The following is a 56,773-nucleotide window of genomic DNA, read 5'->3' on the forward strand; positions in this document are numbered from 1 at the left end:
TTTACTACCCTACAAGACAATCCGCTACCTGCCTTACCTTATGCTAATGAGGCCAGCCTGCCTTTTAGTAATAAAGAATTGAGTCTAAATACACAAGATATTGTAATGGCAAACTTTTTTGGCTTTGGTGGTAATAATGCTAGCTTACTATTGAGGAAATGCTGATGTTTAGTGTGGTCCAACATTATGAGCTAACGCTGGATGCCAATAGTACAGACAAAGTATTAAAGCAACAGTTAAAACAACTGCTACCAAGTATGCCGCGGCGCATGGATCGCCTCGCTTTGTTAACCTTATTGCTTGCTTTACCCTTTCGTGATCAGTTAGCTAGCCGTTGTGGTATTTATTTAGCTGCAGATTACCCTTCATTAAATAATATGTATGCACTGCTAGATACAGTAATTATTCAGCAGCAACTACCTAAGCCATTTGAGTTTGTAAATAGTGTTAGTAATGCCGCCAGTTTTTACGCAGCACAAATGTTAAATTTGGATGGACCTAATGTGTTTATTGGTGCTGGCAGCCAGCCATGGCAACCTTTAGCTGAGCTAGCTTATGCCGACTTACATTGCGATATAGTCTCAGAAGCACTACTAATCCGCTGCTTACAAGGCAACAACCAGCTTAGCGGCCAGGCTGTACTGCTGCGCCGTGGTGATTGGCAGCCTAAGCATTGGCAGTTTAGCGACTTTGTCGCCGCACAAGGTTAATTTTATAGCTTAGCGGCGGTTTTACACCAAGCGGCTAATTGCTGCATCAGCTGCCGCTCTTGCTGTGCCAGTTGTTGTAAACTGGCGGCTAATTCCGCAAAGTTTGGCTTGGCTTGTTTAGCTTTACAGTACTGCACCAGTTGTGAGGCAAAACCACGCCAACCATCACCAATTAACGTCATTTGATTAGCAGCATCATGCAATACCGGCTCATTAAGTTTAATTGCCGCCTCTTGCAAAAATGAAGCGTACATAAAGCGAAATCCTGCCCCGCCGGTACCTATTTCTTCTTGCATCCGCACTATATGAGTAAGGTAAAGACGATTATACTTTGTTGCCGCCGGGTCAAGTTTAGCAATTTTCTTTGCTAAATGCGCAATGCCGCGTACACCAATCCAAGGTAAAGGTAAGCCATCAAGAATACGGGTAGTTGCTTTAATGCTTTGCCGAATAAGCTTAGGCCAGTTTACGTTAGTTGGCGTGTTGCCCAAAGTATACATTAAGCCTTTAGGGGCCAAGGCACCTTTGGCAAAGCGGGCTTTATTTAGGGCATCAGTGCTACATTGCACTACATCTTCAAAGACAGGATCACTAATTAAATAATTATCATTTTCTTTTGCGTACACCAGTAAATTATGGGCATTAAAATGAAAACGCATTTCTGCTGGAAAGTAGGGCAACCAAAATACACTTGTTTGTAAACCAACGGCTTCTTTGTTGGCTAAAGCCTGATCCAAGGCTAACTGCCCCGCCTCAACTCCACTAAAGCGCTTACTTTGAATATTAAGCCCTAAGCGTTTATTTAGGGTATTAATAATATGTTTAGGTGGCATACGATAAGCAATCAGCGGCATACCATTTAGCTTAACAATAGGTAAATAAGCAAAAGCTAACGCTGAGGACAAGCCAAAAACCATAGGTTCACTAATAGCAAAGCCGGCATTGGTTAAAAGGCTAGACATAACACCACTTTCACAATGGGCGCTTTGTTGATGAGTAAAAGTCATATTATTCCTGCTGATTAGCTTGTGACTGATAGGCTTTAAGCTGGGCCAGCGGTACACCTAATGCATCACTGTAGCGCCGTAAGATAGCACTAGATAAACCCCGATAATGGGCTGGTTTAAAATGGCGCCGAAGCCGCCAGCGCCAAAAACCACTGATTTGGCTAAGTCCAGTTTCATCTAGCCTTGCTTGATACATCAAATAGGGTAAAGGGGATAATAGGCCCTGCTGCCATTGGTTATAAGCCTCTTGTGCTTGCTGTTCAAGTGCTTCTACCGCTAGCGTGGTAGCAAATGCCTCGGTATCCCAGCCACTACTTTTAGTGCCCGTATAACGTCCCTCACTAGTAGTAGCATACAGCAACTTTTTATGGCCACCGTAGCTACTGCTTTTATCTTGAGGAACATCATCAAGCTTCATTATTCGCTACCTCTAGCAACATAAAGGCACTAGAAAAGCGGCCACTTTCTGGAATGTAACAGAGAATTTTTTCTCCCGCCTGTAGTTTGCCACTATTAAAAAGCTCTTCTAGCATAATAAAAATAGAAGCTGAACCTGTGTTGCCTTTAGTGGTTAAATTAGTAAACCATTTGCTCTGTGGGATCACAAAGTCTATGTTTTCTAATCCAGCTAATAATCTATCTCGAAAGTACTCTGAAGAGTAATGCGGTAAAAAATAATCTATTTGCTCTGGTAACATGGGATGCTTTTGCAACACACGTTGTAAAGCCTGCTCTACCGTTACAGAAACAATGTTTTCATTTAATAACTTAACATCTTGCTTAACCGACATCACCGACTGCTCGGCGCGCTCAGCAGCATCAAAGTGAGTCCAACCTTGCAACCCAGCAGCTGTGTGCTCGGCTCCAGCATACATACAGGCAGGCAATTGATTAGCAAAAGAGATAATATCAATCCAATGAATACGTAAACTTAACCCTTCTGCCGCGGGTTTATTTTGTAGCCATACTGCGCCTGCGCCATCAGATAGCATCCAGCGCAAAAAGTCTTTTTCAAAGGCTAATTCTGGTTGTTTGTCTAATAATGCTAATTTTGCTTCAGTTTCCGCACTAAAGTTACGAGCATGCATCATATTAGATGCCACTTCTGAACCGCAGGCTACCGCATTATTGCTGTTACCACTAGCAACACTCATCCAAGCGTACTTTAAGGCGGTAACACCACAGATACAAATACCCGCTGTTGCGACGACTTCGCAGGGCGGATTACCTAGCTCACCATGCACCATCACAGCATGGTTTGGCATTAACTGATCAGGCGCAGAGCTACTGGCAACCAAACATTCAATACTATTTAATTGCTCTGGCGTTGTGCATAATTTACGAATAGCTAAAGCCGCTAGCTGAGCATTATTTAACCCCGCTTTACCGGTAGCAGGGTCAATAACATAATGGCGCTGCTTAATACCATTACTGCGCAAAATTAACCGTCTAGCACGAGAAGGCTTATTGCCTACTTGGCCTAATCGAGACTCCATTTCTTCATTTGATACCGCATCAAAAGGTAACTCGGCTGCAATGCGGCTAATATAAACTGGGTGTACTGACATCAAATTCCCTTCAACTCACGCCTAAACTGCTGGAGACTACTTTATTCGCCGGACGGAGCAGCAAAATAACGTTTTTGCTTGGCAATACGCTTTTTAGTTAATGGTGCTAGTAACTTTTTAGCTAAGGCAGTAATAGGTACAACCGTAACAATTAATAGCAATAAAAAACAGACATAAACAGCCAAGCCAAATTTACGCCTTAAGCTGTGCTCTGGTCCTAGCTTATATAGTAGTCTGGCCCAAATACTAAAACTGTGATTGCCTACCCGCTCACTTGCTATAAGTTTTTCATCAATAGTAACGGCTTGTAAGCCGGTTAACATACTACTGGTAATAGCATTGTTATCGGCTTGCAAACGCTGAGCTATGCGATCACCGAACCGACTCGCAGCCTTGATATCTTGCTCGCTAATTCCTGCTTTTGGTAACCAAGACTTAGCTTTTTGTTTGCCGGTAAACATCCACATCGGCGTGGCAAGAAAGCTTGCTGCGCTACCGCATTTATCAACTAAGGCAATATTATCAATAAGTTTGGCTTCTAGTCGTTCTAAGTGGATTTTAACCTTTTCTTGCGCCATTAACCACATATTACGGCAACCTATCAAGGTAACAACAGGCGTGTTTTTAAATAATTGCTGAGCAAGAGGGCTTTGTAAAAAGCTACTAATAGGCAAGGAGGGTGATAGAAACCATACTTGATAAGCTAAAATAATAAGATCATATTTATCTGCCAACTCAACGCTAACAGGCTGTAAGGGTTGCGGAATTTGTAACACTGTTTCTGGAAAAATAGAAAAAAAGCGAATAAAGGGCCAAGGAAACGGATAAGGAGTAACAGGCTGCACAGTTAAAAAGTCAACTTGAATATTGTCTGCGTTTGATAAAGGCGCACAGACAGAAGAAACAAGCCGATTAAGCTGCCCTGTTTGTGAATAATTTATAACTAATACTCTGCGCATCTGATATCACTTTGTTCCTTTTCAAACCATCAAACAGACAAGTTTGCACTTTAATAGCCCTTTTGGTCAATCAATATTGAATTAAAGTGTTTTTATTTTACTTTTCATGCCGAGTTTATATATCATATCCGCTTTTAATGTCGTTGTGTTTATATAGGGATGATGGTGACATGGAATTATATATAAAATCCTGGGCAACTTGGATGCCGTCACCAAGTAAGGACGGTGCTATAGCGCCAGAACAACCCGCTTTAAGTCAAGTGCCTGCAATGACGCGCCGCCGCTTAAGTAAAATGACCAAGCTGGCTTTTGATGTTGCTTTACAAACTATAGAGCAACAAGACACCACAGCACTACCTACCATTTTTGCTTCACGCCATGGCGATCTGCATAAAACTTTAATGTTACTGCAGCAACTAGGGGAAAAGGAGCCATTGTCACCTTCACAATTTGCTTTATCGGTGCATAATGCCATTAGCGGTCAATTTAGCATGTACAGCCAAAATCAAGCTGACAGCAATGCGATAGCGGCAGGTGCTGATAGCTTGCATTATGCAATTTTAGAAGCCGCAGCGCGTTTTTGTAGTGAGCCTGATTTAAAGCAATTGCTAGTGGTGTATGCGGATGAGCCTGTACCAGAGCCCTATCAACAGTTTTGTCAAGACCCTTCAATCCCTATCGCACTGGCCATCTTACTGCATCGCAATGAAGGTGAATTAGTCAAGTTTAGTATGCAACATAATGAGCAAAGCCAAGCCGAGAGCGATCAAGCTCTTAAGTTATTACCTTTTTTACAAGGGGAGCTAGAGCAACTTACTCTAGCCGGCCAACAACGACAATGGCAGTGGTGTAAGGCAAAAAAATGCAACAGCTAAATCACTGGTACCGTATTCTTGCAACGGGTTTTTGTTTCGCCACTTTTGGTATTGGCGGTGTTTTGCTATCTGTAACTGTTTTTCCTTTGCAGCGATTATTTATTAGTGATGTTGAACAACGTAAGCGTCGGGCTCGACATACAGTCCATATTACCTTTAAGTTTTTTATCGCCTTAATGCGTTTTGTTGGTATTTTTAATTTTAATTTTACGGCTTCTACTCAATTAGAACAGGCGCGTGGTCAGATTATTATTGCTAACCATCCTAGCTTGATTGACGTAGTCGCTCTTATTGCTATGACCCCCCATGCCGATTGCGTAGTAAAAGCGCAATTGTTTTCTAACCCTTTTATGCGTGGCGTCATTACTAGCACCGGTTATATTAGTAACTCTGATCCAGACAAACTACTAGATGACTGTGCTGCATCTTTAGAAAAGGGCAATAATTTAATCATTTTTCCTGAAGGAACACGCAGCACCCCTGGCACTGAGTTGGCTTTTCAACGTGGTGCGGCTAATATCGCGTTACGCGCACAGCGAGGCTATCTAGCATTGTATATTTGTTGCCAGCCAAGTACTCTGACGAAACAGGAAAAGTGGTATCAGGTTCCCGCTACAAAACCTACGCTGAGCATTCAATATTTAAAGCATATTCAGCTGACAGCTTATCTGGAGCAAACCCAGTCCCCTTCGTTAGTTGCACGGCAGTTAACTAGGGATTTACAACATTTTTATCAACAGGCAGTGAAGCAACATGGACTCTTTGAAACTCGAACTTAAGCAGCTAATTATTAATACATTGGAACTGGAAGATATTACTCCAGATGATATAGATGATGAGGCACCATTATTTGTTGACGGCTTAGGGCTAGATTCAATTGATGCCCTAGAGTTAGGCCAGGCATTAAAGAAACAATATAATATTAAACCTGATGCCAACTCAGAACAAAATAAACAGCATTTTTCTAGCCTAAATAAATTAGCTTTATATGTTAAACAACAGCAGTAAGTGGAGCGAACAATGAAAACAAAACAAGATGTGTTTAATCTACTACAGCAGTTAATGGTTAAAGAGTTTGAGCTTGATGCCGAGCAAATCAACCTAGATGCGCACCTATATGAAGATTTAGATCTAGATAGTATTGATGCTGTAGATTTAGTAGTAAAACTACGCGAGCTTACCGGTAAAAAAATTGAGCCCGAAGCTTTTAAAGCAGTACGTACAGTAGGTGATGTTGTTGACGCGGTTTATGCTTTAATTGAAGCCTAATGCAAATAAAAGCGCAGCTAGATAAGATTTTAAAAATTGCGCTAGTGCTGTACCCCTTTTACGTGTGGTGGGCAATTAGCCATTGGCATCCTGCAACAGCTTTGTTGCCTATAGCCTGTATAGCACTTGTTAAGTCTTTTACCGGTAATGCTGGTATAGCTAGCCGTAGCTTTTTTTTACTAACCTGTGTTGGTTTAATATTAGCAATGCTACTGGGACAAGCTGAACACGCTATGCTGTATTATCCAGTTTGGATGAATGCAGGCATGCTCTTGCTATTTAGCTATTCACTGCTTTATCCACCCACTGTAGTTGAGCGTATTGCTAGGTTAATGGACGGTGAGCTTGAGCCAAAAGCTATTGTTTACACCAGAAAAGTAACAATAGTCTGGTGTGTGTTTTTTCTACTTAACGGTAGCATAGCCTTGTTAACCGCAACCTTAGGTGATTGGGATTTATGGTTGTTGTACAACGGTTTTATAGCTTACGTACTAATGGGATTGTTGATGTTTATTGAATGGCAGGTACGGCGCCTTGTTAAAGCAGCAAAATAATCACTGGCAGCTATCTTGGCCAACGGTAAAACAGCCCCTGTTTACAGATGGGGTTAATATTACTACCGCACAACAGTGGCAACGGCAATTACAGCAGCTCAAAACCTATATTGATGCTCAGCCTGGCGATACAGTATTACTGTATCAACCCGATAGCTTATTATTTTCGCTCTGGTTTATTGCCCTGTGTCAGTTGGGTAAGCATATAGTTTTAGCACCGGATAATCAGCCTCAGACTCTTGAACTGGCCATGAAAAACTGTGATTGGCAAGCACCATCTCTGAAGCCTGAAGGAAGTGCTAGTAGTATTGTTGAAAACGATAATGCGTCAATAGCAATAAATTTGCAAAACCAGACTAAGGTTAGCTTTTTTACATCAGGTTCTACCAGCCAACCTAAGCTTGTCACTAAACACTTGTCGCAACTGCTGTTAGAGGTACAGGTTCTGCAAGCTCAATTTGCGACAGGTTTTAACCAACAAACATTATTTGCCGCTACTGTTTCTTATCAGCATATTTATGGTTTGTTATTCCGCTTGCTTTGGCCTTTATGTTTTGGCCATTTGCAGTACCGGTTGCAATTAAGTTATTTAGAACAATGGCAAGCACTATTACAACAGTACCAAGTTGTGTTTATTGCTAGCCCAGCGCATTTAGCTCGGTTTGATGATATAGATAAGCTTGCCCCTTTGGCTGAGCATAGTTTGGCTATATTCAGCTCAGGTGGGCCCTTAGCCGATGATGTACCAGAGCGTTACTTCAAAGCGCTAAAACAAGCACCTACAGAAGTATTTGGTAGCACGGAAACCGGTGGTATAGCTTTTCGCCAGCGCAATACCCTAGATGCCGTTTGGCAGGTATTTGATGGTGTTAGTATTAGCCAAAATGACCAGCAGGCTCTTGAAGTAAGGTCAGCTTACTTAGATGTTGCTGGTACTTTTACTACCTCAGATCAGGTACAGCTGTTAAGTACTAAGACTTTTCGTTTATTAGGTCGGCTAGATCGTATTGTTAAAATTGAAGAAAAACGCTTGTCGTTACCTGAAATTGAACAGCATTGCCTATTGTCGCCTCTAGTTACGCATGCCGCCGCTTTAGTGCTACGGCAAACTAAAGTGCAATTGGCACTAGTTGTCGTTTTAACTGCAACTGGCGAGCAACTATTACAGCAACAAGGCAAACTGGCGCTAAACCAACAGCTAAAGCAACATTTACTGCAACGTTTTGAGCGTGTAATGTTACCAAGAAAATTTCGTTACGTGTCGGCGCTGCCCTACAATCAGCAGGGTAAACTGCCGCTGCTGCAACTGGAAGCACTGTTTTATCATGACTAATTTATTCCCTGTCGTCCAAGTACTACAGCAAAGTACTAATAAAGTTGAATTGCAGCTAGATATTAGCCCAGACATTGCCTATTTTGAGGGCCACTTTCCGCAAGCGCCAGTACTAGCCGGTGTTACCCAGCTGCATTGGGTAGTGCACTATTGTAAACAGTATTTCCCACAGTTACTTGATGTACTGTCGGTAGAGGTATTGAAGTTTCAAATAATGATTCGGCCTCATGACAGCTTAACATTAACGCTAGACCTTAGTGCCAGCAACACCATCCAATTTGGTTATTTTAAGCAAGGCGAAAAAGTGGCTTCGGGCCGTTTAAAATGGGCACTGCAAAGTGATAAATAATTGCTTTATTATTCCTATTTACAATCATCACGACACTATAGCGCATACAGTGCGACAGCTATTACCCTTTGGCTATGCCATCATTATTGCTGATGACGGCTCTAACGCTGAAACAAAGCAAGTGCTAGCTGAATTAGCTAAGCAGTATTCTCAAGTTGATATTATTACCTTAGCGCAAAACTCCGGTAAAGGTGTTGCTATGTGCACGGCGCTGCAATATGCCTATCAACAAGGCTTTAGTCATGGTTTACAAATTGACGCCGACGGCCAACATGATGTGAATGATGTGCCGCTATTTTGGCAAAAAGCCGCCCAGCACCCTGAAGCTTTAATTAGCGGTGCACCAATATACGATAACTCTATGCCTTTAGGTCGAAAGATTGGCCGTGAGATTACTCATTTTTGGGTCCGTATTGAAACGCTATCCTTACAAATTAAAGATTCCATGTTAGGGTTTCGTGTCTATCCGCTACGCAGTAGCAATCAAATTATTCAGCGTTACGCTATAGGCCAGCGCATGGACTTTGATACCGACATTATGGTGCGTTTATTTTGGCATGATGTTGCCGTACTTTTTATCGCCACTAAAGTTATCTATCCACAAGGTGGCCGCTCTAACTTTAAGATGCTGCGTGATAATTGGCTTATTTCTAAAATGCATACTCGATTATTTTTTGGCATGCTATGGCGAATACCTAAATTACTAACCCGCAAACGGCGAGTAAAATATGAAGCCTGAACCTACCCATTGGGCACGTAAAACAGAAAATGGTAGCTACATAGCTATTCGCGCTTTACTTACCTTATACCGCTTCGGTGGTAAGTGGTTGATAATGATATGTTTGGCGCCAATTCTGGCTTATTTCTTTTTAAAAGATCGTAGCGCACGTAATGCTTCATTACAGTTTTTACAGCAAGTGCATCATTTTAAAGCCACTGCCAGCCCTTTTAAACACCAACCTGGCTATTGGCAAAGTTACAAACACTTTTGGCAGTTTGCACTAGCAGCCTTGGCTAAGATTGATGCTTGGCTAGGCCGTCTTGCACAAAGCAATGTAAGTTATGGTGGCAGTGTGCCATTTGAAACTATTGCTCGTTCTGGCAAGGGCGCCATCCTTATTGGTAGCCATTTAGGTAATCAAGAAGTATGTCGAGCGCTAGTACGCAGTAAATACCCTATCCGCATTAATGTTCTAGCTCACACCCAGCATACTGCTGCTTTTAATCGTATTTTAAAGGAAAGTAGTAGCGACGTTGATTTACATTTAATTGAAGTCAACGAAATGACACCCGCTGTCAGTGTTATGCTGAGCGACTGCATTGAACGCGGTGAACTGGTAGTTATTGTCGGCGATCGCATTTCAGCAAAAGCTCCTGAGCGTACTGTATGGGCAGACTTTCTTGGCAAGCCTGCGCCTTTTGCCGTTGGCCCTTGGGTACTAGCAAGTGTGCTGCAATGTCCAGTTTATTTAATGTTTTGCATGAAACAACAACAAGGTTACAACTTAATATTTGAGCCTTTTTCTGAGGCTATAAATATACCGCGTAAGCAACGACAGCAAGTACTCACAGACTTAGCTCAAGACTACGCTAAGGTACTAGAAACCTTAGCTTGCCGATACCCCTTACAATGGTTTAATTTTTACGACTTTTGGCAGCTTCCTGGCGCCAAACAACACAAGGAACATACTGGTGACAACAGTAGCAACTGACTCTGTTAAGCATTCTTCTTCTACTGTTACCTTTGGCAGTGGACGAATTAGCATTGAACAAATTACCGCTATAGCACAACAAGGTTTACTTGTCGAACTAAGCCAAAACTCGCATTTTCAGCACCAGATAGACGCCGGTGTTGCCTTCTTAGATAAGCTATTAGAAGAAGATGGCGTTATTTATGGTGTAACAACCGGCTATGGTGATAGCTGCACCGTAAAAGTAGCTTTGTCACAAGTGCATGAGTTGCCCATTCATTTAACCCGTTTTCATGGCTGTGGCTTAGGTGATTATTTTACTGCTGAGCAAGGTCGGGCTATCTTAGCTACCCGCTTATGCTCACTCACCCAAGGCTATTCTGGTGTTAGCTGGCCTTTACTCAACCAATTAACGACCTATTTAAATCACAATGTTATTCCGCGTATTCCACAAGAAGGTAGCGTGGGAGCCAGTGGCGACTTAACGCCGTTATCTTATGTAGCAGCGAGTCTAATTGGTGAGCGTGAAGTTTATCATAACGGTGAAATACGACAGGTTGTTGATGTATTGCCTGAGCTTGGTTTAACCCCTATTAAGCTAAGGCCCAAAGAAGGCCTAGCTATTATGAACGGCACTGCGGTAATGACAGCCTTAGCTTGTTTAGCTTATCAGCGGGCAGAATATCTAACCCGTTTATCAAGTCGAATAACGGCACTGGCTAGCTTAGCTCTTAAGGGTAACAGCAACCACTTTGATGAAATCTTATTTAGCGTCAAACCTCATCAAGGCCAAAATGAAGTTGCGAGCTGGATCAGAAATGATCTTAATCATCATGAGCATCCGCGTAATTCTGATCGCTTACAAGATAGATATTCTATTCGCTGTGCGCCACATATTATTGGCGTATTACGCGATGCACTGCCATGGTTTAAACAAACAATCGAAAACGAGCTAAACAGTGCAAATGACAACCCTATTATTGATGGCATTGGTGAGCACGTTTTACATGGCGGCCATTTTTACGGTGGTCATATTGCTATGGTTATGGACAGTATGAAGGCTGCTGTTGCTAATTTAGCGGACTTACACGATAGACAAATGGCCTTGTTAGTTGATACCAAGTTTAACAATGGCTTACCATCAAATTTATCCGGTGCAAGCCCAGAGCGGCGCCATATTAATCATGGTTTTAAAGCAGTACAAATTGGTTGCAGTGCTTGGACTGCTGAAGCCTTAAAGCTAACCATGCCAGCTAGCGTATTTTCTCGCTCTACCGAGTGCCATAACCAAGATAAAGTTAGCATGGGAACTATTGCCGCACGTGACTGTTTACGAGTATTGCAATTAACCGAACAAGTCGTTGCCGCATCTTTATTGGCAGTGCAGCAAGCTGTACAGCTAAGAGTGAATCAGGGTGAGTTAACTAAAGCCAGTCTCACGGCTGATATACAACAGATGTTAAGCCAACTGCAAACTGACTATCCGTTATTGCAAGAAGATAGACCATTAGAGTACAGTTTACGCCAACTCATTTCTCAAGTTCAGCAGCAACACTGGCCTTTATATCAGGACACTAAAAATGCCAAATAATGCCATTAAGCAAGCTGAAATTATTATTGATGTGCCGTTTTTTGATGTTGATGCCATGCAGGTTGTATGGCATGGTCATTACGTCAAGTATTTAGAAGTAGCACGTTGTGAGTTATTGCGTAGTTTTAACTATGACTATAACGATATGTCTGACTCAGGCTATATGTGGCCGATAGTAGATATGTCATTAAAATATGTAGGTTCAGCTTTATTTGCCCATAAAATTAAAGTGGTCGCCACCTTAAAAGAGTGGGAAAACCGGTTGCGGATCGATTACTTAATTACCGATCTTGCCACGGGTAAAAAGTTAACCAAAGCTAGCACAACTCAGGTTGCTATCGATCTTAATACTCAACAGATGTGCTTTGAGTCTCCTGACATCTTATTTGAAAAACTAGGTTATGCTAAGCCATGAAATACCAAGGCCTTGTTACTATACTGTTATGCACTGTATTTAGCAGCTTGGCCTACGCCAAGGCTGAGCTAATGCCGTGGCAGCCGTTACATGGCAAAGTATGGTTTTTGCAAGTTAAAAACTTACAAGGCTTACCAGTTCCACTGCGTAGTAGTGGCTATTTAGAGATAGCACCACAACAAATGCTCTGGCATACCACCACGCCGGTTGAGAGCAAACTATTAATTAGTACAACAGGGGTCAGCCAGTGGCAACAACAAGAGTATGTTGCAGTTGCCGGTAGTGAATTTGTTGGCCAATTAATGTTAGCTGTTTTACAACAAGACAGTGACTTTATTCAGCAACAGTTTTACCTAACGGTAAGCCCAGAAAGCTGTACCGAATTACAACCAAAGCAAGCACCTTTAAATCAAATATTCAGCCAACTAATACTCTGTGGTGCTAACCAACTTAAGAGCCTGACCTTGCTCGAAGTGAACGGTAATAGCACTATTATTAGCTTACAAACTGAAGGTCAGCCGCAGTGAGTTGGCTAAGTAGTAAGAAGTATTTATATCTGTGGTGGCTAGCCACAATAACAGTGTTACTCTATCTAGCTATGGCAGCCCCCTCTGCAAAGTGGAGTAGCAATATCACTGCAGCTTTGCCCGGCAACAATACTGCTTGGCAGCAGCTAATACAACAAAATAATAGCAGCCGCCATCTTAGTCTCTTACTTAGTGGTGTGTCCTTAGCCGAGTTACAGCAAGCAGCCAGTCAATTACAACAAGAGCCCATAACGCACTTACATTGGCTACAACCTGGCGCGACCTTTCAGCAGTTACAGACCTTGTATCAGCAGCACCAAGCTTTATTAGTTAGTCCAGAACAATTAGCATGGCTACGCTCTGGCCAATATCAACCTTTAGTTGATGCCGCTTGGCAACGACTTTATAGCCCATCACCCTTACTAGAAAATGCTTTGCAGCAAGACCCTCTACTGCTTACTCAGCAATATTTAGAGCAACAAACTACTAGCAATGGCTTGTTACTACGACCGGCATGGTTTGAATTAACTACGCAAAGGCAACCGGCTATATTATTGTATGCCAGCTTAAATATTGATCCTTTTGAGCGCAATAATGGCCAAGCAATGGCTAATGCGCTAGAGCAGAAATTAAGCCAGCTACAGCAACAATGGCCTTCGCTAAACATAGCCCGCAGCGGTGTATTGTTTCATGCCGTCGTAGCCGCCAAAAATGCTAGTTTTGAAATGCAACTTTATGGCGGCATCTCACTTAGTGCTATTTTATTATTAATTTGGTTTAGCTTTGCCAATTGGCGACCGCTAATACTAGCATTGACCACTTTAGGTTGTGCTTCTGCTTTTGGTTTAGCCGCTGTACTACTGTTATTTGAGCAGCCCCATGTGCTGGGTTTAGTGTTTGCAACTACATTAATTGGCATTGCTATCGACTACTCTTTTCATGGTATGCTTGCAGCAAATAAAGGTAATAAGACCTTTAAACGCATGCTACCGTCGTTGCTACTAGGCTTAATTACAACCCTGTTAGGCTATTTAGCGCTAATGTTTTTACCTTTCCCAATTTTAAATCAAGTTGCCGTTTTTATGGCTGTTGGTTTAATCGTCGCTTTTTTAACAGTAAAAATAGTATTTTTGCACTGGCTACCTGCAGCTAGCATGACTGTCAATAAATATTTATTACAATTTTGTGCCAACCTTAGCCTTAAGTACAACCAAGCCAAGCCGAAATGGCTGTTAGCAGTTGGCAGCCTAGCCCTTGTTGCTGTTAGTTGTAGTTTATTATTACAAATTCAATTTAATGATGATGTGCGCCTATTTAATCAAAGCCCCGCCGAATTACTACAACAAGAGCAACAAGTGCGTAGCGCTGGTGGCCAAAACTGGGATAGCCGCTTTATTGTTTTATTAGGTGATAGCACTGAGCAGTTATTGCAACATGAACAAAGTTTACAAGCCTTACTCCATACTTGGCAGCAACAAGGCAAGCTAGGCAGCTGGCAAGCGACAGTACAGCGAGTGCCGCCATTGCAATTACAAGATGAAGTACAACAACTATTACAACTAGCTTATCAAAGCGAGCCTGGACAAGACTATTTGCAACAGCTGCAACTTAAACCACCCGCAGCAATAACTAAACGACTTAGCCCTGAAAGTTTCCCTTCTAGCTTTATACAGCAAATACAGCCACTTAATGATAAGTTCGCTAGCGTTATTTTACTAAGTAAGCTCAATTTAACTAGTAGTGATTTAACCTTACTTAACGCTTACCCTAATACCTACTGGCTAGATCCTATAGCCGATACTAATGCTAGTGTAAAAAAGCTACGCTATCAGCTCAGTATTTGGCTAGCACTAGCGCTAGTGCTTGCAATAGTTATTTTATTTTGGCGTCGTGGTGGCCGTGCAGCAGGCGCTATTATGTTAATACTTGTTTTAGCTATAAGCAGCGCTTTATTAATTAGTTTACAGTTACAACAACAGTTAAATATTTTCAACCTGATCGCCGCCCTCCTAGTGCTGGCATTAGCGCTAGATTACGGGATATTTTTTACTGCCAAGCTGCCACATCAAGAGGTAGTTCAAGCAGTATTTTTGTCGGCAACGACTAGTTGTTTAGCCTTTGGATTATTGGCTTTTAGTAAAACCCCAGCCATAGCTAGCTTTGGCTTGACGGTGTTTTTGGGCGTGGCTTTAGCTTGTATACTATCGCCATTGCTAAGTGTCTTAGCTGTTAAGGAGAACAAAATTCATGCAGCACTTTGATGTTATTATTATTGGTGCCGGCCCCTCCGGCAGTACTGCAGGCGCAATGCTTGCTGATGCTGGGAAGCGAGTACTGAGTATTGAAAAACAACACTTCCCACGTTTTAGCATCGGAGAAAGCTTACTACCGCACTGCATGGAGTTTTTAACTATAGCGGGCTTAGAACCTGCTTTACAGCAACAAGCTAAGCAGTTAGGGTTTCAATATAAAGATGGTGCCGCTTTTTTAAGAAGAGGCAATTATACCGACTTTGATTTCACCAAAAAATTTGGCTCAGGTCCGGGTACCACCTTTCAGGTAAAACGGGCTCAATTTGATAAGCTACTAGCAGACGAAGCTGAAAAAAAAGGCCTAGAAATCCGTTACGGCATTACTGTTACGGGCTTTGATAACTCAGATCCAAAAATCACCGTATTAACAGTTGAGGATGAGCAAGGTAATAGCAGCCAGCTTAGTGCCAGCTTTGTATTAGATGCCAGCGGCTTTGGTCGGGTTTTACCGCGTTTATTAGATTTAGAATTACCGTCAAACTTCCCAATACGCCAAGCTAATTTTTGCCATATTAAAGATGGCATAACTAGCCCTACCTTTGATCGCAATAAAATTTTAATTACCGTGCATGATAAGCATCCAGATGTTTGGTTTTGGTTAATTCCTTTTAGTGATGGTACTGCTAGTTTTGGTGTTGTGGGTAAAACAGAGCGCTTTGATAGTAGCCTAACGACGCAAGAAAACTTATGGCAGCAACTAAAAGAAACACCTGCTCTCGCAGAGCTGTTGGTTAATGCCAAGCCACTGCATGAAGTAAGAACGATCACTGGCTACTCTGCTAGCGTGCGCCAATTATATGGTAAAAATTATGCGCTACTCGGTAATGCTGGTGAATTTCTAGATCCGGTTTTTTCCTCTGGGGTTACCATAGCAATGCGTTCATCAGTTACCGCTGTAAGGCTAGTTTTACGTCAACTTGAAGGTGAGCAACCCGATTGGGAACAAGAGTTTAGTGCACCGCTGCGAAAAGGTATTAAGACCTTCCGCTACTTTGTTGAAGCTTGGTATGATGGCCGCTTTCAAGATGTCATTTTTAGCACTAAGCGAAACGATGGTGTAACAGCAATGATCAGTGCCATTTTAGCGGGTTACGCTTGGGATGAAACCAACCCTTATGTAGCTGAAACAGAACGCAGAATGAATGTACTAAGGGAAATATGTATCGATTAATTCTGATTTTCGTTTTAGTACTAAGCGGGTGTCAGTCAACGCCTACGCCAGATGCTGGTTGGATAGCATTTGGCAATGGCTATTACCAATTAAGCGATACTTGGCCTAACCAGTCGCAGCAGCTATTACAACAAGTTATTTGGGTTAATCAGCAACAACAACAGCAGTTTATTATCAGCGCCTTGTTGCAACCCGAAGCTATAGTACTTATTGCTGTGTCACCCTTAGGCCAAGAGCTATGGCGGCTTAATTATCAGCCTGATCATCAATTGCAAGTATCGGGCATAGCGCCTTTTAGTCAGCCAGAATTTGCAAAATCTTTGTTAGCACAAATGCAAATGGCTTTATTAAGTACTGACCAAGTGCAAGCCAACTTACAGCAGCTGACATTGCAGCAAACAGGCAATGAACGCAGTTTGTTCGATAAAGATGGTAAGCTATTGTTGCAAATTACTAACCCAGCTCAGTTTGCAGCTGGCCAGAAGATTACTATTACAGCTGCTATGTATAGTCTACAAATTACCACCTTACAGCAGGATTTTTTACCATGACCAGAATGATTCTTAGTGCTATGGGTATAGTTTGTGCACTAGGTCAGTCAAAGCAGCAAGTTTGGCACAATGCCATCTTGGGCAGCCGTGAAGGCATGCGCTGGCGCACTGATTTATTATACGCTGAGCAAGCGGTAGTGGTAGGTGAAGTTAATGTGCCTTTACCTGACTTATCAAAGTGGCAAGCCGTTTATCAAAGTCGCAATAATCAACTAGCGGCTTTAGCTTTTCAACAAATTGCTGCAGAAGTAGCAGCCGCTAAGCAAGAATTTGGCGCAGCACGTATTGCTGTGGTATTGGGCACTAGCACCTCAGGTATCGCAGAAGGCGAACAGGCAATGCAGCAGTATATGCAGCAGCAAACTTACCCAGAGGGCTATCAATATCAAATACAAGAAATGGTGGCGCCAGCAGATTTTATTGCCAAGCTCGCTGAGGTAAGTGGGCCTTGTTATGCTATTTCAACCGCCTGTTCGTCTAGCGCGAGAGCCTTAATGAGTGCCCGAAACTTATTACAGGCCGATTTAGCAGATGCGGTTATTGTTGGTGGCGTCGACTCTTTATGTCAATTAACCTTAAATGGTTTTCATGCTCTAGAGTCAACTTCAGCAGGTCATTGTCAGCCTTTTAGTGCTAACCGTGATGGTATTAATATAGGTGAAGGTGCAGCATTATTTTTAATGCAAAAATCCTCTGCCGGTATTGCTTTGCTGGGCGCGGGAGCCTCGTCAGATGCCCATCATATGTCAGCTCCTCATCCACAAGGTAGGGGGGCTGTGGCAGCAATTAAGCAAGCTTGCACTAATGCTGGTATTACACCAGCACAGTTAGATTATATTAATCTGCATGGTACAGCTACACCGCTAAATGACAGCATGGAAAGTCAGGCTTTAATGCATTTAGGTTTAACTAACACACCCGCTAGCTCTACAAAAGGTATGACCGGCCACACTTTAGGTGCAGCAGGAGCTATTGAGGCTGCCCTGTGCTGGTTAACTTTATCTGGGTATAATACTGAACAAGATTTGATCCCACATTGCTGGGATGCAGTATTAGATCCCAACTTGCCGGCATTGCACTTAGTTGCACCACGGCAACAACGACAGACACTATACTGCTTATCTAATTCTTTTGCTTTTGGTGGCAACAATATGGCTTTAATACTGGGTAAAACAACATGATTACTGGCTATAGCATTGAACAAGTGCTACCACACCGAGCACCAATGATTTTGCTCGATAATTTTATTGAGGCTGGCGCTGATTATGGTATTTGCCAAGTAGCAATATCTGAAAGTAGTCCTTTTTATGATCCGGCTAGTAATGCAGTACCTGCTTATGTCGGTATTGAATATATGGCCCAAACCATCGCCGCTTATGCTGGGGCCAATAGATTAAAAGCGGGTGGTCAAGTTAAAATTGGGTTTTTATTGGGCTGTCGTAAATATCAGCCACAAGTAACAGAGTTTATTGCAGGCACTGAGTTAACAGTTCGTGCAACAGAGCTAGTTAGGGAATCATCAGGTTTAAGTGTCTTTGAATGCAGTATAAGCAGCCAAGAGCAATTATTAGTTAGCGCACGGCTTAATGTATTTGAACCTGAAGACTATCAAGAATGGCTAACGGAGTAGTGATGAAAAGAGTATTAGTTACCGGCTCAAGCCGTGGCATTGGCAAGGCTATCGCCTTACATTTAGCCGAGCAAGGCTTTGATATAGTGGTACATTGCCGTTCGGGTCGAGACAGTGCAGAAGCCGTTGCCCAAAGCATTCAAGCACTTGGCCAACAAGCGTCTGTGCTGCAATTTGACGTTGCCGATCGCACAGCTGCAAAGACAGCTATAGAGCAAGACATTGCCCAAAACGGCGCTTACTATGGCGTCGTATGTAATGCTGGCATTACCCGTGATGGCGCTTTTCCTGCGTTGACTGAACAAGATTGGGATCAAGTTATCCATACTAACCTAGATGGTTTTTATAATGTATTGCACCCCTGTGTTATGCCCATGATCCAACTACGTCAAGGTGGCCGTATTGTCACTTTGGCCTCGGTATCTGGCATAGCAGGAAATCGCGGCCAAGTTAATTATAGTGCTTCTAAGGCAGGCATTATTGGCGCGACTAAAGCTTTGGCTTTAGAATTAGCGAAACGTAAAATTACCGTCAATTGCGTCGCTCCAGGTCTAATTGAAACCGATATGGTGCAAGATGTGGCCGCTGATGAAGTGATGAAGATGATTCCACTACGTCGCGCCGGAACTGTTAATGAGGTAGCGGCTACAGTAGCATTTTTATTTTCACAGCCCGCTGCCTATATTACGCGGCAAGTGATTTCAGTTAATGGTGGGTTAGTCTAATGAAACGAGTTGTTGTAACCGGCATGTCGATTATTACTGCCTTTGGTGATAGCTGGCCTGAGTTTAAGCAGCGAATTATCCAAGGCGAAAATGCCGTCACGGCTATGCCGGAATGGGATAAGTTTAGCAACATGAGCACGCGGTTAGCCGCACCGGTATTGCATTTTATCAAGCCGGCTCATTATTCGCGTAAAATGGTACGCTCTATGGGTAGAGTGTCGTTAATGGCCACCCGTAGCACTGAGTTAGCATTAATAGATGCTGGCTTATTAACTCACCCTGCATTAACAGATGGCCGTTGTGGTGTTGCTTTTGGCTCTTCTATTGGCAGTACTGACCCTATCTTAGCCTTTGGCCGCATGATGGATACTGGCGATATGACCGGCGTCACAGCTACTAGCTATATTCAAATGATGGCGCACACTACAGCGGTAAACGTTGGCGTTTTTTTTGGCATTAAAGGCCGAGTTTATACCACTAGCTCAGCCTGTACATCTGGCTCACAAGGTATTGGTTATGCTTATGAGGCCATTAAATATGGTAAGCAAAAGCTAATGGTAGCTGGTGGCGCAGAAGAGCTTTGCGCTACTGAAGCTGCTGTTTTTGATACTTTATATGCCACTAGCACAAAAAATGACATGCCAAAATCAACCCCTAGACCTTTTGATAAAAACCGAGATGGCTTAGTAATTGGTGAGGGTTCAGGCACTTTAATCTTAGAAGAGTTAGAGCATGCCCTTGCCCGAGGTGCAACAATTTATGCTGAAGTAGTTGGTTTTGGCTCAAATTCTGATGGTGTGCACGTTACCCAACCTACCGATACCACTATGGAGGCCGCTATGCGCTTAGCGCTAGAAGATGCCAATATTCCTGCTAGCAGCATAGGTTATATCAACGCCCATGGCACAGCTACCGATCGTGGTGACATTGCAGAAAGCCATGCTACAGCTCGTGTATTTGGCGGCAACACACCTATTAGCTCGCTAAAAAGCTACCTTGGCCATACGCTTGGTGCCTGTGGTGCTATTGAAAGCTGGGCTAGCATAATGATGTTGCATGACAATTGGTTTGCGCCAACATTAAACTTAACAACACCAGACCCAGACTGCGCCAAACTAGATTATATTGTCGGTCAAGGTAGAAACTTACAAACTAACTATGTAATGAGCAATAATTTTGCCTTTGGTGGCATTAATACATCACTCATTTTTAACCGTTGGCTTAAATAAATGATAATGCGATGGCACGGCTTATTTGCATTACCCATTATATTTTTGTGTGCTGTTAATCAGAGCCAAGCCTATGCAAGTACAGAGCCTAAAGCCGCTTTTGCTTTTGGTGTTGGTGCAACTTATAGCCAGTTACCTGATTACTTAGGCTCAACGGTTAACCAACATTACCTGCTACCCTTTCCATATATCGTTTATCAAAGCGATAAAATTAAGGTGAATCAAACCGAAGCGCTAGGCCAGTTATTTCAGTCTGGCAACTGGTCTTTAAATCTTAGTTTAGGCGGGGCTTTACCAGTAAACAGTGAAAACAATCCCTACCGTAAAGATATGCCTGACTTGCACTGGATTGCCGAGGCAGGCCCAACATTAGATTATAATATCCACCACCTTGCCAACAATGAGCTAACATTACGTCTAGCATTAAGAAAAGCAGTTGCAACCAATTTACAACATTGGCAAAGTGTTGGTTGGCGATTTGAACCTCACTTGCGTTGGCGTAAATCGTTAAGTAATAAAGTACAATTTAGCAGCCAATTGGCAGCAATTTGGAGCACGGCGCAATTCCATCAGTATTTGTATGGCGTTGAGCAACAATATGTTAACCTGCAAAGAACGCAGTATCAGGCAGATGGAGGCTTTTCCGGTTGGCGTTTATCAAGCGGGCTAAGTTGGCGTTATCAGCAGTGGTGGCTAGGCGGCTTTGTCCGCTACGATAATTTACAGCAAGCAAGCTATCGTGATAGCCCACTAGTGCAACGTCAGCATAATGTCAGCTTTGGTATAGCCTTTGCCTGGATTTTTAATCAACAAGGAGTTATTTATGAAAACTAAATTAATACTAGCAGCAGCGTTAAGCACGGTATTCTTCTGTGGTACAGCGGCAGCACGCGACAACGTTCTCACTATGCCTTTAGCCGATATTGTTGGCACAGATAAGGCTAAGCAAGCTCTGTTAGATGTGCCATTTTACTTTGCTGGCCAAAATCACCCTAAAGTAAGCAATAGCTGGGGTGACATTAGTACCAATAAAAAAACCAATGGTTTAGGTAAGTCAGACGATGAAGCTTGTCAGTGGGTATTATTATCTGCAATTAAAGCCTTACAAGAAGCGGCGCAAAAACGTGGTTATGATGCAGTAATTAATATCCGCTCTAACTATAAAAACAATGAATTTAGTAGTGCTACTGAGTATAACTGTGGCGCAGGCCGAATTATGGCAGGTGTTGCATTAAAAGGTGAGCTAGTTAAATTCTAAGCTAATTCCACACCCCAAAAGCCGCTAATTAGCGGCTTTTTTTTCATTAATACTCGGATAAGCAGCTGGATATAGCGGCAACATTTTTTGTAATTTTATAAAAGTTTTTAAGGTCGCACTTAAAGCGACACGGTTTACAATAAAATGTGGCAGGTTACCAGCGGGATCGGCTTGGCCCTGATATTCAATTAACACTACACCTTCATCTTCTGGCGTTAGCCGCCACCAAGATTTAACCTGTTGCATCCTGACATAGCCAGCAACTGTAGGGTAGTCATGCCCCAAGTCGGTAACTTGTAAACTTAAAACCCCCTCATTATCTTGGCTCCAGACTGAGTGGGTAACCATATCACGCTGTGACACTGGCCAGGTGGCCTTAAAATAAGTGTGGACAATATTACTGTGCGCTTCAGCTGAGTCGAGTATTTCTACCCGCTCGGCATTTTCTACCCATTGGCTAATAACATCAGTGTCATTGAGTAAATGTAAAAAAGCTCCCATATTAGACACTAACCGAACCTCTGCTCGGATCTCTAACAACCCAGTATCTAATCTGCGATATTCAACCTTAACTTGGTCTTTAGTTTTATATAATGTCCAAGCGGAAACTTGGCTACTAAGCGCTTGATTACTAAAAATAGATAAACCGATAAAAAAGCAAAGTAACAAAGGCATTTATTTTAGACCCAACAATTGCAATTGATGCTGAGTTAGCACCCTATACTCACCTTCCATTAAATCATCCGGTAATTGCAAAGCGGCTATTTTTTCACGATGCAGCTGTTCAACCTTATTGCCAATAGCGGCAAACATACGTTTCACTTGATGATAACGACCTTCTTGAATAGTCAGTAAAGCTTCTTTTTCACCGATTAACTCTAATTGAGCAGGTAAAGTTGGGCTAGCCTCACTACGTAACATTACCCCTTGCTCAAACTGCGCTATTGCTGAGACAGGAATAGGATCTGCTGTCCATACTCTATAGGTTTTAGCAACATGATGTTTAGGGCTACTAATGCGATGCGACCATTGACCGTCATCCGTTATCAACACTAGACCTGTAGTATCTAAGTCTAGCCGACCAACCGTATGCAAACGCTCAAGTAAAGGTTCATCAAGCAATGTGAACACCGTTGGATGATCCGGATCGCTAGTAGAGCAAACATAACCAGCAGGTTTATGCAGCATAATATAACGCTTACCTATAATATTGATTTGCTGCTCGTCTAAGCACACTACATCATCAGCAGTCACTTGTAATGCGGCTTGTTTTACTAAGGTACCGTTTATTGTAACTAAACCTTGACGGATAACTTTACCGGCCTGACTCCGAGTTAAATCGGTACTTTCACAAACAAATTTATCTAAACGCATATTTCACCCTTATTAATTAGGATAAGTGTACTGGAAAAGGTCAAGCAGAGACAATAAACTCCGGATTTAATAAGCTTTCTCGGTGGTACACCTTGTTAGCTATGCCAGCGAACTGCACCTTAGCGCCTGCTTCAAGTGCAACAATATGCCCAGCAGCCGTATCCCACTGCATAGTTGGGCCGAACCGTGGATATAAATCAGCACAGCCTTCAGCCAACATACAAAACTTTAATGAGCTACCTACCGGCAACAAACGATACTTAGGAAATTGACTTAAATATTCTGCCAGTTTTGGGCTAGGATGGCTGCGGCTACCAACAACAATAATACCGTTATCTCTTACTTTAGTATTAACGCTTAGCCGATGAATTGTTTGCGCTTGCTTTAAAAAAGCGCCCTGTTCTTTACTGGCGTAATACAGTTTTTGTAAAGCCGGCGCATAAACAACCCCTAATATCGGCTCACCGGCAGCAATAAGCGCGATATTAACGGTAAATTCACCATTACGTTTAATAAATTCTTTAGTGCCGTCTAAAGGATCAACTAACCAATACTGTTGCCAGTTTTTCCGTATAGGCCAACTAATATCTGCGGCTTCTTCAGACAATATTGGCAAGTCTGGCGTTAATTTTGTTAGCGCACGAACAATAAGCTGATGAGCGGCCAAGTCAGCAGCAGTAAGCGGTGAAGCATCGGCTTTATCGGTAATATTAAAAGCCGTATTATCCTGTTGATAAATAGCCATAATTGCTTCGCCCGCCTGTTCAGCAATCTGTATTACCTCAGGTAAATAATTCATGTTGTTAATCAATTCTCTGCCGCTTATTTATAATCTTAATTATTGCATAACATGCATGCAATGAGCCGAATTAAGTCGCAACTACTTAAATATTAACCACCCCTTAGCATTAAGCTCCAAACATTAATTGCAAAAATATAACTAGAACTGTTGTTACCTGCTGTCATTTCACCTACATTATTCTTGTTCAGTTTATTTAGACTGATAGAAGATGGACCTATTGGTATTAATAAGGAGTTTTTATGTCAGATTTAAATAAGTTTATTGCCGAATTAGCAACAAACCCTAAATTACAACAAGATTACGCAACATCCCCTGCTCAAACATTAGAAAGCTATGGCCTGCAAAGTCATGAAATAGAAGCTGTACTCTCTGGTGATAAAGTGCAGCTAGAAAAGCTAACGGGTAAAACGGGTAGCTCTATTAAATTTTACTTCCCTGTAAAGTAATTTTATGCCTGGCTATATAGCCTTTATAATTCTATTAGGTATGCTGCTTGGCTTCATACCTTCTAATTTGTTAGCTGCAATTAATGTCGATGAAGCTTTAAATGCCGCCGAATTGCAGCGTACCAGTGATCCGGATGAAGCGCGCCGGCTTTTAGCTGAAACAGACTTTAACAGCCTATCAAAACAACAGCAGCACCAGTTTATATTTATTAACGCCTACCTTGTTGCTATAAAAGGTGAATTAAATCAAGCAGTAGCTATTGCTTCTACAATAGCCGATAGCCCTTATACCGACAGTAAAATTAAAGCTAATTTACTGCTGGCTAATATGTATGAATCAATTAAAAATTATCAATATGCTTATAGCCACTTATATTTAGCCTTAAGCGAGGCGAATAAAGTTACAGATAAAATGTTAATTAGCAGTGTTTATACCGTGGCAACTCAACTACATATTAGTGCTGGCGCTTATGACAAAGCGATTAACTATGCCCAGTTGATTAGGCAAGCTTCAGCCGAACCTAGAGCATTATGCATAAGTTGGACACTAGAGTTACACGCCAAAATTCGTTTAGAGCAAACGTATAATAACGAACACGCAGCACAAGTGCGTCACTATTGTCTTAGTGCTAAAGAGCCTTTAATGACGCATAGTTTAGAGCAATTTACCGCCGAAATAGATATTAAAAATAAGCCGGCACTCGTCAAAACTACAATGCTAGCCATGTTACCCGACCTTGAGCGCATTGGTTTTCCCTATGCCATTTTACGGGCACGATATTTTTTAGGCTATGCCCAATTACGGCTTGGTGAAGTAACGGCGGCTGTTACTGAGTTACAACAGGTGCAATTACTGGCCGCTAAACTTAGCGATAGCCTCAGCGAAAATGAAGCCTTGTTATTACTGGCCCAAGCGTATGAAACGCAAGGTAATACTTTAGCAGCGGTAAAGGCTTATAAGCAGCATATAAGCAAACTTAATACTCATGTTAATGAGTTTAAGCAACGCAGTGTGGCTTACCATATGGCGCAGGCTGATTTTAAAGAAAACGAAAACAAACTCGCTTTACTAAAAAGTCAGAACTCTTTACTGCAATTAGAAAGCGAACTGCAAAAAGAAGATAAATTAAAATCTATTTTATTTTCTATTGCGCTTACATTTTTATTATTACTGGTTATTTATGCTTTAAATAATAAGCGTGCAACTCTTAACCAACTCGCAACCACTGATTTTTTAACTAAATTATATAATCGTCGCTATTTTAGCGAAACGGTTAGCCGGCAACTAAAAAACCGACGTCAGCAAGATGACTACAGCTTGATTATGTTTGATATTGATTTATTTAAACAGATTAATGACCAATATGGTCATGCCACCGGCGATAAAGTGCTGCAAGCCATAGCCGAGCGCTGCAGCCAATATATTCGTAAGCAAGATATACTGGCACGGATAGGCGGTGAGGAATTTGCTATCTTTTTACCGGGCTGCAACTTAGCTGATGCATTAAAACTGGCTGAGCAATGCCGGTTAAGCATAAGTAATGATGCCATAACAGTAAATGAACACACTATCACTGTTAGCGCTAGCTTTGGCGTTGCTAGTAGCAGTACGGCAAACTTTGATAGCATACTACAACAAGCTGATGCGGCTTTATACCATGCTAAAACAGCGGGTAGAAACTGTAGCCATGTCAGCAAAGAAAGTGCCTAAAATCACTAACAATAAAACCAATCAAGGCCGCCTAATCTGCCTTGGCTTAGGCATTACCTTAGGTAGCCAACTGACCGAACTAGCGCGAAACCAACTTGCCGCGGCTGATCTCGTGTTTTTTCATAGCAATACCCATTACCTTGCTCATTTTTTACAACAGATAAACCCTAATTTAGTCGACTTGCAGCCGTTTTATTGCCCTGGGCAATCGCGAAGCATTAGCTATCAAGCCATGATTGCAGCGGTCATTAATGCCGTACAAGCAGGTAACAATGTCGTTTGGGCCTGTTATGGCCACCCAGGCATAGCTAGCTGGCCACCACATGAAGCAATGCGCCAATTAAAACTGTTAGGCTATGCAGCTAAAATGGAAGCGGGAATTGCCGCAGATGCCTGCTTATATGCCGATTTAGCAATAGATCCTATAGCGCAGGGCTGCCAGCAATTTGAAGCCAGTCAGTTTTTGTTCTATCAGCGTAATCTTGATGTGTCAGGCTATGTTATCTTATGGCAAGTCGCTATAGCGGGCGATTTTAGCTTGTGTAACCTAACCCCAAATAGCCGCTATATTGCGGTGCTTATTCAACACCTCCTGCACTGGTATCCCCCAGAGCACTTAGTCATACTCTATGAGGCAGCAGACTTACCTATTTGGCAACATCGCGCTGAAACTTTGCCATTATCACAACTGGCGCAGGCTAAATTAAACCAAATCACCACCCTAGTGATACCACCGCTAGAAAAAAAGCAGATTAATAGCCAGATCCTCGATTTATTAGGCGTACCAGCAGATCATGCTCTACGCCAACAATAAAAAAACGGCAACCTAAGTTGCCGTAACACTCAATGAGTGAGGGAATGAAAACGTCTGCCTTATGGCCAGGTTTTAACTACTAATGACGTATCATATAATCAAAAGCACCTAAGGCTGCTGTAGCACCTGCTCCCATGGCAATAATAATTTGCTTAAAAGGTGTAGTGGTGGCATCACCGGCAGCAAACACGCCTGGCATTGAAGTTTGGCCGCGTTCATCAACAATAATTTCTCCCCGAGGCGATAGCTCGATTGCACCACGTAACCATTCAGTATTTGGTACTAAGCCTATTTGCACAAAAATACCTGCTAATTCAATATGATGTGCATCGCCTGTTTTGCGATCGGTATAATTAATACCATTAACTCTATTACCATCACCTGTTACCTCTGTGCTTTGTGCATCGGTAATTATAGTAATATTAGCCATTGATTTAGCTTTTTTAATTAATACCGCATCAGCGCGTAACTCAGGCGCAAATTCAAGTACAGTCACGTGCTCCACAATACCTGCCAAGTCAATTGCTGCTTCAATACCCGAGTTTCCGCCACCTATAACCGCGACTCTTTTACCTTTAAATAACGGGCCATCACAGTGCGGACAATAAGCGACACCTTTACCGCGATATTCTTGCTCGCCTGGCACGTTCATTTCACGCCAGCGCGCACCGGGTGATAACACTAAGGTTTTACTATTCAATACTGCGCCGTTGGCTAGCTCTAATTGCACTTTATCGCCTTTAGTTAGCGCTACTGCGCGCTGACCATTCATAATATCGACATCATATTCGCGAACATGGGCTTCTAAATTAGCCACTAATTTAGGACCTTCGGTCTTTTTAACTGAAATAAAGTTCTCAATGCCGACAGTATCGGCAACTTGACCACCAAAACGTTCTGCAACAACGCCTGTATTTAAGCCTTTTCGTGCTGCATAAATAGAGGCAGCTGCGCCAGCAGGACCACCACCAACAACAAGCACATCAAAGTCATCTTTATTGCTTAACGCTTCAGCTTGGCGCTGTTCAGCATTAACATCAATCTTTTGAATAATTTTCTCTAACGTAATGGCACCTTGTGAAAACAGCTCACCATTTAAGAATACCGACGGCACCGCCATTACGTTTTTATCAGCGACTTCTTGCTGGAACATAGCGCCATCAATCATAACGTTAGTAATATTTGGGTTTATTGCCGACATTATATTTAACGCTTGCACCACTTCTGGACAGGTTTGGCAACTTAATGACACATAGGTCTCAAAAGCAAAATTGCCTGGCAGCTGGCGTATTTGCTCAATAGTCTCAGCTTCTTCTTTAATTGGGTGTCCGCCTGAATGCAATAAGGCTAACACTAGCGAGGTAAATTCATGACCTAAAGGCACACCAGCAAAAGTAATTTCGGTTCCTTTTGCCACTGAACGTACTAGCATCGCAGGCTTACGCTCTTGAGCCGCATCATCGCGCCGTAGTGTTACTAAATCAGAAAGCTCGCTAATTTGTTGAGCTAAGGTTTCTACCTCTGTAGCTTTGGCGCTATCGTCTAAAGATACCACCAGCTCAACCTCAGTTTTTAGGTTCTGCAAATAGGTTTTTAATGTTTGTTTAAGGTTAGTATCTAGCATAAAAGCTCCTTAATATTTTTAGACGATAAATTTTAGACACAACTATGCCGCAATCTGAACACAGACTAAAAAAGCAAAAACTGTGAGATAAGCTGGGCGAGGTTACTCGCCCAGTAATAACGCGACTAAAATAATTCGTATTTATTGAACCGTGACGAGCTATCGTCACGGTAGTATAAAAGCAATTGCTGCTCTTAGATTTTACCAACTAAATCTAATGATGGCGCTAAAGTCGCTTCACCTGGCGTCCATTTAGCTGGACATACTTCACCGTCGTGGTTAGCAACATATTGTGCAGCTTGTACTTTACGGAATAATTCTGCAGCGCTACGGCCAATGCCTAAGTCGTGAATTTCAGCAACTTTGATTTCGCCTTCAGGGTTAATTACGAAAGTACCACGTAAAGCTAAACCTTCTTCTTCAATCATAACGCCAAAGTTACGTGTAATAGTACCTGTTGGGTCACCGATCATTGGGTAGTTGATTTTCTTGATAGTTTCAGAAGCGTCATGCCACGCTTTGTGAGTGAAGTGAGTATCTGTTGATACTGAGTATACTTCAACACCAATCTCTTGGAATTTAGCATAAAAATCAGCTAAATCGCCTAATTCTGTTGGGCAAACAAAAGTAAAGTCAGCTGGGTAGAATACAACAACAGACCACTTGCCTGCTAAATCTTGCTCAGAAACTGGTACGAATTTACCTTGATGAAATGCAGTTGCATTAAACGGCTTAATTTTTGTATTAATAATAGAAGACATAGTCTTACTCCTTAGGTTAGTTCATAGTTTTTGTTTCAACTGCAGCTATAATAGCTCAGTATCCTTTACTTTTAAAACGAATAAAACAAATCAATTTAATCGTTTTAATTGATTAACATTACTCTGGCATGCTGTGTTCAGCCTATAGTTAGTTTTGTCATGGCATACTAATGCACAAACTTAGTAAGATTGGAGCAATACCATGACATTTCCACGTTCTATAGTATTCACTACAGTAGCCTTGCTTGCCGCCTGTCAGCAAATTAATCTGCCCCAAGGCCATTATCAACAACTCTCGGTTAACCCTGAGCAAAAACCATTACATATTGCATTACAAGAAGGAAAACTCTCAGGCTTTACCGGCTGTAACAATGCAATGGGTAACTATCATATAGATAAGGGCGAACTTGTTGTTTCTCAACTAGCAACAACTATGATGGCATGCGAACCTAGCGCTATGGATCGTGAGCAGGCTTTTAATCAGTTTTTACAGAGTCGGCCTAAAGTAACAATAGAAGGTAACACCCTTATCTTAAGTAAAGAAGCGCAACAATATAGCTTTAATTTACAATCAGATTAATAGTAAAGCTTAGGCAGTTAATTTATAAATACTGGCTAAGTAATAATTAATTTTTTTTATTACCCTCAGCTTGCAGTGAATGTTGATATTTTTCCACTATTTGTTGATATTCACCGCTGTCTCGTAACTGTTGTAGAGCTTGTTGCAACTTAGCCACTATAGGTTTAGGAACATTAAGATTAAGTGCCAAGTAGTTTGCGCCTATCGCATTTAATTGCATTGTCGCCTCCACATCCTCAACTGTCGCATTATATGGCGCTAACCACATTGGCAATATTTGCCATGAGCCTATTAATAAGTCTATTTTGCCTTGCACAAATAAATTGGCCGCATCAGCTTTAGTAGTAAAACCAAATAAGTTTTCACCATAACTAAAACCGTTTTGTTGCAAATAGGCTTCATAAACATCACCTCGAGCAACGCCTACTACATATTTTTTTGCATCATCCAAATTGACGACTTTAACTTCAGGCCGTGATTTTAATCTAAAGAAGAATGTATCAGAATTTGCTAAAGGACCTACCCATTGAAATTGACTCTCTCTCTCCACCGAACGTGATGTAGAATATAAACCACTATTTTCATTGCTAAGCGTTAACGCCATTGCTCTTAACCAAGGGTAGCTTTGAATAGAGCAATCGATAGCTGCAATCTCACAACTGCGCTGTACCAGCTCTGTATTTATACCGGTCACTATATTATCAGCCATATAGTTATAGGGGGGGAAATGCTCAGTTGCAATCTCCAATTTTTCTGCGCTTACTAACAAAGAAACCATGCCGCTTAGCAACAGTATGACCGGGCTAATTAGCCTTAGAATCATTTTTTACTCAATAGTGTATGAATAGCTTGCTTAAATATGGCAGATAAAAGCTATTTTTAACAACAATATTAGCTAAGAAATCAACCAATATTGGCCATGCTTAGTTAATTTTTTGGTTTAAGTAGAACAACACTAGGCAATTATACGATTTTACTCCGCATATATTTTTAACTACTTTTTAGTCAAAAAAGCAAACCAGAGCTAAAATAAAAAACAATTAAAACTAAAATCCTTAACAAACAACAGCTTAAGTATGGCTTTAAACTTGCTTATCAGCATTTACACCTACATTTTTCTCTAACAATAAATAAAACAACTTAAATAGGAATAAATCATGAAAGCACTTCTCATTGCAGCAACCTTACTTATCGGCACAGCCTTCGCTCATGAGCAACAATGTAATATTCAGCTTGATAAAGATCTTATTGTTAACGCAGATGGCGTTACCATCCAAAATAACAATTCCGAACTATGGCGTATTAATAGCCAAGGTAAGCTATGGATTGAAAATAAAAGCATTACAACCAACACAGCAACGCAAAAACAGTTACAACAGTTTCAAGCCGATATACGCCAACAAACAGTACAAACTTTAGCTTTAGTTGAAGATGCGCTAGTCCTGGCTAGTGATGCCATTAATACGGTTGTTAGTGAGTTAACTGGCGAGCCGGTGTCTAGTACTTCTGCTCTCAATGCCGCTGTCGTTAAAGTTAAAAGCTATAGCGAAAGTTTAATTCTCAAACAACAAAATAATATAACCGTTTATGGTAGCCGCTTTAATACACTTGATGATGTATTTGACGAAGCCTTTGAGCAAGCGATTAAACAAGCTGTTAGCCAATCAATAGGCAGCTTAATGCAGGTAGTAGGTAAGGCTTTAACTAGTGGCGAAGGGACTTTTGAACAGCGCATGGAGGCCTTTGCCGTTAAGATGGAAAATTTTGCTACTCAACTAGAGAAAAAAGTTGAAAGCCAAGTTAGCACCCTAGAGCACCGTGGTGCAGCTTTATGTGACAGCCTACATAAACTAGACCAATTAGAAACCGATATTCAACAAACTATACCCCAAATGCGCCAGTATGATTTAATTGAAATTAAACAGAGCAACAAAGCATAATTAATTATTTTTATGCTAGGCAACGACTTTAACGTGTATCACAGCGCTTAATGTTTTAATATCAATCATGCTTTAACAAATTAATTACGTTATAAGTTAAAGCGTGTAAAGAATTAATCATGGAGTAACCTAAGTGAATATAGCTACGCTTTGGATCATTGCAGGCATAGTGCTAATTCTGTCAGAGTTAATGGCCACCAGCATTGTTGCGGTATTTTTGGGTGTCGCAGCAATTATTGTTGGCTTGTTATTAAATTATGACATTATCTCTAGCTACAGCTTGCAGTTTTTAATTTTTGCCGTGTTATCGCTAGCGATGCTATTTAGTGTCCGTAGCCACTGCAAACGCTGGTTTGTTGGCTATACCGCAGATAGCACAGAACAGCCTTCTAATGTCGCTTCAGACATTGGCGTACGCGTTATTGTTCACAGTACCTTTGAGCAAGGAGCTGGGCGTGTAGTATTAAATGGCGTACAGTGGGATGCAGAATCTAACGACCCATTACAAGCCGGCGATGTTGCTTGGGTTATTGCTAACCAAGGCATTAAACTTCAAGTTAGCGCCAATAAACCTAATTAATATCGCTAAAACTAATTACTATGCCTGTATTACCCATCTAATTAAGGAGAAAACTTGATGGTCGACATTAACACTATTTTAATGGCTGGTTTTGCTTTAGCCGTTATTATCACTATTATAAAAACGGCGCGAGTTGTGCCACAAAAAACAAACTTTGTTATTGAACGCTTAGGTAAATATTCTCGTACCTTAGATTCTGGTTTTCATATTTTAATCCCTTTTATCGATAAAGTGGCCTATACCCACAGCTTAAAAGAAGAAGTCATTGATGTGCAGCGTCAAACCTGTGTTACTAAAGACAATATTCAAGTAGGCATAGATGGTATTTTATACTTGCAAGTAGTTGATCCGCATAAAGCCAGTTACGGTATTAATAATTATCGTTATGCTTCGGCGCAACTAGCTCAAACCACCATGCGTTCAGTTATCGGTCAAACCGACCTAGATAAAACCTTTGAAGAACGAACAAAAATAAACGAAGAAGTGGTTAAGGCACTAGACGAAGCAGCTGCACCTTGGGGTGTAAAAGTATTACGTTATGAAATTGCCGATATTGAGCTACCCATCAGCATTAAAGATGCTTTAGAACAGCAAATGCGTGCTGAACGTGAGCGTCGTGCCGCTATCGCCAGATCAGAAGGTGAACGTCAAGCCATGATTAACGTCTCTGAAGGTCAAAAGCAAGAAGTCATCAACTTGTCTGAAGGTGACAAAATGCGTCAAATTAACGAAGCCGAAGGTCGCGCTCGTGAAATTGAGCTTATTGCCATTGCAACAGCTGAAGGTATTAGCAAAATTGCTGAAGCGATTAATCACCCAGGCGGCGCTGAAGCAGTTAGCTTACGCGTAGCAGAGCAATATGTTAAAGAATTTGGTAACCTAGCCAAAACCAACAACACTATGATAGTTCCAGCTGAGCTAGCCAACATTGGCGGTGCGGTTGCAGGGTTAACAGAAATTTTAAAAGTAGCTCGTCCGCAAGGCTAAGCTAATAACAGGGGGTTGATGCATGCTGATGCATGCTTTAACCCCTCAATACTCGGTAATTTAACTGTTTATACTCTACTAACTCAGACTTGATCAGAAGAGGGTAAATCTTTTCCGCTAAAATCTTGAGTTTTTTCGGCTAATAACACCGCAACTTGCTGCTCTAATTGCTCTAGCTTTTCTCTAGTGCGCAGTAATACTTGACGTTGAACATCAAACTCTTCGCGGCTCACAAAATCCATATCTGCTAACTTTTGCTGTAAAATTTGTTTAATTTTACCTTCAGCACTGTCGGCAAACTGCTTTAATTGCGGCGGGATCACATTGCTTATTTGTTTTGCAATGTCTTCAACTTTTTTTGGATCTATCATGCTGCTCTCCTTCGCCACTATGTTACAGATGGCGTTTAAACTATTAATGCGGCTATTTTAGCGTGCTAAATGTGTTTGCCGCATGCTATTTGCTTTCAATTTTCGTTACAATAGCCAACTTAATTAAAAGGTGGGTAAATGAAGTTAAATTCGCAACAAAATGCCGCTGTTCATTATATTTCTGGCCCTTGTTTAGTCTTAGCCGGTGCTGGTAGTGGTAAAACACGGGTTATTATCAATAAAATTGCTTATTTAATTCAGCAGTGTAATTTAAGTGCCCGTCATATTGCTGCTGTAACCTTTACTAATAAAGCCGCCAGAGAAATGCGCGAGCGCATTGGTCAGCAACTACCTAAAGCGGCAAGCCGCGGCTTAACTATCTCTACCTTTCATACTTTAGGTTTAAATATTCTAAAAAAAGAATACCGCCATATTGGCTATAAAGCCAACTTTACCTTATTCGATGACCAAGACAGCTTAGCCTTATTAAAAGAATTAAGTGCAAGCGATATTCAAGGCGACAAAGACTTATTACGCGCCTTACAAAGCCGAATTAGCCATTGGAAAAATGAGCTTATTTTACCCGCTAAAGCCATTGCTAGTGCGACTGAAGCGCAAGATATTAGTTTTGCCAACTATTACCAACAATATGTAAAACAACTTAATGCCTATAACGCCCTTGATTTTGATGATTTAATCTTAATGCCAACTTTATTGTTTATGCATAATCAGCAAGTTAAAGAAAAGTGGCAGCAAAAAATTCAATACCTATTGGTGGATGAATACCAAGATACGAATACTAGCCAATATCAGCTGGTTAAAGCCTTAGTTAGCGAGCGCCAGCGCTTTACTGTGGTAGGTGATGATGATCAGTCTATTTACTCTTGGCGGGGCGCACGCCCACAAAACTTATCTTTGCTAAAAACTGACTTCCCCAATTTGAATGTGATTAAGCTAGAGCAGAATTACCGCTCTGCAGAGCGGATCTTAAAAGCCGCTAATATTTTAATTGCTAATAACCCCCATGAATTTGAAAAAAAACTATTTAGTGAAAATGGTTATGGCGTGCCTTTAAAAGTATTACCTTGTAAGCACGAAGAAGATGAAGCGGAAAAAGTGGTTGCTGAAATTATTTCTCATCGTTTTATCAACCGCAGCCAATATCGTGACTATGCATTATTGTATCGCGGTAATCACCAGTCCAGAGTGTTTGAAAAAGCCTTAATGACTAACCGTATTCCTTATAGGATTTCCGGTGGCACATCCTTTTTTTCCCGTAGTGAAATTAAAGACATGATGGCTTACTTACGCTTAGTGGTAAACCAAGACGATGACAATGCGCTACTGCGTATTATTAATACCCCTAGACGAGAAATTGGTGCAGCAACATTAGAAAAAGTGGGCCAGCTTGCCAACGAAAAGAACATTAGCTTATTTGCCGCCTGCTGTGAGTCAGAGCTTTCTATGCATTTATCGGCTCGCAGCCAAAATGCTGTGCAACAATTTGCTAAATGGATTAGCCAAGTAGCCGACAACGCCCAGCGTGCCGACCCCGCTGAAGCCATTCGCGATTTAATACGGCAAAGTCATTATGAAGCCTGGCTATTTGAAAGTAGCACTAGCCCTAAAGCAGCAGAAATGGCCTTAAAAAATATTAATGAACTTTATCGTTGGATCAGTGAAATGCTAGCGGGCAAAGACGATGAAGAGCCCATGACCTTGTCTGAAGTAGTCACTCGTTTAACACTACGCGACATGATGGAGCGACAAGAGCAAGAAGATAACGCCGATCAAGTGCAGTTGCTAACCTTGCATGCCTCTAAAGGCTTAGAGTTTCCTTATGTCTTTATGGTGGGTATGGAAGAAGGTATTTTGCCACACCAAACCAGTATTGATGAGGGCAATGTAGAAGAAGAGCGTCGCTTAGCTTATGTGGGTGTCACCCGAGCACAGCGCGAGCTTATTTTTACTTACGCCAAAGAGCGCCGCCAATTTGGCGAGGTTATACGCCCTGAGCCAAGCCGTTTTTTATACGAGTTACCGCAGGATGATTTAGAGTGGCAAAAACAAGCACCAGTAAAAACAGAACAGCAGAGGCTGCAAAGCGGTCAAGCGCATTTAGATAGGTTGCGTCAACTGTTAAATAATAAGTAAAAATTACTAAGTTTTTTCTAATACTTGATTAGACAAAGAATTAAAAACTCTAAACTGATTGCGGCCTTGGCTCTTAGCTTGATACATAGCCGCATCAGCGTCTCGCATTAACGCATCTGCTGTTGTGTGCTCCGGCTGTAAATAAGCTAGCCCTACGCTAGCACCAGAAATCATCTGATGGCCATCTAATAAAAAGGGTTTATACAATACCTGTACAATGCGCTGGGCAATTTCCTCTGCATCATGCTCATTATGTAAATTAGTTAGTAAAGCCACAAACTCGTCCCCACCTAAGCGCGCCACAAGATCATGCTCCCGAACGACGTTTTTTATGCGTTGACTGGCTTCAATTAAAAAAGCATCACCTATATGATGGCCTAAACTATCATTTATATCCTTAAATCGATCTAAGTCTATATATAACAAAGCGATATATAAATCAGGTTGACGTTTACTTAAGAAAAATTGCTGTTTTAATAGCTGTAAAAACATTTGCCTATTCGCTAAACCTGTTAATGAGTCATGGTTAGCTTCATAAAATAATCTAGCTTCAATCTTTTTACGTTCTTCTACCTGCAACCGTAAAAATAAATTGGCTTGCCTTAATTCACGAGTACTTTCAAACACTCGGCGCTCTAGTTCTTCTTGATCTTGCTTTTGCTGTTCTGCAGCTAACTTACGCTGAATAGCAATGGCAATGTTTTGTGATACAAAACGTAAAATGCTTAGCTCATATTCACCATATCGGTATTGCTGCTGATAAGATTGCAGCGCTATAACCCCTATGGCTTGTCGGTTATCCATTAAAGGCGCTCCTAACCAGCTACTAGCATAAGGGGTTGGACTATCAGCAGTTGCAGCAGGGCGCTTTATTTCACCAGCTAACACCAGTTGATTAGCATACTCAGGTGTAATCAACTTAGCTTCACCACAACGTAAAATATACTCTGTAAAACCTCGACTTAAAGGACGGCTTTGCCCCGAAGATGAGTATTGATCATGATAAAACGGAAAGTTTAAAATTGATTTATCTTCGCTTAATAAAGCGATATAGCAATTTTCAGCTAGCATAAACTCTGATAGTATTTGTTGTATGGCTAAATAAAAACTGGCCATATCTTCGCTACTTGCCGTCAACTCAGAGATACGATATAGCGCAGCTTGCAACTTCTCAGCATTAATCCGCTCTTGTACTTCTTTTTCTAACGAGATATTAGTACTTTGTAACTCTTGGGTGCGATGGCGCACAGTTTCTTCTAATAACTCGCGCTGTTTCACACGATCTAATGCCACTACAGTATGATCACTAATGCTACGAAATAAATCTAAATCCGCCTCCGTATAGCGATACTGAAAATTATAAGACTGGATAACCATAACACCAATGACCTGCTTACCTCGACATAAGGGTATGCCTAGCCAGTGCGCACAAGGGCTGCCTTGAGCTTTTATTGCACCTTCCTGCACTAAGGTATTGAATAATGCCTCATCACATAACAAGACTTTACCCGTGCGTGCCACATAGCCGGTTAAGCCAGAAGCAAAGGCAGCAGAAGACAGTTGCGCTATAATTTTTTGATCTTTTTCATCAGAGAAATACTGAGCTGAATACTCGTTATTAACTTGGTCATAGAATACAACATAGAAGTTTTCAGCATGTAGCAGCTCAGACACCATTTTATGAATAGCAGGATAAAAATCACGCATATCACTAATGGTACTTGCTAATTCAGATAAACGAAGTAAAGCACCTTGGGTAATATAAGCTTGTTTGTAACGCTGAATTAATAGCTTCAGCCGCCGCAGATGAGAATTTAAAGGTTTGTTCATGACTTTAGCTCTAACTTCCTTTTTAGCTAAGTTCAGCACTCACCTTATCAGTACCCCTTTAAGGTAATTACGTTAACAGTTCAATTATGCATATTTTTTCGCCATTTGAAAGCTTTATTAACAATTTAATTGTTGTATATCATATTAACGACTTAGCGCAGATAAAAAAAACCGCTATTAATAGCGGTTTTTAATGAAACTTAATTATGCTGGCTATACACCTTCAGTCATAAATTTTATCGCTGCTGCTAGTTCATCATCAGTACAATCAGCACAAGTACCGCGGGCAGGCATATTACGAATCCCATCAATTGAATGCTTTAATAAGATATCAAATCCTTGCTCTAGTCTAGGTTTCCATGCTGCATCACCTTTTTTAGGTGCATCTAGTACACCAGTGCCGTGACAAGCAAAACAAGAAGTTTGGTATACTTTTTCACCACTGCGCGGTCCTGATGCTTCAGCTGAAGCCACAACTGCACCAGCAACATATACTTGCCCAACGGGTGCTAAACGCTTGGCTAACTCTGCCTTATCTGATTCTGAGCTAGCATTAACACCTAAAGTCATTAAGAGCAGAGTAATAGCGATGGTCAGTTTTTTCATTATCTATGATCCCTTTATAGAGGTCGTATAAATTTGTTGCATTATAGCCCCCTAGCCATAAAAAGTGGAAGCTTAAAACACCCATAAATAGCAGTTAGCTAGAAATTTTTACAGCACTACTAATAAAATTAAACCTCATTATAATAGCAGATTGTTTTAAAGTAATTAACTACAGCCTAGGTTTTATCGGTATTGTTACCCTTTTAATATCATAAATCACACTTTAATCGGTACTGGCATTTAGCTATTTTATAATTGGAAATCTACAGTTTTATGCTAGGCTAGTTAACTAACCGTATGAATTGATAGCCATCATATTTTAAATATAATTGTTAATATAAAATGGTTTTCCACAAATTGAATATACATTAAGTAAAACTAATAAAGCATTCCCGAACTTACAAACAACCAATGTAATCAACAACTTACCAAGCATTTTATTTTAACTGTCTTTTATGTAAATTAAAGCTATGCTTAGGTTTTGCACAAAGTTATCCACAGGTTGTGCTTCAGTTAATTCACTAAGCAAACTAGCAGCCTTAAGCCTGCTGTGGCATGCTATAGCTTTATTTCTGCAGGATGTTTAATGTCATGACTAGCAACGCAGACAGTCCACTTATTTTAGTTGATGGGTCTTCTTATTTATTTCGCGCTTATCATTCGCCACCACATTTAACTAACTCGCGTGGTGAAGCTACCGGTGCCATCTATGGCGTCGTTAATATGCTAAAAAGCTTATTACGGCAATATAACCCTAAGCAAATGGCCGTAGTGTTTGACGCTAAAGGGCCAACCTTTCGTAATGAGATGTATAGCGAATATAAAGCTAACCGTATTGCCATGCCAGATGATCTGCGCAGTCAAATTGAACCTTTGCATAATATTATTAAAGCTATGGGCTTACCGTTAATTTGCATTAGCGGTGTAGAAGCAGACGATGTTATTGGTACTTTAGCAAAACAAGCTAGTGCTGCCGGCAGAGAGATGCTTATCTCAACCGGTGATAAAGATATGACCCAGTTAGTTGATCAGCATGTCACTCTTATCAACACTATGACCAACACCATCTTGCAGCCTGATACAGTACTAGAAAAGTTTGGTGTTAAACCTGAACAAATAATCGATTATTTAGCCTTAATGGGCGATAAGTCTGACAATATTCCGGGTGTGCCAGGCGTTGGTGAAAAAACAGCTGTCGCTTTATTGCAAGGCATGGGCTCCATAGAAGCGATTTATCAACAATTAGATCAAGTGGCTACTTTAAGCTTTCGTGGTGCAAAAACCATGAAAGCCAAATTAGAAGAGTTTAAAGAGCAACTTGAGCTATCACGCCGTTTAGCAACAATAAAGCTTGATGTTGAGCTTGATGTCACTTTAGATGATTTAGTAATTGCACCAGTTGATACCGCTGCGTTAACCGCTTTATACCAAGAATGTGAATTTAACCGTTGGTTAAAAGAAATTCTTAGCACTAGTTCTGACAACCTTGCTGAAGAACAGTCAGAAAACAGCACTGCAGAAGTTATTGCTGTCGAAGCGGCCAAAGCTGATTATATAACAGTACTAACCGAAGCTGATTTTGCCATTATGCTAGAAGCATTACGCAACAGTGAACTCACCGCTTTTGATACCGAAACCACTAGTCTTGACTATATGCAAGCAGATTTAGTTGGCTTATCAGTAGCCACTAGTGTTGATAAAGCTTGGTATGTCCCAGTTGGCCACGACTATGTTGGTGCACCAGAGCAGCTAGATCGGGATTGGGTATTACAGCAGCTTGCTTTTTGGCTTGAAAGCGATAATTTTGCTAAAGTTGGCCAAAACTTAAAGTACGATCAAAGTGTACTAGCACGGCATAATATTCAACTAAAAGGCATTAAGTTCGACACTATGCTGGAGTCTTATGTGCTTAACTCCGTAGCCGGTCGCCATGATATGGACAGCTTAGCGTTAAAACACTTAGGTAAAAAAACCTTTAGCTTTGAAGAAATAGCAGGCAAGGGGGCAAAACAGCTAACCTTTAATCAAATAGAGCTAGATAAAGCTGCAGTCTATGCGGCTGAAGATGCCGATATTACACTGCAGCTGCACTTGGCACTATGGCCTCAGTTACAACAGCAGCCACAGCTAGTAGAAGTGCTACAACAGATAGAGATACCCTTAGTCGATATACTGTCACGTATGGAGCGCCATGGCGTCTTGATAGATGCTAAGTTATTGCATGCCCAAAGCAAGCAGATTGCCGAACGTTTAGCAATATTAGAGCAAGAAGCTTATGAGCAAGCAGGGACTACTTTTAATTTAGCTTCGCCAAAACAGCTACAAGAAATTCTTTTTACACAAATGGAGTTACCCGTTTTAAAGAAAACACCTACTGGTGCCCCTTCTACAGCGGAAGAGGTTTTAGCCGAGTTAGCGCTAGAATATGAGTTTCCTAAGCTAATTACCGAGCACCGCGGTTTAAGTAAATTAAAATCAACCTATACCGATAAGTTACCTAAAATGCAGCATCCACTAACGGGCCGTGTACATACTTCTTATCATCAGGCAGTAACTGCTACAGGAAGATTAAGCTCAACCGATCCTAACTTACAAAATATTCCAATTCGCACCGAAGAAGGCCGCAGGATCCGCCAAGCCTTTATTGCACCTAAAAACAAGCAAATTGTCGCCGTCGACTACTCGCAAATCGAGTTACGCATAATGGCCCATTTATCACAAGATAAAGCCTTACTAGAGGCCTTTGCTCAAGGTCGCGATATTCACCGCGCTACAGCTGCGGAAGTCTTTGCCGTCAGTTTAGAACAAGTAACCTCTGATCAACGCCGTAGCGCTAAAGCGGTTAACTTTGGCTTAATTTATGGCATGTCTGCTTTTGGCTTAGCCAAGCAACTGGGTGTTAGCCGTGCTGAAGCTCAACATTATGTTGATCGTTATTTTGAACGCTTCCCTGGTGTATTAGATTATATGGATCGCACCCGCAAACAAGCGCATGAGCAGGGTTATGTAGAAACGATTTTTGGTCGTCGGTTATATTTACCAGAAATTACCGCTAAAAATATGGCCCGTAAAAAAGCGGCTGAACGCGCAGCTATCAACGCGCCTATGCAGGGCACAGCAGCAGATATTATTAAAAAAGCCATGATAATTGTCGATAATTGGTTACAACAACAAAACAACGATAGCGTCACTATGATAATGCAAGTTCACGATGAATTAGTATTTGAGGTTGATAGCGATAAAGTCGAGGCGGTTAAGCAGCAGCTGGTTGATTTAATGGCAACTGCAGCTAAATTAGATGTGCCTTTAGTAGCAGAAGCTGGTCATGGCGATAACTGGGATCAGGCTCACTAAAACGCCCGCACCTCAAATTTAGAGCAATTACTTTAATGTTGCAGTTTTATATGTATAATAGCGTTGTCTTTAAAGACACCCTGTTAATTTAATATTATAGCTTCTCCCTCATTCGCTATAACCGACACTCTTTAGTGTCGGTTTTTTTATTCTTTATCTTCTGTAGAGATTTCTTCAGCCCGATACCAAATATCTAGCATTTGTTCTACATTATCTAAACCAAGCTTACTCAATGAGCTAAACATATGAACAGTCACATCCCCCATAAAAGCTAGTGAGGCTTCTCTAACTTCTAATAGAACTTTTTTCCGGGCACCTGAAGCTAATTTATCCGCTTTAGTTAACAATACTAATACTGGTAAATCACTAGCCACCGCCCAAGTTATTAAATCTTGATCTAAATCTTTCAAGGGATGGCGAATATCCATTAATACCACTAAGCCTTTTAAGCTTTGTCTTTTCTGCAAATACTCGGCTAACGACTTTTGCCACTTTTCTTTAACCGCTAAAGGTACTTTTGCAAAACCATAACCAGGTAAATCAATTAATCTACGCTCAGCATCTAAGCTAAAGGTATTAATTAGCTGAGTTCTACCTGGTGTTTTACTGGTTCTGGCTAAACTATTTTGTCGCGTTAAGGTATTTAACGCACTAGACTTACCCGCATTAGAACGACCAGCAAAGGCAACTTCTATTCCCTGATCTGCAGGTAACGCCTTGATATCAGGTGCGCTGGTTAAAAAAGTTGCACGCTGATAATTAATTTTTGACTTGTACACGGCCTACTCCGGCTATTTATTTATAGCTATTGTAACGGATCTAGTAGATCTGCAGAAGCTTTTGCATGCTATATGCCATTTTACTTTCTGCTAAATCGTGTAAAATAGACTTCAACATTAAGGTTATTACTCCTGAATGCCAGTATGCTGGCACTTTACTGCGGACAGAGACGGATAAAACATGAAAAAAATTCTATTTCCATTGGCGCTAGTGTTTGGTCTTATCGGCACAGCTCAGGCTTTCAACGGCGATGCTGAAGCAGGCAAAGCAAAATCGACAACTTGTACTGCTTGTCATGGTACTGATGGCAATAGCCAGTTAGACATGTATCCCAAAATTGCAGGCCAGCACGCAACTTATTTATATAAACAACTTAAAGAATATAAGTTAGGTATGCAAACTGCCGGTAAACAAGGCCGAAATAATGCCATTATGTTTGGTATGGTTGCCGCACTATCAGATCAAGATATGCAAGATTTAGCTGCCTATTTTGCTTCACAAAAAATGAAGCCTGGCACTACACCAGAAAACGTAATAGCTGCCGGTGAAAAACTTTACCGTGGTGGTGATGCTGAACGTGGTATCGCAGCCTGTATTGCCTGCCATGGCCCTACAGGTACTGGCACTGGCTTAGCTAACTTCCCTAAAATTGCCTTTCAAAATGCAACTTACTTAAAAACCACTTTGGCTGAGTTTCGTGATGGAACTCGTACTAACGATCCAAATGGTATGATGGCAGATATAGCGAAAAAGCTAACAGATGCTGATATAGAATTGATTTCACAATATTTAGGTGGTTTACACTAAACCTTAATTACATTTTTTGACAAAAGCCGGTTAATTTAACCGGCTTTTTTGTCGCTTCATCGCAGAAAATTATCAAAAAAAACATCAAAAAATAGCTATTTTGGGTTCTTTATGAATAATCAAACCAAAAAATAAAAATTATAACTATCTGTTATATAACAATATAAAAATTTATTTGGTTGTAAGTTGAACTTTTTTTATAGCAATAGCTTGCCATATTTTTGAAAACGAGTAGATTAATAGCAGTTACATTAAGTAACAAACATAAATAACAACAGGGAATTAGCGCAAGGAAGTGGCAGTGCTCGCACTAAATATGCAGTACCTTCAGATTAACACATCAGGAAGATGTGCCGCGTGTTTCACGCGCAAGGATGACTAATAAAGTATTAGGAAGATCATCAATAATAAAATTCTCATGGAAGAAAATAATAAAAACACGGAACTAGAGCTGACAGGGTATTTACCTAGTGTCAGGATGACGACAGCAAAAATAGTGTCACAGGCACATAAAAATCCAGGGCGATAGGTTAACTTATCGCCTTTTTCTTTATATAACACTAAAATAAGCTTTATGTCGCGATGCCAAACCAACATTGCCCATTATGTAATCAAGGTACTCAGTACTTTTGCCAAGATAAACTTCGCTCATATTGGCAATGCCAAAACTGTGCCTTAGTATTTGCCGATCGCACTACATTACTTTCAGCTGCCGATGAGTTAAAACACTACCAATTGCATAATAATGACCTCCAAGACTTAGGCTATCGCAATTTTTTACAACGTTTAGCTCAACCGCTGCAGCAACATTTAGCTCAGACTAATCTATCAGGATTAGATTACGGTTGCGGTCCAGGGCCTTTGCTAGCAAAAATATTGCAACAACAAGGGCAAAAAATGGCAGTTTGGGATCCCTTTTTTGCCGCAGACAAAACAGTTTTAAACCAGCAGTACGATTTTATTACTTGTAGCGAAGCCATTGAGCACTTTGTACAGCCCGCTGTTGAATGGCAAAAGTGGCAACAAATGTTAGCTCCTGCTGGCGTTATTGCTATTATGACTAAACGTTATACATCATTAGATTTTTTTCAAAACTGGCATTATAAAGCTGACCCAACCCATATTAGCTTTTTTTCGGAACATACTTTTCATTTTTTAGCTAAACGTGATGGCTATAAATTGCATTTTCCTGCAAATGATGTTGTGATCATGCAACGCATAAAGCATTAGTCTTTATAACCAAAGACGGTTAAAATGCGGCCACTTTTTAGTAGGTAATCAACATGACTCGTCAGAAAAAATCTCGCTCCGCTGGTCCCAATGGTCTAAGGCATTTAAATGCTGAAGATGCTCGTAAAACTCGTGAGCCCAAAGCTCAAACCAAAAAGAAAGGAGCTGGCTTAAAGTCTGGTAACCGCAATAATGTGGCAACCACTAAGCCTGAAAACACCAGCAATAGCACTAAAGATAAACGTTTAGGCAGTAAAACTCCTATCTCTTTACTGCCTGCAACAGAAACCAGCAGTAAAGAACAATTGCCCCGTGCTAGCCTGAGCAAAGCTAAACCAATACCTCTAGCCCCGGAAGTGGAACTAGCAGCTATTGAAAATGATACATACTTGCAACAGCTATTAGAAAAAGTTGAACAAGATGAGCAATTAACAGGTAAAGACGCCAAGTACTTCAATGCTAAAACTAAACGTTTAACTGAATTACTAGCCGAATTAGGCTTAGATCAAGAACAAGAGAATGAGCCTGAAGATTTATTAAGCGCCTTTGAGCAAAAAGACTGGCGTAAAGACTTACTAGGTGACGACTAATGGCTAGCACCGCAGCAATAATACTTATTACCCTTGGTGCAATAATAGTTGCTGCTCTGGCTTTTTATGCTGGTAAGTTATTATGGCAACTGCAGCAGCAGCGCCAACAACAAGCTGAACAGCAGCAGGAATTAACGTCTGAACGAAAAGCTTATTTAACCAACAGCATAGTGCTTATTTGTAAAGCCATGTTGGAAGGGCAATGCGAGCTTTCAGAGGGAGCGCTAAGATTATGGGTGCTATTAGATCACTTAGTGCCTGAGCGAACGCCTGAACCAAATACGACCTATAGCGGCTTATACCAAATGTATCTGGCTGTAAAAGATATGCCAACCCATGAAGCCCGTAATAATCAAGATAAAGCCTTAACCAAACAGCAAGACAAAATTCGCTTACAAGCAGAACAAGATTTAAAGTCAGCTATTTTAGCTGATACCCAAGCCCTATTAACCCGTTTTCAACCAGACTAGTCTAGTTAAAAACGGGAGCTGATTAATTACTGGCGAAATACTTCGCCAGCTTTCATTACAAAGTTTACCTTAGCCATTTGCTTAATATCTTGTAATGGATCTCCAGGCACAGCAATAATATCTGCTATTTTACCTACAGTAATACTACCTAGTTGATCTTCTATGCCTAGTAATCGGGCACCTTCTATAGTCGCACTTTGGATAGCAGCTAAAGCCGGCATGCCTGCTTCCGTCATATAGACAAACTCTTGCCAATTATTGCCGTGTTCAAATACCCCAGCATCAGTACCAAAAGCAATTTTCACCCCGGCTTTATAAGCATTAGCAAAAGTGTTTTGCATTAAACCGCCTATAGTCGCAGCTTTAGTTCTAACAAGCTCAGGGAAAAAACCATCAATACTAGATTTTTCTTCTACCCACTTACCAGCAATGATAGTAGGCACAAAGTAGGTACCATGCTTGCGCATTAATGCCATGGTTTCTTTGTCCATATAAGTACCATGCTCAATTGAGTCTACGCCTGCTTTAATAGCACGCTCCATACCCTCTTTACCATGAGCGTGAACAGCAACTTTCATTCCATAATCTTTTGCAGTGCTAACAATAGCGGCCAGTTCTTCATCCGTAAATTGAGCGTTAGTGCCGCTTTTAGCTACGCTCAACACGCCGCCTGTGGCAGTAATTTTAATTAAATCAGATCCTTCTTTATAGCGTTGACGAACCGCTTTTCGTGCCTCATCAGCACCATTTATTACCCCTTCTTTAGGCCCAGGATCTTGCATTAACGCATAAGCGACACCGTTGGTTGGATCAGCATGCCCTCCGGTAGTAGCAATAGATTTACCTGCTGCAAAAATACGCGGACCTTTAACATAGCCTTTAGCAATAGCCTTTTTTAAAGCGACACTTATTTGATGCTTATCCCCTAACTCACGCACCGTTGTAAAGCCAGCCATTAAGGTTTTTTCAGCATAAGTCGCCGCTCTTAAGGCAGAGTCAGCTTCATTCATAGTAAAGGCATCAGCATAAGCAGTAGCACTAAATTGGCTATAAAAGTGGGTATGCATATCCATAAGGCCGGGCATAACAGTGTGGTTGCGTAAATCAATAACCTGATCAGCTGCAGTTGCTTTTTTATAACCCGATTCAATAGCTATAATTTTATCGTTTTCTACAACAACTGTTTGGTTAGACTTTACTTTATCGCTATCTGCCGTAATTAACTTACCGGCATAAATTAATGTTGCTGCAGAAGCAGCATGGCTTATGCCCAATGAGAGTACCAATAGTGCAAGATTGATTTTTTTCATACTTATACTCTTTAAATAATTTGTATACTTTAGTCTTAGCAGTTTGGGCTAAATCAACAATATTATTGCGACAGTTAAACCCTAATTACCGACCAGCGTCTAGTCTTTATTTATTCTTATCTCTTAAGATTCTTGGTCTTAACTGTAATTTATAGTAGTTTGCAGACTAATAAGATCTTAGTATTACTTTCTCTTAAGGTTAAGTATTTAGAGCATAATGTTATCTTATACAACCTAAGGCCGTTATAGGATTTTCTAATCAACCACTATTAAGCGTTTCATTTAGGAATATTAAATGTCTTTGGCTTTATCCGTTTGCACTATTCTGATTGTTTTAGCCACCGTACTACCGCTGTGGAAAAACTCACATTGGACCATACGCGGTTTAGACTTTCCTCGACTGCAACTGGCCGTCTTAGCCAGTGCTTTATTATTCAGTCAGCTTTACTTCTTTAACTTTACAGCTTGGCATCACTGGTTATTAGCCTCTAGTGTATTGCTCTGTTTACTATGGCAACTATGGTGGATCCTGCCCTATACCCGTTTATGGCCATATGAAGTTTTATCTAGTGAAAATACTAACCCCGAGCGTCAGCTCACCATTATTACAGCTAATGTGCTAACGCCTAATCGTAATGCTGATAGTCTTATACAGCTAGTTAAACAACATAAACCCGACGTACTCGTTACCCTAGAGTCTGATTTATGGTGGCAACAACAGCTAGATTGCTTAGAAACTGAAATGCCTTTCACTATAAAGTGCCCGCTAGATAACCTTTATGGTATGCATGTTTACTCACGCTTAGCCTTAACTGATAGCGAGATCGCCTATTTAGTAGAAGATGATGTGCCTTCAATGCATGCGCTATTGACCTTAAAATGTGGTAACAAAGTACGGATGCACTTTTTGCACCCAGCACCACCTAGCCCAACTGAAAATGAGCAATCAATTGAGCGTGATGCCGAGCTTATTATAGTGGCACGCAGTATTGCAGATACACCGCAAGCCACAATTATAACCGGTGATTTAAACGACGTAGCTTGGTCTCGCACTACCCGCTTATTTCGCAAGTTAAGTGGTTTACTAGACCCTCGTGTAGGCCGAGGAATGTTTAATACCTTTCATGCTAGTTACCCTTTTTTACGCTGGCCATTAGATCATTTATTTCATAGCCAACACTTTACGCTTAATCAAATCCAGCGGCTGCCATCTATAGGCTCAGATCATTTTGCCTTAATGACAACCTTGTCTTATACACCAAGTCACGGCGCTGAGCAGAATGGCTTAACCCCAGTTAAGGAAGACAAAGAATTAGCGACTGAGATCACTCAACAACAAGGCGTGAATAAAAAGTCGGTGCCAGAACCGGGTAAGTAAAGTGCTAATAACACAGCTTAATGTTAGCCAATAGGCGTTATAGCAAAGGTATAAGGATAACCGGCACTTTTCAGTTGATAATGCATTTGGCCATTACAATAAACAGCGCTAACTTGCTCGGCTAGTTGGTAGTAAACATTTCTATTGAGTTTAGCGCTTAATCCCCGCCACATTTGCACATAAGGAAGCCAATCTTGCTCAGCAGATAACCCTAACCAGATAGGATGTTCAGGGCTAACAAGAAGCTTATCGCCTACGTTGGTTGTTAAAGCTAGCACCGGTAAATTCTCACTCGTTAGCCATTGCCAATCTGTAATAATAAAAGGAGCATCAGCTACGCTAATCCGCATTTTTTCTACAGGGGTTTGTAAAAAGTACTCACCATCTTGGCACAATAGAACTGAAGCAAAAAGTTTGACCATAGCAGGCCGCTGGATCAGACTATTATTATAAAACCACTGGCCTTGGCCATCGATATGCAGCGGTATATCACCACAAAACTTCGGTTGCCATTGCTCTACAGGGGCTAGGTTTGGCTGCTGCAATTGCTGTTGCAATGCATTTAAGTCAATCACTGAAATAACTCGAATTATGAAGAGGTTGTATAGTGAAGCTTAGCAGACTTGCAGAAAAACAGAAGAATGGGGTGACTGATGGGGATCGAACCCACGACAACCGGAATCACAATCCGGGGCTCTACCAACTGAGCTACAGTCACCGCAGATAGCGGCTATAATAGCTAATTTCACTGGTAACACCAAGCTTTTTTATGCTAATAATTTAATTGGTTAACTTATGTACCTTTTACTGCCGCATAATTCAGTTTTATGTTAACATTCTGCGGTTTTTATCTTAGTTGCTTACTTATGGGGAGTATTATGGAAGAAATCACCAAGTTTTTTCAGGAAAATAATGAAGTAATCTTAGGTTACTTTGTGCAGTTTATTGCTGCTATCGTTATTTTTTATATCGGTCGTATTGTTGCAAAAGTTGTTAAACGCCTAATGGAGCGAGCTCTACTTGCCCGTTCAGTAGATAAAGCTGTTGTCTCTTTTATGGCTAGTATTGTTTACGCTGTTATCTTAATTGCAACGGTTCTAATGGCGCTGTCACAAATTGGCGTTGAGACCACTTCCTTTATAGCCATTCTAGGTGCTGCAGGCTTAGCTATAGGTTTAGCTTTACAAGGTTCTTTAGCAAACTTTGCCTCAGGCATTTTAATTATGCTATTCCGTCCGTTTAAATCGGGCGATTACATTGATGCTGGCGGCATTGCCGGTACAGTTGATAAAATTGAAATCTTCCAAACTTTAATGACAACCCCAGATAATAAACGCGTTATCGTACCTAACGCTAAAATCACTGGCGGCGCTATTACTAACTACTCATCAGAGCCTACACGCCGTGTTGATTTATTAATTGGTATTGCTTACGACGCTGATTTACGTCAAGCGAAGAAAATTCTTGAAGACATTCTAAGCGCTGATGATCGTATTTTACCAACACCTAAGCCTGTTATTGCTGTTGCAGCCTTAGCTGACTCATCAGTTAATATCCATGTTCGCCCTTGGGTCAATGCCGCTGATTATTGGGGTGTTTACTGGGATACCTTAGAAAAAATCAAACTCACTTTTGATGACAATGGCATTGGCATTCCTTTCCCACAAATGGGTGTTCACATCAAAAAAGACTCTCAGGAGAAGTAATGAGAAAATTATCTTTATTAGCAGCGGCTTTTGCCGTTGCTAGCGTAAACGTTTATGCTGAAGATACTGATAAAGTATGGACAACCTCAGCAGAGCTTGGCGCAATCACTACCACAGGTAACACTGTTGGTACCTCGATAACAGGTAAAATTGATGCTAAGCAAGAGCTAGAAAACTGGAGTAACCAGTATATTTTCAGTGCTTTTTTTAAAGAAGACGAAAAAACTGATGAAAACGGTGAAAAAGTAACTGAACGCTCAGCAGAACGTTACTTAATTTCAGCAAAGGCAGCTTATAAACTTGATGACGAGTTTGAAAAGCTGTTTATGTTTGGCTCTTATACTGATGATAAATTTGGTGCTTATACCAAATATACAACCTTAGCTATCGGTTACGGTACCCGCTTATATAACAGTGAAGATATGCATTTAGACGTGGAAATTGGTCCGGGTTACTTTACTGGTGAGCGCTCTACTGGCGAAACTGAGAACGGCTTAATTGTTCGCGGTGCCGCAAGTTTTAAGTGGACCTTAAGTGAGTCGGCAACATTTGCGCAAACCCTAAGCGTTGAATACGGTGAAGACAATACACGTACTATTGCTGAAACATCGCTTACAGCAAAAATTAATGGCTCATTACAAATGAAAGCTGCGTTTTTAGTCCAGAATGACTCAGCTGTGCCGGTTAATAAAAAATCGACCGATACGCAAACGACCTTAACCTTAGTTTATTCGTTCTAGTCGTTTGCTAATAAAACAAAAAGGCCGCCTGCGGCCTTTTTTCTTCTTTGCTTCACCACTATTGCTCAATACTAATCTTACTAAAGCCCAACCCTTGCTGCTTTTCTACTTTAATCTGCACCGGAATACGCTGCTTTAACGCTTCAACATGGCTAATAATACCCACCATTTTACCGCTGGCATTTAGGTTATCTAAGGCCGTTAAGGCGCTATCTAAGGTATCGGCATCTAAGGTACCAAAGCCTTCATCTAAAAACAGTGAGTCAATGCGGGTATTGCTACTGACTAAATCAGACAAGCCTAACGCCAAGGCTAAACTAACTAAAAAACTCTCGCCGCCCGACAAGGTTTTGGTGTCTCTAGCACTATCGGCTTGCCAAGTATCTAGCACAACTAGCTCTAACTCAGCGGTTTCATGTGCCGCGAGTTGATAACGATTATGTAATAGCCCCAGCTGCCTATTCGCTAATAATATAAGCTGGGCTAAGGTTAAGCTTTGGGCAAAACGGCGATAACGTGCGCCATCGGCCGAGCCTATTAAGCTATTTAAACGCTGCCATAATTCATATTGTTGCTGACCCGCTTTAATATCAGCTAATAATTGCTGCTGTTGCTCGCGGCGCTTTTGCTCAGCATTTAGTTGCTGTGCTATTTCACCACGCTGCTGGTTTAAAGCTTCCAACTTTTGCTCGGCTTGCTGCACTAGGCTTGATATTGGGTTTAACTCTAAATCGGTTAAATTTGCCTGTTGTAGCTGTTGTAGTTGCTGCTGTCTATCTTGCAATAAACGCTGGCTACTAATACTGGCTTGGTTTAAATCTTTTTCCAGCTGTGCTAGCTGTTGCACTTGTTCATCGCTTAATAACGCGGCTTTAAAGGCCGCTTCATCAGCAAAAACACTTTGTGCTAAGGCTGTTTGCCATTGCTGTTGTTGTTGCTGCAACTGAGCCTCTGTTTGGTTTAGCGTTTGCTGCAATGCTTGATGCTGACCTTGTAATACATGGCTTTGTTGCTGCGCTTGCTGCAGTTTAGACTCAATACTACTTATCGACTCGGTTAGCGCCTCTTTTACCACGGCTGAGTCTGGCGCAGCTAACTCTAACTGTTGCCACTGCTGCTGCCAATTATCTGCTTGCGGCTGTAACCGCGCTAACTCTTGTTCAGCTTGCTGAATTTGATTGGCTAACAACTGCAACTGATATTGAGCATCACTAGACTGCTGTTGTTGCTTGGTTAAAGCCGCTTTATTGTCTTGCCATTGCTGTTGTAATTGCTCTAATTGCGCTAGCTGCTGTTGGCATTGCTGCTGCTGTTGCTCTTGCTCGCTAATTGCTGCAGCAATATGCTCTGTCGTTAAGTCCGTTGTCTCTTTTTCTGCTAGCTCTGCGATTAATGCAGGTACTAATGCTGTTGTTAATGCTAAGCGTCCCAGCTCAGCCTTAACGGTTTGCATTTCGCTATCTAACTGCTGAAGATCTTGGCTTAATTGCTGCTCTTGTTTTTCTAATTGTTCTATTGCTGCTTTTAACGCAGCATGTTCGGCATTGGTTTGCTCGCCTTGCTTTTGTAAGGCAGCTTGTTCACTTTCCACTTGGGCTAGTTGCTGCTCGGTTGCTGAACTATCTAATTGCTGATATTCAGCAATGGCAGGATGCTCAGTGGCGCCACATAGCGGGCAAGGCTGCCCTTGCTTTAACTGCGCTCTATGATCAGACAACTGCAAAATTAACTGCTGCTGTTGTAGCAACAAACGCTTATCTTTAACTTGTTGAGCCAATTCACTATAGCGCTGCCGTAACTGCGTTAAATTCTGGGCTAACTGCTGCCTTTTTTGCTCTTCACTTTTAAGCTGCTGCTGTAATTGTTGCTGCTGTTGCTGATATTTTTGCTGCAAACTTAATTGCTGCTGCAGCTTTTGTAGCAGCTGTAACTGAGCTTGCTGCTGTTGATAACTCGCCTGTAACTGAGACCTTGAACCTTGTTGCTGTAATTGTTCTAGTTGGCTATGTAGCTGCTGCTCTAGCGCGGTTTGCTGCTGTAAAGCTGGCAGCCAGACAGCTAATTGTTGCTTAAGCTTAGTCTGCTGTTGCTGGCGCTGCTGTTGTTGCTGTTGAGCTTGCACAAGTTGCTGCTGCACTCTTTGCCAGCCTTGCCACAAATAAGTGGCTTGCTGCTGCTTAGCGCCGGCCACTTCTTTGCTTAACCGTTGCAAGCCTTGCTGCTGTTGTTGCAACTGCTGCAGACTATGCTGCAAAGCCTGATATACCGGTGCGAGTTTATGCGCGGGTTGATAAGCTGCTAACTTGGCTAATTGCGGTTGCTGTAATGCTAAGTTAATTTCGGCTTGTTTTGCTTCTTGCTCTGCCTGCTGTAACGCTGTTGTTGCCTGTGCTACCTGTTGTCGCCATTGCTGTTGCTGACGTAATTGCTTTAGCTCTGTTTGCTGGCCATGAATATCTGCACTAATTTGTTGCAACTGGCTATTAAGCTCGGCCTGTTGCTCTGGCGTTAACAGCTCTACCGCTGACAACTTCGCTTGTAATAGCTCTTGCTGTTGTTTTTTCTCACGACAATCGGCAAACACCTGGGCTGAAATGCGGGCATAAATATCGGTACCGGTTAGCTCTTCTAATAGCTCAGCGCGCTCGTTGGCTTCGGCATTTAAAAATGCCGCAAAACCACCTTGGGCTAACAACATAGACTTAGTAAAACGGCCAAAGTCTAAGCCGGTAATTTCTGCGATTAAGCGTTGTTTATCATTAATCTTTTCAGCCAATATAGTGCCATCTAAGCGCGCCAGCTCTACTTTAGCAGCTTGTAAGTTGCCATCACTTTTCCCCCTAGCACGGCGTTGACTCCAAAAAGCACGATAACCAATATTCGCCACTTCAAACTCAACTTCAGCTAAGCATTCGCTGGTGTGACGGGTCATAACTTCATTACTAGTAGGTGACGTTTTTAAGCGCGGTGTTTGATGATACAAGGCTAGACAGATTGCATCTAAAATGGTGGTTTTTCCTGCTCCGGTTGGGCCAACAATAGCAAATAGATTAGCTTGATTAAAAGGCGCTAAGCGAAAATCAATACACCACTCGCCACGTAATGAATTTAAATTTTGTAATCTTACCGAGAGAATTTTCATGCTTCCCCCTGCTCAACCGTAGCTAAGACTTGCTGATGTAGTTGCGTTAATTGCTGCTTCTGCTCATCAGTTAGCTGCTCCTGAGCTAGCCTAGCTTGCCAAACATCAGCAGGCGTCAGCTCGGCTAAACTTTGCTGGCCTTGCTGGGCTAAGCCCGCAGTAGCAAGGGCACGTTGACGTCGCAAGCGTAATAGTTCAACCGGTAAATCTGCACACAGCTCTTCAACTCGTTGCTGTAAATCAGTTAGATAAGCATCAGTTTCGGTTATCACAATCTCTAGCCAAAGCCGCTGATCGGCAGCTAAATCGGCTAGGGCTGAAGTTAGTTTGCTTTCTAACGAGACTAAATCGGTTTTAATGCTAAGTAACGGCTGAAAACAAGGAATAGGCACTGAGGTTACTTGCTTTTCTTTACCATTAAACTCTAGCAACCATAACTGCTTTTGCTGCTTAGCTTCATCAAAACTAAGTGGTATAGGTGAGCCGCTATAACGAATATCGGTTGCCCCTTTAACTTGTTGCGCCTGGTGGATATGGCCTAAAGCTATATAATCTGCATTAGGGAATTGATCAGCGGCAAAAGCCTCTAAAGTGCCGATATAAATATCGCGTACCGACTCAGTTAGGCTAACGCCTAACGTCGTTAAGTGGCCTGTCATCACTATTGGTAGCGCTAGCTTATGTTCAAGATTATATTGCTCCGCTTGGCTAAACAGCTGTTGATAATGCGCGGCTATGGCTTGTTGCAAGCTTAGCTGTTTATCGCGCTCGGTTTGACCCGCTTGGCTTTGTAATACATCTCGGGCTCGAATAAACGGAATGGCTGCCACTAATGCTGCTGGTTGCTGTTGCTGATTATTTAGCAGACAAAGTTGCTGGGCAATATCATCGGTAACGCTTGGGATCACTTGCACATTTAAGCAAGCTAATAAGTCTTTGCTTTCTGCTAATACCGCCACAGAGTCATGATTACCGGCTAATAAAATTAACTGGCAGCCGGTTGGCTGTAGCTGGACAATAAACTGGTTATATAGCTCACGGGCATAGCTAGGTGGGGTAGCCGTATCAAAAATATCACCAGCAACAATAATGGCATCAATGTTTAGCTCGACAACTTGCTGTACTAACCAAGTTAGAAAAGCCTGATGCTCAACCGCACGGCTTTTACCAATAAAATGCTGGCCTAAGTGCCAATCAGACGTATGCAAAATTCGCATTAAAATTTATCTCTTAATAAGCCTAGCGCTAGCATAACGGATAGCTTGGCCTAGGGCTAGGCTACTTCACCCATGCAGAATTTTAGCAAAAAAAAGCCAGTCAAATGACTGGCTTTTATAGCATATAAATTAAGTATTACTTATCAACACGTAATTTATCCACAACATTTTTTACATCTTTAGTGTTTTTAGCAATGGTTATGGCTAAATCTTTCTCTGCTGAAGAGTCAACCTCACCTTTTAAAGTTACAGTGCCATTTTTGGTATCAACATTAATTGAGGTACCACTGACTTCAGATTCAAATAATAACCGCGTTTTAACGACAGTAGTAATTTTGGCATCTTTTAAAGCATTACCATCTTTATTCTGATCACGCTTTTTATCTGAGTGCTCTACCATTAACTTATTATCAACGCTTTCAACGCCATCAAGGTTTTCAATAAGCTCTTCGGCTAAGGCCTTATCAACCTCGCTTTCTACTTTACCTGTTAGGGTAACTACACCATTTTTTACATCAGTATCGATAGAGAATGAGTTTAAATTTCCGTTTAATAATAATGTCGTTTCAGCTTTACCATCAATCCACGCATCTTTTGATGCGTCTTTCCAATCGTTAGCAGCTACGGTGGCTGAAGTTGCAGCTAAAGCAAATGTCATCATTACGGCTAAAGTTGTACGTTTCATTATGTCACTCCTATTTTGTGAGACATTATTAACTATGCCAGTTCGATGCCAACTTTTAACCTATTGTTTTAACTGCAATTAACCTTTATCGTTCATTTTATGTTAATTTTTACATTTACATTATTACTGACTAATCGGTAAAAATTTCACTGTTCGTTGTACGCTGACTATTCAGCGGTAACATAGAGTGAGGCAGGCACATTTAGCCAAACTCGGCTAAGGCTAGAATTTAGTAGAGTGCAATGCCAGGCTAAATCACTGCAATTAAAAAAGGCAGCAAAAAAATTTGCTACCTTTTAGCTTATCTTAAAATTATATTAGCAATCAGTATCTTTAGCCTTTGCTTCTTTTTTCACATCCTCACAAACGTCTTCAACTTTATTACCAACGTCGGTAACAACTTCATCGATTTTTTCACCTGCTGTTTCTGCATCATTGTCACTACAAGCAACAACGGTAAAAGCGAAAGAAGCGACTAGTAAACTGCGCAATAAAAGCGTTGCTAAATTCATACTTATACTCCCTATTTTATAATGGTGGTTTACGGCCACGTAGTGCACCGAAAACTAATGAAATAACCAATAAAACGATAAAAACAAAAAAGATTATTTTGGCTATACCGGCAGCTGCACCTGCAATACCACCAAAGCCTAATACCGCTGCAATAATCGCTATCACAAGAAAAGTTAATGCCCAACCTAACATAACAAACTCCTTAGTGCAGACACCGCTGCGCTGATGATGTGTTAGTTAAACTTAAGCCAACTTTATGCCAACTATAAAAAAGAACCAATACCATTTAAAATCAATAAGTTGATAGCTATCAAGCAAGGGTGAACTTATTGGTTTTTATAATGGTATAAGAAAAACTTACATTTTATTCGGTAACAGTTTCACACTAGATGTATATCACAACACAGCAATATGCTTACTATTTCCCAGCTTTAGCAGCAGGTTAATTTAAACTTTTTAGCCAAAATAGCTAAAACAAAGCTTATTGCCATCAAGGTCTTTTACATAAGCGCCATAAAATACATCTGGAATACGTTGCCCTGGCGCA

The 56,773-nt window shown here is 41.3% G+C and carries 61 protein-coding genes and 1 tRNA gene (2 of these 62 cut by a window edge); 39 read left to right on the forward strand and 23 right to left on the reverse strand.

Going from position 1 to position 56,773, the window contains the following annotated elements; translation table 11 throughout:
• Together RDV63_RS00710 and RDV63_RS00715 are read left to right on the forward strand one after the other, a co-directional pair.
• On the forward strand, positions 1–165 hold the end of the coding sequence (locus RDV63_RS00710) for a beta-ketoacyl synthase N-terminal-like domain-containing protein (RefSeq protein ID WP_313907624.1). Its footprint begins 927 nt before the window's first position; the window shows 165 of its 1,092 coding nt (coding positions 928–1,092); its start codon lies beyond the left edge, outside the window; it ends in the stop codon at positions 163–165.
• Positions 165–710, forward strand: a complete 546-nt coding sequence (locus RDV63_RS00715; protein WP_313907625.1) for a hypothetical protein — start codon at positions 165–167, stop codon at positions 708–710. Before RDV63_RS00710 ends, RDV63_RS00715 begins: the two co-directional genes overlap by 1 nt.
• A gap of 2 nt (positions 711–712) precedes the next feature.
• On the opposite strand, the gene RDV63_RS00720 is transcribed toward RDV63_RS00715, so the two are convergent.
• From RDV63_RS00720 to RDV63_RS00735, 4 genes are read right to left on the reverse strand one after another with little or no spacing between them, the layout of a single operon-like run.
• Positions 713–1,717: a BtrH N-terminal domain-containing protein gene (locus RDV63_RS00720; protein WP_313907626.1), complete on the reverse strand. Its 1,005-nt coding sequence runs from the start codon at positions 1,715–1,717 to the stop codon at positions 713–715.
• A 1-nt stretch (position 1,718) separates the two neighbouring features.
• Complete coding sequence (locus RDV63_RS00725) at positions 1,719–2,135, reverse strand: hypothetical protein (protein WP_313907627.1); 417 nt, start codon at positions 2,133–2,135, stop codon at positions 1,719–1,721.
• The gene (locus RDV63_RS00730) at positions 2,125–3,285 is read right to left on the reverse strand and encodes a beta-ketoacyl-ACP synthase III (RefSeq protein ID WP_313907628.1); all 1,161 of its coding nucleotides are present in this window, start codon (positions 3,283–3,285) and stop codon (positions 2,125–2,127) included. The genes RDV63_RS00725 and RDV63_RS00730 overlap by 11 nt, the downstream gene beginning before the upstream one ends.
• Positions 3,286–3,326: 41 nt before the next feature.
• Entirely contained in the window at positions 3,327–4,244 is a 918-nt protein-coding gene (locus tag RDV63_RS00735) for a dialkylrecorsinol condensing enzyme (protein ID WP_313907629.1), read from the reverse strand.
• 170 nt (positions 4,245–4,414) lie between these two features.
• Between RDV63_RS00735 and RDV63_RS00740 the strand changes: the two genes are divergently transcribed.
• The 21 genes from RDV63_RS00740 to RDV63_RS00840 all read left to right on the forward strand — a co-directional run bounded on the left by RDV63_RS00740 (position 4,415) and on the right by RDV63_RS00840 (position 21,724).
• On the forward strand, positions 4,415–5,119 hold the full coding sequence (locus RDV63_RS00740) for a beta-ketoacyl synthase chain length factor (RefSeq protein WP_313907630.1): 705 nt from the start codon (positions 4,415–4,417) through the stop codon (positions 5,117–5,119).
• Complete coding sequence (locus RDV63_RS00745) at positions 5,107–5,898, forward strand: lysophospholipid acyltransferase family protein (protein ID WP_313907631.1); 792 nt, start codon at positions 5,107–5,109, stop codon at positions 5,896–5,898. Before RDV63_RS00740 ends, RDV63_RS00745 begins: the two co-directional genes overlap by 13 nt.
• Positions 5,873–6,127 (forward strand): phosphopantetheine-binding protein, encoded by a 255-nt coding sequence (locus RDV63_RS00750; protein WP_313907632.1) that lies wholly within the window; start codon positions 5,873–5,875, stop codon positions 6,125–6,127. Before RDV63_RS00745 ends, RDV63_RS00750 begins: the two co-directional genes overlap by 26 nt.
• Before the next feature lie 12 nt (positions 6,128–6,139).
• Positions 6,140–6,388, forward strand: a complete 249-nt coding sequence (locus tag RDV63_RS00755) for an acyl carrier protein (RefSeq protein ID WP_313907633.1) — start codon at positions 6,140–6,142, stop codon at positions 6,386–6,388.
• Entirely contained in the window at positions 6,388–6,942 is a 555-nt protein-coding gene (locus tag RDV63_RS00760; protein WP_313907634.1) for a hypothetical protein, read from the forward strand. Before RDV63_RS00755 ends, RDV63_RS00760 begins: the two co-directional genes overlap by 1 nt.
• On the forward strand, positions 6,923–8,275 hold the full coding sequence (locus tag RDV63_RS00765; protein WP_313907635.1) for an AMP-binding protein: 1,353 nt from the start codon (positions 6,923–6,925) through the stop codon (positions 8,273–8,275). The genes RDV63_RS00760 and RDV63_RS00765 overlap by 20 nt, the downstream gene beginning before the upstream one ends.
• Positions 8,268–8,624: a hypothetical protein gene (locus tag RDV63_RS00770; RefSeq protein ID WP_313907636.1), complete on the forward strand. Its 357-nt coding sequence runs from the start codon at positions 8,268–8,270 to the stop codon at positions 8,622–8,624. The genes RDV63_RS00765 and RDV63_RS00770 overlap by 8 nt, the downstream gene beginning before the upstream one ends.
• Complete coding sequence (locus RDV63_RS00775; RefSeq protein WP_313907637.1) at positions 8,614–9,363, forward strand: glycosyltransferase family 2 protein; 750 nt, start codon at positions 8,614–8,616, stop codon at positions 9,361–9,363. The genes RDV63_RS00770 and RDV63_RS00775 overlap by 11 nt, the downstream gene beginning before the upstream one ends.
• Positions 9,353–10,336 (forward strand): acetyltransferase, encoded by a 984-nt coding sequence (locus RDV63_RS00780; RefSeq protein WP_313907638.1) that lies wholly within the window; start codon positions 9,353–9,355, stop codon positions 10,334–10,336. The genes RDV63_RS00775 and RDV63_RS00780 overlap by 11 nt, the downstream gene beginning before the upstream one ends.
• Positions 10,317–11,906, forward strand: coding sequence for an aromatic amino acid ammonia-lyase (locus tag RDV63_RS00785; protein WP_313907639.1), 1,590 nt, complete (start codon positions 10,317–10,319; stop codon positions 11,904–11,906). The genes RDV63_RS00780 and RDV63_RS00785 overlap by 20 nt, the downstream gene beginning before the upstream one ends.
• Positions 11,896–12,321: a thioesterase family protein gene (locus tag RDV63_RS00790; RefSeq protein WP_313907640.1), complete on the forward strand. Its 426-nt coding sequence runs from the start codon at positions 11,896–11,898 to the stop codon at positions 12,319–12,321. Before RDV63_RS00785 ends, RDV63_RS00790 begins: the two co-directional genes overlap by 11 nt.
• A 71-nt stretch (positions 12,322–12,392) precedes the next feature.
• On the forward strand, positions 12,393–12,848 hold the full coding sequence (locus tag RDV63_RS00795; RefSeq protein WP_313907641.1) for an outer membrane lipoprotein carrier protein LolA: 456 nt from the start codon (positions 12,393–12,395) through the stop codon (positions 12,846–12,848).
• Entirely contained in the window at positions 12,845–15,109 is a 2,265-nt protein-coding gene (locus RDV63_RS00800) for a hypothetical protein (protein WP_313907642.1), read from the forward strand. The genes RDV63_RS00795 and RDV63_RS00800 overlap by 4 nt, the downstream gene beginning before the upstream one ends.
• Positions 15,096–16,331 carry an NAD(P)/FAD-dependent oxidoreductase gene (locus tag RDV63_RS00805; protein WP_313907643.1) on the forward strand — a complete coding sequence of 412 codons (1,236 nt, stop codon included), beginning with the start codon at positions 15,096–15,098 and terminating at the stop codon, positions 16,329–16,331. Before RDV63_RS00800 ends, RDV63_RS00805 begins: the two co-directional genes overlap by 14 nt.
• Complete coding sequence (locus tag RDV63_RS00810; protein WP_313907644.1) at positions 16,319–16,882, forward strand: DUF3261 domain-containing protein; 564 nt, start codon at positions 16,319–16,321, stop codon at positions 16,880–16,882. The genes RDV63_RS00805 and RDV63_RS00810 overlap by 13 nt, the downstream gene beginning before the upstream one ends.
• Complete coding sequence (locus tag RDV63_RS00815) at positions 16,879–18,063, forward strand: beta-ketoacyl-[acyl-carrier-protein] synthase family protein (protein ID WP_313907645.1); 1,185 nt, start codon at positions 16,879–16,881, stop codon at positions 18,061–18,063. The genes RDV63_RS00810 and RDV63_RS00815 overlap by 4 nt, the downstream gene beginning before the upstream one ends.
• Positions 18,060–18,512, forward strand: coding sequence for a hotdog family protein (locus RDV63_RS00820; RefSeq protein WP_313907646.1), 453 nt, complete (start codon positions 18,060–18,062; stop codon positions 18,510–18,512). The genes RDV63_RS00815 and RDV63_RS00820 overlap by 4 nt, the downstream gene beginning before the upstream one ends.
• 2 nt (positions 18,513–18,514) lie before the next feature.
• Positions 18,515–19,237: a 3-ketoacyl-ACP reductase FabG2 gene (locus RDV63_RS00825; protein ID WP_409934813.1), complete on the forward strand. Its 723-nt coding sequence runs from the start codon at positions 18,515–18,517 to the stop codon at positions 19,235–19,237.
• Positions 19,237–20,466, forward strand: coding sequence for a beta-ketoacyl-ACP synthase (locus RDV63_RS00830; protein ID WP_313907647.1), 1,230 nt, complete (start codon positions 19,237–19,239; stop codon positions 20,464–20,466). The genes RDV63_RS00825 and RDV63_RS00830 overlap by 1 nt, the downstream gene beginning before the upstream one ends.
• Positions 20,467–21,300, forward strand: a complete 834-nt coding sequence (locus RDV63_RS00835) for a MipA/OmpV family protein (RefSeq protein WP_313907648.1) — start codon at positions 20,467–20,469, stop codon at positions 21,298–21,300. It begins immediately after the preceding gene.
• Complete coding sequence (locus RDV63_RS00840) at positions 21,290–21,724, forward strand: excinuclease ABC subunit A (protein ID WP_313907649.1); 435 nt, start codon at positions 21,290–21,292, stop codon at positions 21,722–21,724. The genes RDV63_RS00835 and RDV63_RS00840 overlap by 11 nt, the downstream gene beginning before the upstream one ends.
• Positions 21,725–21,748: 24 nt before the next feature.
• On the opposite strand, the gene RDV63_RS00845 is transcribed toward RDV63_RS00840, so the two are convergent.
• The 3 genes from RDV63_RS00845 to cysQ are packed head-to-tail and all read right to left on the reverse strand — an operon-like array spanning position 21,749 to position 23,897.
• Positions 21,749–22,399, reverse strand: coding sequence for an START domain-containing protein (locus RDV63_RS00845; protein ID WP_313907650.1), 651 nt, complete (start codon positions 22,397–22,399; stop codon positions 21,749–21,751).
• A complete protein-coding gene (gene rsuA / locus RDV63_RS00850) occupies positions 22,400–23,098 on the reverse strand; it encodes a 16S rRNA pseudouridine(516) synthase RsuA (RefSeq protein ID WP_313907651.1) in 699 nt (232 codons plus the stop codon). It lies immediately after the preceding gene.
• Between the two features lie 40 nt (positions 23,099–23,138).
• Positions 23,139–23,897 carry a 3'(2'),5'-bisphosphate nucleotidase CysQ gene (gene cysQ, locus RDV63_RS00855; protein WP_313907652.1) on the reverse strand — a complete coding sequence of 253 codons (759 nt, stop codon included), beginning with the start codon at positions 23,895–23,897 and terminating at the stop codon, positions 23,139–23,141.
• Positions 23,898–24,139: 242 nt separating this feature from the next.
• Here cysQ and RDV63_RS00860 point away from each other — a divergent pair, with 242 nt between their 5' ends.
• Genes RDV63_RS00860 through RDV63_RS00870 form a run of 3 tightly spaced genes read left to right on the forward strand, consistent with a single transcriptional unit; the run spans position 24,140 to position 26,871 of the window.
• Complete coding sequence (locus RDV63_RS00860; protein WP_313907653.1) at positions 24,140–24,346, forward strand: hypothetical protein; 207 nt, start codon at positions 24,140–24,142, stop codon at positions 24,344–24,346.
• A gap of 4 nt (positions 24,347–24,350) precedes the next feature.
• A complete protein-coding gene (locus tag RDV63_RS00865) occupies positions 24,351–26,057 on the forward strand; it encodes a GGDEF domain-containing protein (RefSeq protein WP_313907654.1) in 1,707 nt (568 codons plus the stop codon).
• Positions 26,035–26,871: an SAM-dependent methyltransferase gene (locus RDV63_RS00870; RefSeq protein WP_313907655.1), complete on the forward strand. Its 837-nt coding sequence runs from the start codon at positions 26,035–26,037 to the stop codon at positions 26,869–26,871. The genes RDV63_RS00865 and RDV63_RS00870 overlap by 23 nt, the downstream gene beginning before the upstream one ends.
• Positions 26,872–26,950: 79 nt before the next feature.
• Here RDV63_RS00870 and ahpF read toward each other — a convergent pair whose 3' ends face one another.
• Together ahpF and ahpC are read right to left on the reverse strand one after the other, a co-directional pair.
• Positions 26,951–28,495, reverse strand: coding sequence for an alkyl hydroperoxide reductase subunit F (gene ahpF / locus RDV63_RS00875; RefSeq protein WP_313907656.1), 1,545 nt, complete (start codon positions 28,493–28,495; stop codon positions 26,951–26,953).
• 194 nt (positions 28,496–28,689) lie between these two features.
• The gene (gene ahpC, locus RDV63_RS00880) at positions 28,690–29,256 is read right to left on the reverse strand and encodes an alkyl hydroperoxide reductase subunit C (protein ID WP_313907657.1); all 567 of its coding nucleotides are present in this window, start codon (positions 29,254–29,256) and stop codon (positions 28,690–28,692) included.
• Between the two features lie 202 nt (positions 29,257–29,458).
• On the opposite strand from ahpC, the gene RDV63_RS00885 reads away from it, so the two are divergent.
• On the forward strand, positions 29,459–29,836 hold the full coding sequence (locus RDV63_RS00885; protein WP_313907658.1) for an META domain-containing protein: 378 nt from the start codon (positions 29,459–29,461) through the stop codon (positions 29,834–29,836).
• 46 nt (positions 29,837–29,882) lie between these two features.
• Here the strand turns inward: RDV63_RS00885 and RDV63_RS00890 are convergent, their stop codons facing one another.
• Positions 29,883–30,659 carry a substrate-binding periplasmic protein gene (locus tag RDV63_RS00890; RefSeq protein ID WP_313907660.1) on the reverse strand — a complete coding sequence of 259 codons (777 nt, stop codon included), beginning with the start codon at positions 30,657–30,659 and terminating at the stop codon, positions 29,883–29,885.
• 334 nt (positions 30,660–30,993) lie between these two features.
• Between RDV63_RS00890 and RDV63_RS00895 the strand changes: the two genes are divergently transcribed.
• From RDV63_RS00895 to RDV63_RS00905, 3 genes are all read left to right on the forward strand, one after another.
• Entirely contained in the window at positions 30,994–31,776 is a 783-nt protein-coding gene (locus RDV63_RS00895; protein WP_313907661.1) for a DUF2884 family protein, read from the forward strand.
• Positions 31,777–31,909: 133 nt separating this feature from the next.
• Positions 31,910–32,356 carry an NfeD family protein gene (locus RDV63_RS00900; RefSeq protein WP_313907662.1) on the forward strand — a complete coding sequence of 149 codons (447 nt, stop codon included), beginning with the start codon at positions 31,910–31,912 and terminating at the stop codon, positions 32,354–32,356.
• Between the two features lie 57 nt (positions 32,357–32,413).
• A complete protein-coding gene (locus tag RDV63_RS00905) occupies positions 32,414–33,343 on the forward strand; it encodes a stomatin-like protein (protein ID WP_313907663.1) in 930 nt (309 codons plus the stop codon).
• 83 nt (positions 33,344–33,426) lie between these two features.
• On the opposite strand, the gene ubiK is transcribed toward RDV63_RS00905, so the two are convergent.
• A complete protein-coding gene (gene ubiK, locus RDV63_RS00910) occupies positions 33,427–33,714 on the reverse strand; it encodes a ubiquinone biosynthesis accessory factor UbiK (RefSeq protein ID WP_313907664.1) in 288 nt (95 codons plus the stop codon).
• A gap of 138 nt (positions 33,715–33,852) precedes the next feature.
• Here ubiK and rep point away from each other — a divergent pair, with 138 nt between their 5' ends.
• Entirely contained in the window at positions 33,853–35,868 is a 2,016-nt protein-coding gene (gene rep / locus RDV63_RS00915) for a DNA helicase Rep (RefSeq protein ID WP_313907665.1), read from the forward strand.
• Positions 35,869–35,874: 6 nt separating this feature from the next.
• Here rep and RDV63_RS00920 read toward each other — a convergent pair whose 3' ends face one another.
• Complete coding sequence (locus RDV63_RS00920; RefSeq protein ID WP_313907666.1) at positions 35,875–37,698, reverse strand: diguanylate cyclase domain-containing protein; 1,824 nt, start codon at positions 37,696–37,698, stop codon at positions 35,875–35,877.
• 213 nt (positions 37,699–37,911) lie between these two features.
• A complete protein-coding gene (locus RDV63_RS00925) occupies positions 37,912–38,304 on the reverse strand; it encodes a c-type cytochrome (protein ID WP_313907667.1) in 393 nt (130 codons plus the stop codon).
• Between the two features lie 591 nt (positions 38,305–38,895).
• Between RDV63_RS00925 and polA the strand changes: the two genes are divergently transcribed.
• Entirely contained in the window at positions 38,896–41,658 is a 2,763-nt protein-coding gene (polA, locus tag RDV63_RS00930) for a DNA polymerase I (protein WP_313907668.1), read from the forward strand.
• 146 nt (positions 41,659–41,804) lie between these two features.
• On the opposite strand, the gene yihA is transcribed toward polA, so the two are convergent.
• A complete protein-coding gene (gene yihA, locus RDV63_RS00935; protein WP_313907669.1) occupies positions 41,805–42,437 on the reverse strand; it encodes a ribosome biogenesis GTP-binding protein YihA/YsxC in 633 nt (210 codons plus the stop codon).
• Positions 42,438–42,618: 181 nt separating this feature from the next.
• On the opposite strand from yihA, the gene RDV63_RS00940 reads away from it, so the two are divergent.
• From RDV63_RS00940 to RDV63_RS00955, 4 genes are all read left to right on the forward strand, one after another.
• Positions 42,619–43,245 carry a c-type cytochrome gene (locus RDV63_RS00940; protein ID WP_313907670.1) on the forward strand — a complete coding sequence of 209 codons (627 nt, stop codon included), beginning with the start codon at positions 42,619–42,621 and terminating at the stop codon, positions 43,243–43,245.
• Between the two features lie 582 nt (positions 43,246–43,827).
• Positions 43,828–44,475, forward strand: coding sequence for a class I SAM-dependent methyltransferase (locus RDV63_RS00945; protein ID WP_313907671.1), 648 nt, complete (start codon positions 43,828–43,830; stop codon positions 44,473–44,475).
• A gap of 53 nt (positions 44,476–44,528) precedes the next feature.
• On the forward strand, positions 44,529–45,065 hold the full coding sequence (yihI, locus tag RDV63_RS00950; RefSeq protein ID WP_313907672.1) for a Der GTPase-activating protein YihI: 537 nt from the start codon (positions 44,529–44,531) through the stop codon (positions 45,063–45,065).
• The gene (locus tag RDV63_RS00955; RefSeq protein WP_313907673.1) at positions 45,065–45,535 is read left to right on the forward strand and encodes a DUF2489 domain-containing protein; all 471 of its coding nucleotides are present in this window, start codon (positions 45,065–45,067) and stop codon (positions 45,533–45,535) included. The genes yihI and RDV63_RS00955 overlap by 1 nt, the downstream gene beginning before the upstream one ends.
• Before the next feature lie 26 nt (positions 45,536–45,561).
• Here the strand turns inward: RDV63_RS00955 and RDV63_RS00960 are convergent, their stop codons facing one another.
• Positions 45,562–46,845, reverse strand: coding sequence for an amidohydrolase family protein (locus tag RDV63_RS00960; protein ID WP_313907674.1), 1,284 nt, complete (start codon positions 46,843–46,845; stop codon positions 45,562–45,564).
• Positions 46,846–47,140: 295 nt separating this feature from the next.
• Between RDV63_RS00960 and RDV63_RS00965 the strand changes: the two genes are divergently transcribed.
• Entirely contained in the window at positions 47,141–48,223 is a 1,083-nt protein-coding gene (locus RDV63_RS00965; protein WP_313907676.1) for an endonuclease/exonuclease/phosphatase family protein, read from the forward strand.
• A 23-nt stretch (positions 48,224–48,246) separates the two neighbouring features.
• Here the strand turns inward: RDV63_RS00965 and RDV63_RS00970 are convergent, their stop codons facing one another.
• Positions 48,247–48,798, reverse strand: a complete 552-nt coding sequence (locus RDV63_RS00970) for a DUF1285 domain-containing protein (RefSeq protein WP_313907677.1) — start codon at positions 48,796–48,798, stop codon at positions 48,247–48,249.
• A gap of 67 nt (positions 48,799–48,865) precedes the next feature.
• A tRNA-His gene (locus RDV63_RS00975) sits at positions 48,866–48,941 on the reverse strand.
• Positions 48,942–49,101: 160 nt separating this feature from the next.
• Between RDV63_RS00975 and RDV63_RS00980 the strand changes: the two genes are divergently transcribed.
• A complete protein-coding gene (locus RDV63_RS00980) occupies positions 49,102–49,929 on the forward strand; it encodes a mechanosensitive ion channel domain-containing protein (protein WP_313907678.1) in 828 nt (275 codons plus the stop codon).
• Positions 49,929–50,669 carry a DUF481 domain-containing protein gene (locus RDV63_RS00985; RefSeq protein WP_313907679.1) on the forward strand — a complete coding sequence of 247 codons (741 nt, stop codon included), beginning with the start codon at positions 49,929–49,931 and terminating at the stop codon, positions 50,667–50,669. Before RDV63_RS00980 ends, RDV63_RS00985 begins: the two co-directional genes overlap by 1 nt.
• Positions 50,670–50,727: 58 nt before the next feature.
• Here the strand turns inward: RDV63_RS00985 and sbcC are convergent, their stop codons facing one another.
• The 6 genes from sbcC to RDV63_RS01015 all read right to left on the reverse strand — a co-directional run.
• Positions 50,728–53,811 (reverse strand): exonuclease subunit SbcC, encoded by a 3,084-nt coding sequence (sbcC, locus tag RDV63_RS00990; protein ID WP_313907680.1) that lies wholly within the window; start codon positions 53,809–53,811, stop codon positions 50,728–50,730.
• Entirely contained in the window at positions 53,808–55,028 is a 1,221-nt protein-coding gene (gene sbcD / locus RDV63_RS00995) for an exonuclease subunit SbcD (protein WP_313907681.1), read from the reverse strand. Before sbcD ends, sbcC begins: the two co-directional genes overlap by 4 nt.
• Before the next feature lie 136 nt (positions 55,029–55,164).
• Complete coding sequence (locus RDV63_RS01000) at positions 55,165–55,713, reverse strand: BON domain-containing protein (protein WP_313907682.1); 549 nt, start codon at positions 55,711–55,713, stop codon at positions 55,165–55,167.
• Positions 55,714–56,030: 317 nt separating this feature from the next.
• Positions 56,031–56,225, reverse strand: a complete 195-nt coding sequence (locus tag RDV63_RS01005; protein ID WP_313907683.1) for a transport-associated protein — start codon at positions 56,223–56,225, stop codon at positions 56,031–56,033.
• A gap of 16 nt (positions 56,226–56,241) precedes the next feature.
• Entirely contained in the window at positions 56,242–56,418 is a 177-nt protein-coding gene (locus RDV63_RS01010) for a DUF1328 domain-containing protein (protein WP_313907684.1), read from the reverse strand.
• A 264-nt stretch (positions 56,419–56,682) separates the two neighbouring features.
• A protein-coding gene (locus tag RDV63_RS01015; protein WP_313907685.1) for a VOC family protein crosses the window boundary here: on the reverse strand, positions 56,683–56,773 show its end. 281 nt of this gene lie beyond the right edge of the window; the window shows 91 of its 372 coding nt (coding positions 282–372); its start codon lies beyond the right edge, outside the window — the gene reads right to left on this strand; the stop codon is at positions 56,683–56,685.

Origin of the sequence: Rheinheimera sp. MMS21-TC3 (genome assembly GCF_032229285.1) — a bacterium.
GTDB lineage: Bacteria > Pseudomonadota > Gammaproteobacteria > Enterobacterales > Alteromonadaceae > Alishewanella.

What these genes read in the sequence shown, in the direction of transcription:
- RDV63_RS00980 (WP_313907678.1), top strand. Translation starts at nt 49,102, where the DNA reads ATGGAAGAAATCACCAAGTTTTTTCAGGAAAATAATGAAGTAATCTTA.
- RDV63_RS00730 (WP_313907628.1), bottom strand. Translation starts at nt 3,285, where the DNA reads ATGTCAGTACACCCAGTTTATATTAGCCGCATTGCAGCCGAGTTACCT.
- RDV63_RS00735 (WP_313907629.1), bottom strand. Translation starts at nt 4,244, where the DNA reads ATGCGCAGAGTATTAGTTATAAATTATTCACAAACAGGGCAGCTTAAT.
- RDV63_RS00960 (WP_313907674.1), bottom strand. Translation starts at nt 46,845, where the DNA reads ATGAAAAAAATCAATCTTGCACTATTGGTACTCTCATTGGGCATAAGC.
- RDV63_RS00740 (WP_313907630.1), top strand. Translation starts at nt 4,415, where the DNA reads ATGGAATTATATATAAAATCCTGGGCAACTTGGATGCCGTCACCAAGT.
- RDV63_RS00715 (WP_313907625.1), top strand. Translation starts at nt 165, where the DNA reads ATGTTTAGTGTGGTCCAACATTATGAGCTAACGCTGGATGCCAATAGT.
- polA (WP_313907668.1), top strand. Translation starts at nt 38,896, where the DNA reads ATGACTAGCAACGCAGACAGTCCACTTATTTTAGTTGATGGGTCTTCT.
- RDV63_RS00750 (WP_313907632.1), top strand. Translation starts at nt 5,873, where the DNA reads ATGGACTCTTTGAAACTCGAACTTAAGCAGCTAATTATTAATACATTG.
- RDV63_RS00870 (WP_313907655.1), top strand. Translation starts at nt 26,035, where the DNA reads ATGTCAGCAAAGAAAGTGCCTAAAATCACTAACAATAAAACCAATCAA.
- RDV63_RS00780 (WP_313907638.1), top strand. Translation starts at nt 9,353, where the DNA reads ATGAAGCCTGAACCTACCCATTGGGCACGTAAAACAGAAAATGGTAGC.
- RDV63_RS00845 (WP_313907650.1), bottom strand. Translation starts at nt 22,399, where the DNA reads ATGCCTTTGTTACTTTGCTTTTTTATCGGTTTATCTATTTTTAGTAAT.
- ahpF (WP_313907656.1), bottom strand. Translation starts at nt 28,495, where the DNA reads ATGCTAGATACTAACCTTAAACAAACATTAAAAACCTATTTGCAGAAC.
- cysQ (WP_313907652.1), bottom strand. Translation starts at nt 23,897, where the DNA reads ATGAATTATTTACCTGAGGTAATACAGATTGCTGAACAGGCGGGCGAA.
- RDV63_RS00815 (WP_313907645.1), top strand. Translation starts at nt 16,879, where the DNA reads ATGACCAGAATGATTCTTAGTGCTATGGGTATAGTTTGTGCACTAGGT.
- yihI (WP_313907672.1), top strand. Translation starts at nt 44,529, where the DNA reads ATGACTCGTCAGAAAAAATCTCGCTCCGCTGGTCCCAATGGTCTAAGG.
- RDV63_RS00905 (WP_313907663.1), top strand. Translation starts at nt 32,414, where the DNA reads ATGGTCGACATTAACACTATTTTAATGGCTGGTTTTGCTTTAGCCGTT.
- RDV63_RS00770 (WP_313907636.1), top strand. Translation starts at nt 8,268, where the DNA reads ATGACTAATTTATTCCCTGTCGTCCAAGTACTACAGCAAAGTACTAAT.
- rsuA (WP_313907651.1), bottom strand. Translation starts at nt 23,098, where the DNA reads ATGCGTTTAGATAAATTTGTTTGTGAAAGTACCGATTTAACTCGGAGT.
- ubiK (WP_313907664.1), bottom strand. Translation starts at nt 33,714, where the DNA reads ATGATAGATCCAAAAAAAGTTGAAGACATTGCAAAACAAATAAGCAAT.
- RDV63_RS00985 (WP_313907679.1), top strand. Translation starts at nt 49,929, where the DNA reads ATGAGAAAATTATCTTTATTAGCAGCGGCTTTTGCCGTTGCTAGCGTA.
- RDV63_RS00945 (WP_313907671.1), top strand. Translation starts at nt 43,828, where the DNA reads ATGCCAAACCAACATTGCCCATTATGTAATCAAGGTACTCAGTACTTT.
- RDV63_RS00835 (WP_313907648.1), top strand. Translation starts at nt 20,467, where the DNA reads ATGATAATGCGATGGCACGGCTTATTTGCATTACCCATTATATTTTTG.
- RDV63_RS00920 (WP_313907666.1), bottom strand. Translation starts at nt 37,698, where the DNA reads ATGAACAAACCTTTAAATTCTCATCTGCGGCGGCTGAAGCTATTAATT.
- ahpC (WP_313907657.1), bottom strand. Translation starts at nt 29,256, where the DNA reads ATGTCTTCTATTATTAATACAAAAATTAAGCCGTTTAATGCAACTGCA.
- RDV63_RS00840 (WP_313907649.1), top strand. Translation starts at nt 21,290, where the DNA reads ATGAAAACTAAATTAATACTAGCAGCAGCGTTAAGCACGGTATTCTTC.
- RDV63_RS00830 (WP_313907647.1), top strand. Translation starts at nt 19,237, where the DNA reads ATGAAACGAGTTGTTGTAACCGGCATGTCGATTATTACTGCCTTTGGT.
- RDV63_RS00755 (WP_313907633.1), top strand. Translation starts at nt 6,140, where the DNA reads ATGAAAACAAAACAAGATGTGTTTAATCTACTACAGCAGTTAATGGTT.
- RDV63_RS00890 (WP_313907660.1), bottom strand. Translation starts at nt 30,659, where the DNA reads ATGATTCTAAGGCTAATTAGCCCGGTCATACTGTTGCTAAGCGGCATG.
- rep (WP_313907665.1), top strand. Translation starts at nt 33,853, where the DNA reads ATGAAGTTAAATTCGCAACAAAATGCCGCTGTTCATTATATTTCTGGC.
- RDV63_RS01010 (WP_313907684.1), bottom strand. Translation starts at nt 56,418, where the DNA reads ATGTTAGGTTGGGCATTAACTTTTCTTGTGATAGCGATTATTGCAGCG.
- RDV63_RS00895 (WP_313907661.1), top strand. Translation starts at nt 30,994, where the DNA reads ATGAAAGCACTTCTCATTGCAGCAACCTTACTTATCGGCACAGCCTTC.
- RDV63_RS00940 (WP_313907670.1), top strand. Translation starts at nt 42,619, where the DNA reads ATGAAAAAAATTCTATTTCCATTGGCGCTAGTGTTTGGTCTTATCGGC.
- sbcC (WP_313907680.1), bottom strand. Translation starts at nt 53,811, where the DNA reads ATGAAAATTCTCTCGGTAAGATTACAAAATTTAAATTCATTACGTGGC.
- RDV63_RS00820 (WP_313907646.1), top strand. Translation starts at nt 18,060, where the DNA reads ATGATTACTGGCTATAGCATTGAACAAGTGCTACCACACCGAGCACCA.
- RDV63_RS00865 (WP_313907654.1), top strand. Translation starts at nt 24,351, where the DNA reads ATGCCTGGCTATATAGCCTTTATAATTCTATTAGGTATGCTGCTTGGC.
- RDV63_RS00745 (WP_313907631.1), top strand. Translation starts at nt 5,107, where the DNA reads ATGCAACAGCTAAATCACTGGTACCGTATTCTTGCAACGGGTTTTTGT.
- RDV63_RS01000 (WP_313907682.1), bottom strand. Translation starts at nt 55,713, where the DNA reads ATGAAACGTACAACTTTAGCCGTAATGATGACATTTGCTTTAGCTGCA.
- RDV63_RS00720 (WP_313907626.1), bottom strand. Translation starts at nt 1,717, where the DNA reads ATGACTTTTACTCATCAACAAAGCGCCCATTGTGAAAGTGGTGTTATG.
- RDV63_RS00805 (WP_313907643.1), top strand. Translation starts at nt 15,096, where the DNA reads ATGCAGCACTTTGATGTTATTATTATTGGTGCCGGCCCCTCCGGCAGT.
- RDV63_RS00860 (WP_313907653.1), top strand. Translation starts at nt 24,140, where the DNA reads ATGTCAGATTTAAATAAGTTTATTGCCGAATTAGCAACAAACCCTAAA.
- RDV63_RS00810 (WP_313907644.1), top strand. Translation starts at nt 16,319, where the DNA reads ATGTATCGATTAATTCTGATTTTCGTTTTAGTACTAAGCGGGTGTCAG.
- RDV63_RS00760 (WP_313907634.1), top strand. Translation starts at nt 6,388, where the DNA reads ATGCAAATAAAAGCGCAGCTAGATAAGATTTTAAAAATTGCGCTAGTG.
- RDV63_RS00925 (WP_313907667.1), bottom strand. Translation starts at nt 38,304, where the DNA reads ATGAAAAAACTGACCATCGCTATTACTCTGCTCTTAATGACTTTAGGT.
- RDV63_RS00725 (WP_313907627.1), bottom strand. Translation starts at nt 2,135, where the DNA reads ATGAAGCTTGATGATGTTCCTCAAGATAAAAGCAGTAGCTACGGTGGC.
- RDV63_RS01005 (WP_313907683.1), bottom strand. Translation starts at nt 56,225, where the DNA reads ATGAATTTAGCAACGCTTTTATTGCGCAGTTTACTAGTCGCTTCTTTC.
- RDV63_RS00885 (WP_313907658.1), top strand. Translation starts at nt 29,459, where the DNA reads ATGACATTTCCACGTTCTATAGTATTCACTACAGTAGCCTTGCTTGCC.
- RDV63_RS00965 (WP_313907676.1), top strand. Translation starts at nt 47,141, where the DNA reads ATGTCTTTGGCTTTATCCGTTTGCACTATTCTGATTGTTTTAGCCACC.
- RDV63_RS00825 (WP_409934813.1), top strand. Translation starts at nt 18,515, where the DNA reads ATGAAAAGAGTATTAGTTACCGGCTCAAGCCGTGGCATTGGCAAGGCT.
- RDV63_RS00955 (WP_313907673.1), top strand. Translation starts at nt 45,065, where the DNA reads ATGGCTAGCACCGCAGCAATAATACTTATTACCCTTGGTGCAATAATA.
- RDV63_RS00795 (WP_313907641.1), top strand. Translation starts at nt 12,393, where the DNA reads ATGCCGTGGCAGCCGTTACATGGCAAAGTATGGTTTTTGCAAGTTAAA.
- sbcD (WP_313907681.1), bottom strand. Translation starts at nt 55,028, where the DNA reads ATGCGAATTTTGCATACGTCTGATTGGCACTTAGGCCAGCATTTTATT.
- RDV63_RS00790 (WP_313907640.1), top strand. Translation starts at nt 11,896, where the DNA reads ATGCCAAATAATGCCATTAAGCAAGCTGAAATTATTATTGATGTGCCG.